Source organism: Nitrosomonas sp. Is37 (genome assembly GCF_033063275.1).
GTDB lineage: Bacteria > Pseudomonadota > Gammaproteobacteria > Burkholderiales > Nitrosomonadaceae > Nitrosomonas.
The window spans coordinates 57,672-99,367 of sequence record NZ_JAWJYP010000011.1 but is presented as its reverse complement, the minus strand read 5'-3'; the positions used below and the strand labels follow the sequence as shown (position 1 = coordinate 99,367).

Annotated in this window: 37 protein-coding genes and 5 pseudogenes (1 of these 42 only partly in view); 35 read left to right on the top strand and 7 right to left on the bottom strand. The window is 45.6% G+C overall.

Features of this window, described 5'->3' with window-relative positions; translation table 11 throughout:
• Positions 1 to 305 precede the first annotated feature (305 nt).
• The 10 genes from R2Q26_RS07120 (at position 306) to R2Q26_RS07075 (ending at position 18,998) form a co-directional block, all read left to right on the top strand.
• A complete protein-coding gene (locus R2Q26_RS07120) occupies positions 306 to 503 on the top strand; it encodes a hypothetical protein (protein WP_317535651.1) in 198 nt (65 codons plus the stop codon).
• A 621-nt stretch (positions 504 to 1,124) separates the two neighbouring features.
• Entirely contained in the window at positions 1,125 to 2,564 is a 1,440-nt protein-coding gene (locus R2Q26_RS07115; protein WP_317535650.1) for a mannose-1-phosphate guanylyltransferase/mannose-6-phosphate isomerase, read from the top strand.
• 473 nt (positions 2,565 to 3,037) lie between these two features.
• The gene (galU, locus tag R2Q26_RS07110) at positions 3,038 to 3,916 is read left to right on the top strand and encodes a UTP--glucose-1-phosphate uridylyltransferase GalU (RefSeq protein WP_317535649.1); all 879 of its coding nucleotides are present in this window, start codon (positions 3,038 to 3,040) and stop codon (positions 3,914 to 3,916) included.
• A gap of 331 nt (positions 3,917 to 4,247) precedes the next feature.
• Complete coding sequence (locus tag R2Q26_RS07105; protein WP_317535648.1) at positions 4,248 to 4,661, top strand: hypothetical protein; 414 nt, start codon at positions 4,248 to 4,250, stop codon at positions 4,659 to 4,661.
• Between the two features lie 28 nt (positions 4,662 to 4,689).
• Positions 4,690 to 8,961 carry a glycosyltransferase family 2 protein gene (locus R2Q26_RS07100; protein WP_317535647.1) on the top strand — a complete coding sequence of 1,424 codons (4,272 nt, stop codon included), beginning with the start codon at positions 4,690 to 4,692 and terminating at the stop codon, positions 8,959 to 8,961.
• A gap of 285 nt (positions 8,962 to 9,246) precedes the next feature.
• The gene (locus R2Q26_RS07095) at positions 9,247 to 10,317 is read left to right on the top strand and encodes a sulfotransferase (RefSeq protein ID WP_317535646.1); all 1,071 of its coding nucleotides are present in this window, start codon (positions 9,247 to 9,249) and stop codon (positions 10,315 to 10,317) included.
• Entirely contained in the window at positions 10,314 to 11,129 is an 816-nt protein-coding gene (locus tag R2Q26_RS07090; RefSeq protein ID WP_317535645.1) for a glycosyl hydrolase, read from the top strand. The genes R2Q26_RS07095 and R2Q26_RS07090 overlap by 4 nt, the downstream gene beginning before the upstream one ends.
• A gap of 18 nt (positions 11,130 to 11,147) precedes the next feature.
• Entirely contained in the window at positions 11,148 to 11,759 is a 612-nt protein-coding gene (gene cysC / locus R2Q26_RS07085; RefSeq protein ID WP_317535644.1) for an adenylyl-sulfate kinase, read from the top strand.
• 319 nt (positions 11,760 to 12,078) lie between these two features.
• On the top strand, positions 12,079 to 15,384 hold the full coding sequence (locus R2Q26_RS07080) for a glycosyltransferase (protein ID WP_317535643.1): 3,306 nt from the start codon (positions 12,079 to 12,081) through the stop codon (positions 15,382 to 15,384).
• Between the two features lie 53 nt (positions 15,385 to 15,437).
• Positions 15,438 to 18,998, top strand: a complete 3,561-nt coding sequence (locus R2Q26_RS07075; RefSeq protein WP_317535642.1) for a glycosyltransferase — start codon at positions 15,438 to 15,440, stop codon at positions 18,996 to 18,998.
• A gap of 115 nt (positions 18,999 to 19,113) precedes the next feature.
• Here R2Q26_RS07075 and R2Q26_RS07070 read toward each other — a convergent pair whose 3' ends face one another.
• Positions 19,114 to 19,407, bottom strand: coding sequence for a hypothetical protein (locus tag R2Q26_RS07070; RefSeq protein WP_317535641.1), 294 nt, complete (start codon positions 19,405 to 19,407; stop codon positions 19,114 to 19,116).
• Positions 19,361 to 19,582, bottom strand: coding sequence for a hypothetical protein (locus tag R2Q26_RS07065; RefSeq protein ID WP_317535640.1), 222 nt, complete (start codon positions 19,580 to 19,582; stop codon positions 19,361 to 19,363). Before R2Q26_RS07065 ends, R2Q26_RS07070 begins: the two co-directional genes overlap by 47 nt.
• Before the next feature lie 883 nt (positions 19,583 to 20,465).
• On the opposite strand from R2Q26_RS07065, the gene R2Q26_RS07060 reads away from it, so the two are divergent.
• The 4 genes from R2Q26_RS07060 to R2Q26_RS07045 all read left to right on the top strand — a co-directional run bounded on the left by R2Q26_RS07060 (position 20,466) and on the right by R2Q26_RS07045 (position 23,709).
• Entirely contained in the window at positions 20,466 to 21,212 is a 747-nt protein-coding gene (locus R2Q26_RS07060) for a CatB-related O-acetyltransferase (RefSeq protein WP_317535639.1), read from the top strand.
• A gap of 13 nt (positions 21,213 to 21,225) precedes the next feature.
• Positions 21,226 to 22,026 (top strand): sulfotransferase family 2 domain-containing protein, encoded by an 801-nt coding sequence (locus R2Q26_RS07055; protein WP_317535638.1) that lies wholly within the window; start codon positions 21,226 to 21,228, stop codon positions 22,024 to 22,026.
• A gap of 26 nt (positions 22,027 to 22,052) precedes the next feature.
• A complete protein-coding gene (locus tag R2Q26_RS07050) occupies positions 22,053 to 23,315 on the top strand; it encodes a hypothetical protein (RefSeq protein WP_317535637.1) in 1,263 nt (420 codons plus the stop codon).
• Between the two features lie 205 nt (positions 23,316 to 23,520).
• A complete protein-coding gene (locus tag R2Q26_RS07045; RefSeq protein WP_317535636.1) occupies positions 23,521 to 23,709 on the top strand; it encodes a hypothetical protein in 189 nt (62 codons plus the stop codon).
• An 829-nt stretch (positions 23,710 to 24,538) separates the two neighbouring features.
• On the opposite strand, the gene R2Q26_RS07040 is transcribed toward R2Q26_RS07045, so the two are convergent.
• Positions 24,539 to 25,867 carry a hypothetical protein gene (locus tag R2Q26_RS07040; RefSeq protein ID WP_317535635.1) on the bottom strand — a complete coding sequence of 443 codons (1,329 nt, stop codon included), beginning with the start codon at positions 25,865 to 25,867 and terminating at the stop codon, positions 24,539 to 24,541.
• 857 nt (positions 25,868 to 26,724) lie between these two features.
• Between R2Q26_RS07040 and R2Q26_RS07035 the strand changes: the two genes are divergently transcribed.
• The 6 genes and pseudogenes from R2Q26_RS07035 to R2Q26_RS15515 form a co-directional block, all read left to right on the top strand.
• Positions 26,725 to 27,894: a glycosyltransferase family 61 protein gene (locus R2Q26_RS07035; RefSeq protein ID WP_317535634.1), complete on the top strand. Its 1,170-nt coding sequence runs from the start codon at positions 26,725 to 26,727 to the stop codon at positions 27,892 to 27,894.
• Positions 27,895 to 28,073: 179 nt separating this feature from the next.
• Entirely contained in the window at positions 28,074 to 29,159 is a 1,086-nt protein-coding gene (locus R2Q26_RS07030) for an NAD-dependent epimerase/dehydratase family protein (protein ID WP_317535633.1), read from the top strand.
• Between the two features lie 41 nt (positions 29,160 to 29,200).
• On the top strand, positions 29,201 to 29,698 hold the full coding sequence (locus R2Q26_RS07025) for a rhamnan synthesis F family protein (RefSeq protein WP_317535632.1): 498 nt from the start codon (positions 29,201 to 29,203) through the stop codon (positions 29,696 to 29,698).
• 255 nt (positions 29,699 to 29,953) lie between these two features.
• On the top strand, positions 29,954 to 30,124 hold the full coding sequence (locus tag R2Q26_RS07020) for a hypothetical protein (protein WP_317535631.1): 171 nt from the start codon (positions 29,954 to 29,956) through the stop codon (positions 30,122 to 30,124).
• Positions 30,125 to 30,229: 105 nt separating this feature from the next.
• Entirely contained in the window at positions 30,230 to 30,649 is a 420-nt protein-coding gene (locus R2Q26_RS07015) for a transposase (protein ID WP_317535630.1), read from the top strand.
• Between the two features lie 193 nt (positions 30,650 to 30,842).
• Positions 30,843 to 31,061: pseudogene (locus tag R2Q26_RS15515) on the top strand (transposase); the annotation flags it as partial.
• On the opposite strand, the gene R2Q26_RS07010 reads toward R2Q26_RS15515, so the two are convergent.
• Positions 30,973 to 31,230: a hypothetical protein gene (locus tag R2Q26_RS07010; protein WP_317535629.1), complete on the bottom strand. Its 258-nt coding sequence runs from the start codon at positions 31,228 to 31,230 to the stop codon at positions 30,973 to 30,975. The pseudogene R2Q26_RS15515 and the gene R2Q26_RS07010 overlap by 89 nt on opposite strands.
• Before the next feature lie 235 nt (positions 31,231 to 31,465).
• Between R2Q26_RS07010 and R2Q26_RS15510 the strand changes: the two are divergent.
• The 4 genes and pseudogenes from R2Q26_RS15510 to R2Q26_RS06995 form a co-directional block, all read left to right on the top strand.
• Positions 31,466 to 31,654, top strand: a pseudogene (locus R2Q26_RS15510) (glycosyltransferase 61 family protein); the annotation flags it as partial.
• Between the two features lie 9 nt (positions 31,655 to 31,663).
• Positions 31,664 to 31,873: a hypothetical protein gene (locus tag R2Q26_RS07005; RefSeq protein ID WP_317535628.1), complete on the top strand. Its 210-nt coding sequence runs from the start codon at positions 31,664 to 31,666 to the stop codon at positions 31,871 to 31,873.
• Between the two features lie 384 nt (positions 31,874 to 32,257).
• Positions 32,258 to 33,427, top strand: coding sequence for a glycosyltransferase family 61 protein (locus R2Q26_RS07000; RefSeq protein WP_317535627.1), 1,170 nt, complete (start codon positions 32,258 to 32,260; stop codon positions 33,425 to 33,427).
• A 181-nt stretch (positions 33,428 to 33,608) separates the two neighbouring features.
• The gene (locus R2Q26_RS06995; RefSeq protein ID WP_317535626.1) at positions 33,609 to 34,343 is read left to right on the top strand and encodes a DUF1796 family putative cysteine peptidase; all 735 of its coding nucleotides are present in this window, start codon (positions 33,609 to 33,611) and stop codon (positions 34,341 to 34,343) included.
• 358 nt (positions 34,344 to 34,701) lie between these two features.
• Here the strand turns inward: R2Q26_RS06995 and R2Q26_RS06990 are convergent, their stop codons facing one another.
• Positions 34,702 to 34,836, bottom strand: a complete 135-nt coding sequence (locus tag R2Q26_RS06990; RefSeq protein WP_317535625.1) for a hypothetical protein — start codon at positions 34,834 to 34,836, stop codon at positions 34,702 to 34,704.
• Positions 34,837 to 34,929: 93 nt separating this feature from the next.
• Here R2Q26_RS06990 and R2Q26_RS06985 point away from each other — a divergent pair, with 93 nt between their 5' ends.
• The 5 genes and pseudogenes from R2Q26_RS06985 to R2Q26_RS06965 form a co-directional block, all read left to right on the top strand.
• A complete protein-coding gene (locus tag R2Q26_RS06985) occupies positions 34,930 to 35,637 on the top strand; it encodes a hypothetical protein (protein WP_317535624.1) in 708 nt (235 codons plus the stop codon).
• Positions 35,638 to 35,656: 19 nt separating this feature from the next.
• Entirely contained in the window at positions 35,657 to 36,400 is a 744-nt protein-coding gene (locus R2Q26_RS06980) for a hypothetical protein (RefSeq protein WP_317535623.1), read from the top strand.
• On the top strand, positions 36,333 to 36,809 hold the full coding sequence (locus tag R2Q26_RS06975) for a hypothetical protein (RefSeq protein ID WP_317535622.1): 477 nt from the start codon (positions 36,333 to 36,335) through the stop codon (positions 36,807 to 36,809). The genes R2Q26_RS06980 and R2Q26_RS06975 overlap by 68 nt, the downstream gene beginning before the upstream one ends.
• Complete coding sequence (locus R2Q26_RS06970) at positions 36,806 to 36,988, top strand: hypothetical protein (RefSeq protein WP_317535621.1); 183 nt, start codon at positions 36,806 to 36,808, stop codon at positions 36,986 to 36,988. Before R2Q26_RS06975 ends, R2Q26_RS06970 begins: the two co-directional genes overlap by 4 nt.
• Before the next feature lie 18 nt (positions 36,989 to 37,006).
• Positions 37,007 to 37,486 (top strand): annotated as a pseudogene (locus R2Q26_RS06965) (transposase); the annotation flags it as partial.
• A gap of 126 nt (positions 37,487 to 37,612) precedes the next feature.
• Here the strand turns inward: R2Q26_RS06965 and R2Q26_RS06960 are convergent.
• Positions 37,613 to 37,853 (bottom strand): annotated as a pseudogene (locus tag R2Q26_RS06960) (IS481 family transposase); the annotation flags it as partial.
• Positions 37,854 to 37,984: 131 nt separating this feature from the next.
• Between R2Q26_RS06960 and R2Q26_RS06955 the strand changes: the two are divergent.
• The 5 genes from R2Q26_RS06955 to R2Q26_RS06935 all read left to right on the top strand — a co-directional run bounded on the left by R2Q26_RS06955 (position 37,985) and on the right by R2Q26_RS06935 (position 40,596).
• Entirely contained in the window at positions 37,985 to 38,332 is a 348-nt protein-coding gene (locus R2Q26_RS06955; RefSeq protein ID WP_317535620.1) for a hypothetical protein, read from the top strand.
• Between the two features lie 163 nt (positions 38,333 to 38,495).
• Complete coding sequence (locus R2Q26_RS06950) at positions 38,496 to 39,425, top strand: hypothetical protein (RefSeq protein ID WP_317535619.1); 930 nt, start codon at positions 38,496 to 38,498, stop codon at positions 39,423 to 39,425.
• A 38-nt stretch (positions 39,426 to 39,463) separates the two neighbouring features.
• A complete protein-coding gene (locus R2Q26_RS06945) occupies positions 39,464 to 39,673 on the top strand; it encodes a hypothetical protein (protein WP_317535618.1) in 210 nt (69 codons plus the stop codon).
• A 38-nt stretch (positions 39,674 to 39,711) separates the two neighbouring features.
• The gene (locus R2Q26_RS06940; protein ID WP_317535617.1) at positions 39,712 to 40,071 is read left to right on the top strand and encodes a hypothetical protein; all 360 of its coding nucleotides are present in this window, start codon (positions 39,712 to 39,714) and stop codon (positions 40,069 to 40,071) included.
• Between the two features lie 57 nt (positions 40,072 to 40,128).
• On the top strand, positions 40,129 to 40,596 hold the full coding sequence (locus R2Q26_RS06935) for a glycosyltransferase family 61 protein (RefSeq protein ID WP_317535653.1): 468 nt from the start codon (positions 40,129 to 40,131) through the stop codon (positions 40,594 to 40,596).
• 41 nt (positions 40,597 to 40,637) lie between these two features.
• On the opposite strand, the pseudogene R2Q26_RS06930 reads toward R2Q26_RS06935, so the two are convergent.
• A pseudogene (locus tag R2Q26_RS06930) lies at positions 40,638 to 40,730 on the bottom strand (transposase); the annotation flags it as partial.
• A 206-nt stretch (positions 40,731 to 40,936) separates the two neighbouring features.
• Here R2Q26_RS06930 and R2Q26_RS06925 point away from each other — a divergent pair.
• A protein-coding gene (locus R2Q26_RS06925) for a hypothetical protein (protein ID WP_317535616.1) crosses the window boundary here: on the top strand, positions 40,937 to 41,696 show its 5' portion. It continues 194 nt past the right edge of the window; 760 of the gene's 954 nt are visible here — the first part of the coding sequence; its start codon is at positions 40,937 to 40,939; the stop codon falls past the right edge of the window.

Genomic DNA, 41,696 nt, shown 5'->3' with positions numbered 1-41,696 from the left:
AGTCTCATGCGAAAAAGATCATCACAGGGGGTGGGTTCTTGCTTCTTTGGCTTCATCAATTCACCACAAATTAGGGGTCAATAGTATTAATTCTGGCAAATTCCATGAAATTCCATGCCTTTTGAATATCCCTCAATGCCAATATTTATGCTAGTTTCTATAGTATTTCAGGGGCGACTACATTAGTCTATGTTTGAAACATAAGGAATTAAATAACGACTTTAGGCAGTTGCTACGGCGATATCCGGAAATCAAGCCTTTAACCTAAAAACCGCGGTTGACCGCTTGATTGGAGAGCTAGCCGCATGACATATAGAGGCATTTTTAAAATTTTTTCATTCATCAGAATGGTGAGATCGCTACGAGGTGCATCGTATGTCGCTCCAGGCGCGAATGCGGCGTTGCTCTTTGTTGCAGGGGGCGGCCCTGCGGCCTTATCGCGCCTTGCCTCGCACCTAGATTACCATATGTTCCACTCCGTCCAGCCGCGGTTTTTAGGTTAAAAAAATTTTTCCAGTGGGCTCAATTATGAGAATTTCTAGCCGTTGTTTATAGTGTTTAGGAGAATCTGCAGGGTAAACATCTATAAATGTAGCCGATAAATTACTGGATCACCAGGAGATTTGGCAAAACGATACCGATTCAATTACGATCTATCAAGTTCTTAATCGGCTAAAACTGCAAGTATTTGCTTCGTGCAATAGCATGTATAAACATTTATATATATAAATACAATCGCATGAATGGTTTACAAAGGTTAAGAAATTTATTCTGCACATTTCCAGCTAGTTTGTCATATAGAAGTTAACTATGTCATGTTTAACGCTTAAATTTGAAGATATTAATGATATATTTATTTTCACATGCCTAGACAAATGCTTCAATAGTTCTCAGTTCTCAGTTCAAAGGATAAAGATTTGATAGGAATACTGTTGACAACCACGTTATACTTTAGTTGAAGATATGCTCAATCATACTTATTCCATTTCTAAATCAAAAATGACGCAAGAGCGAGCCGCAGACAGTATAAATAATACGACAAGGAGAAACCGACAAAGTCAGGTTTGATTTGGAAATGGAAATAGGACCGGTAAAAGACACATAGAAGGCACATTGACAAAATCATGCATGCAGACATTTATCCCGTTATCCTCTCTGGTGGCAGTGGTACCCGGTTGTGGCCACTTTCCCGTGCCGCTTACCCCAAACAACTCCTGTCGCTTGTTGGCAAGGAAACCATGCTGCAAGCTACTCTTGCCCGGGCAACCAGCTTGCCGGGTACACAAGCTCCTATCCTGGTATGCAATTCAGAGCATCGCTTTCTGATCCGGGAGCAATGTGAAGCGATAGGTATCACTCCAGCGGCTATCTATCTTGAGTCGGTTGGTCGTAATACTGCTCCAGCTATTGCACTCGCTGCATTTCATCTTGCTCAGATGGATGAAAATGCCGTGATGCTCGTTCTGCCTGCTGATCATGTTGTTGATGATCAAACTGCTTTTGCAGAAGCCGTAAAAACAGCAACACTTGCTGCCCAGGAAGATTATCTTGTCACATTTGGCGTAGTACCTCATGCACCAGAAACAGGTTATGGCTACATCAAGGCCGGGGATGCCATCTTGCTTGCTACACCCACTTCGCTCATGCCCAGTCGGGTTAAATCGTTTTTCGAAAAACCTGACCGGGAAACCGCAGAGGCTTACCTGAGGGAAGGTGGCTACAGCTGGAATAGCGGCATGTTCGTTTTCACTGCTAAGCGTTACCTGCAAGAACTGCGGCAGCACCGACCAGACATTTTCGTTGCCGTACAAAAGGCCTGGCAGGAAAAAACAACAGATATTGGTTTTATCCGCCCCTGTGAGCGCGCATTTTCTGCCTGTCCATCGGATTCCATTGATTATGCAGTCATGCAGAACACCGATTGTGCCGCTGTCGTGCCCGCACAATTTGGCTGGAGCGATGTTGGTTCCTGGGATTCTCTGTGGGGAATTGCCTCTAAGGATGCGGATGGCAATGTCACCAGTGGTGATGTTTACATTGCTGATACCAAAAATAGCTACATCCGCACCGAAAATCGGTTGGTCTCCGTGATTGGTCTTGAAGACGTTATCGTCATTGAAACAGCCGATGCTGTGTTAGTCATGCACAAGAGCAAAGCCCAGCAAATCAAGGAGGCTATCCAGCATTGTAAAGTCAACCAGCGCAAAGAACACCTCGAGCACCCGCGCGTTCACCGTCCTTGGGGTTGGTATGAAGGCATCGATCAAGGAGAACGCTTTCAAGTCAAGCGTATCATGGTTAAGCCAGGAGAAAAACTCTCATTGCAAATGCATCACCATCGTGCAGAACACTGGATTGTGGTCAGTGGTACTGCCAAGGTTACGGTAGATGGCAAAGAAATCCTGCTCACCGAAAATCAATCTACCTACATCTCTCTTGGCCATATTCATCGCCTGGAAAACCCGGGAAAAATACCTTTGCATTTAATTGAGGTTCAATCTGGTTCATATCTTGGAGAAGACGATATCGTGAGATTTGAGGACCATTACGGCCGTACAACATAAGCTTTAAGCAAAGACCAGAGCCGATATACAAAAATGTTTATTAGCTTAGATTCACGTTGTGCAAATTCTATCTATCTTTGGTTTACATTTTTACCATTACCCTGGATATTTAACAGAGAAGGGAATGGTTATATTCGACTGATTAATTTATAAGTTTGTAATATGTAGGAAGAATTCCTACAAATGCGTTAGGGTAATACTGATAATTTATATGGTTGTTATTCCATTTACTTCTAAAGCTGCAAGTATAAAAATGAATCAATTCAAATCTATAAATCTCCTTGGTTGTATAAAGTTTTCTATATTTATAGCAAGAATCTGATGTATAAGGATTGTACAGTCGAAGGGTGACTAAAACTGTATTGCTGGATATAGAGTTGTTTTTCTACAATTATTGATGGTGTTTCTTTACCTAGCTGGTTTATTACACTGGCCGAGTAAAAAGGTACGAGCAATATTCACAAGGGACAAGAATGAAGAAAATTACAAAAGCTGTCTTTCCTGTTGCTGGACTAGGAACACGTTTTTTGCCAGCTACCAAAGCTAGTCCTAAAGAGATGTTACCCATCGTCGATAAACCGCTGATTCAATATGCTGTGGAAGAAGCGGTTGCATCTGGCATAACCGATATGATTTTTGTTACCGGCCGCTCCAAGCGATCTATTGAGGATCATTTTGATAAGGCTTACGAACTCGAAAATGAGTTAGATCGGCGCGGCAAAACTGAGATGTTGACTTATGTCAGAAATCTACTGCCTAAAGATATCAATTGCGTTTATATTCGCCAGTCAGAGCCCCTGGGTCTTGGTCACGCGGTATTGTGTGCCCAACCTGTTATAGGTGATGAGCCATTCGCTGTTTTGTTGGCGGATGATCTGATTGATGCTGAACCACCGGTAATCAAGCAAATGATCCAGGCTTATGATTATAACCGTTGCTCGGTAATTAGCGTCCAACAAGTTCCAAAAGAAGAAACCAGCAGTTATGGAATTGTGGAAAGCAAGTATAGAGACGAGTCGTTAGAATGGATCAGTCGCATAGTGGAAAAACCTAAACCGGAAGACGCGCCTTCCACATTGGCGGTGGTTGGACGTTATGTATTTACACCAAGAATTTTTCACCATTTAACACATATAGGAAAAGGTGCGGGTGGAGAAATTCAACTGACCGATGGAATCGCCGCCCTGTTGAAAGAGGAACAGGTTCTAGCTTATCGTTATCGTGGTACTCGTTATGATTGTGGTTCCAAACTTGGCTATCTGGAAGCAATCATAGCCTTTGGTTTGAAACATGGTGAATTGAATGCCGAATTCAAGCAGGTACTTCAGCGATACACGGAAATCAAATCGTAGAAAATTCATAAAAGCGCGTACTCATAGCAAAATACTTTGATTATTATTGTGCTTTAACTTTTTAATGGAATAGACGTTTACTACCTTAATCGGTATCGAAATGTTAAAAGTATTAAAGTAGTAGCGCAGGAAAGCCGCTAAATAAAAGGCTCATTTCCTAATTGATGAGATTCGAAGGTTTATTTGCTATGACTTTCGACGGATAATAAAATAAATTTACATAATGACATTGTATTTCATTTTGTATGATCGTCATTCATTCCAGTGACAGTAAGATGCGACTGCACCAAGACAAGAACACCGTGTCCTGTTTGGGTCAATTTTTTAAGCCATGTCTACCATTGGCCACTTCAGTTTTATCCACCAAAATCACACCATTGGTTGGGCGCTGATGACTAAGCAGCTCAAAACACAGACTGCAATCGAATTCATTGTGGACGATCAGTTTACCGCTTCCAGCGTTGTGAGCTGTCTGCACAAAGTGCTGTCTGAAAAAAGCATTGTCGATGATCGCAATGGATTTGCCATTTCCTTGCCATCAGCAGGCAAAAGGGAACATATTCTTCCTGGTATTTACAAGAAAAATCTTATATTGGGCTACTGTGCCAGAATCTCGTCACATTGGGTGAACGCATGGACGACAGTAATAAAAAGTACTTGCTGCCGGAAAATGCCCCAGTACCTCAGATCATCTATACACTCAGATCCTTATCGGTGCCGTCCCGGCAGCGCTGACTTTCACTAACCCAATAATCCAATTCAAGTTTAGACTTATGGCCACTGCTAGCAAAAAACCTAAACCTACTGCTGCCAATACAGGAACGAATATATCAAAAAAAACAACTTTATCAGACACGAGGCGTTTGTCTCCTGAGGATCCACCCATTTTTCTGCGCGACAGAGAGGGACGTCTCATTGCTGGTATCAATCTGGAGAAACAAGAAGTTACAAACAATGCGATTCGATTGACTGGATGGTCTTTAGGTTCATCAGGTCTTGCGTTGCTGCGTGATGGCAAGGAAGTCGATGCGGAAATACTTCGTTTTTCACGCCACGACGTTTTGGAAGCTTATTCAGTAACATCTGATATCGAGTCAGGATATGAGATAACAATTGAATATCCTGAAGAGGGAGCATATAGCTTGCGTTGGTATCTTACCAATAGCGGCAAGATCACGCATAATGATTTTGATCTTGGAATAATTATCACTGCTGTATCTGGCTCCAGCATAAAAAGAAAACAAAAGACTGTTGTTCCTCCGCAGACATTAAATAAACTATCTGATTCTAATGCCGTCCACGCCAATATAGAGGAAATAAATAGCTTTTCCATTCGTGGTTGGTGCTTGATTGAGGAGCATTCTCCAAAGGCTATGGTGCTTCGTATTGGCCAATCAGAATACTCCGTGCAACCTGTAATACGGGAAAGAAAAGACGTTTCTGAACAATTCAGTATTAATGAGGATAAGGTAGGATTCGAAATGCACCTCCCTGGCTACATTTGGGACGGTATCTCGGAATCGAATGATCTCGAGATCGAAATTCTGGCAGAGGGTTATGCCTTGCCGAAGATGCCGCTCATTATAACCAGAAAGGCTGCTGCCCAGTGGGTCGAGCAGATTTTTTATCAAAGCAAAAATCAAAATCAACAATTCTTTGGCTTGGTGGCTCTGGAGCATATACGTTTTGGCTGTCTGATGCCGATGCTACCAGCTGAAGTTCAGGCGGCTGTTAAATTATTTGTCGCTAAGATGAACCTTGGCGACTACCTCCCTGAAGTAGAAGACACTGATAAAGATGTTCCTGCTGAGTCGTTTGTGACCTTGATGCACTGGAAGGCACTTAGACAACTTAATGAGTTACTTACTGATGCTACGACTCCTCAAACTGTATTCCAAGCTGTAATTGATGTGATGGACCGCTTAGGTCTCAGTGGTGAAGTACGTGATCGCTATCTCGATTCTGTTGTGCCAACACTTTGCAAGCACGACATTTATCGGCGTCTAAAAGATGTCACTGATATTCAGCGTTGGCATCGCTATGACCATGCCAGCGACGCGTGGAGTTTGACCATCGCATTACCCGCACTAGTGGTTTCTGGTCACATCGAACGTGCTATTAATGTGCTTTGGAAACTTACCAAATATCTTGAAATCGGCTGGATCAACACCGAGTGCATCCACTTTGCCGTGCGCGAGCTGGATCGCCAGTGTCGTGTTGGGCAAATCGACTTCCAGCTCGCAGAGCGTTTCAGATATGCTGTGATAGGCGTACTAGATACATTTCGGGGTGAATGGTTTTCGCGCTTGCGTGACCTTGAATTGGTGCGAGCGGCGGTCGTACTGTTGTCGTCATGGTCAAGCTACACGGATTATTTCCGTCAAGACCTTGTGAAAAGTCTGGTGCGCAATTACGGTCTCTCACCTGAATTCTGGTACTTGCTAGATGAGCAGCATCCGCAGCTTAATGACAATGAGCTGATGCGGGCTAGTAAGTATTGGGATGGCTTGAAGCAGACGTTTGATTCATCTAGGCCTGTTATTCAAAACTTGGAATCGCTAGTCGAACCTATTCGCTATTTTCGCCACATGGACAATCCTGAAGCCACCATTTTCTTGCGTGAGGTTGTGGCCAATGCATTGCCTGCCTTGAATGTTGAATTAACAGCTGCGGGTCGCATGTTCATCAGTATGTTGCTTGAAGATCCAGCTGAAGGAGTTCGGCTTGCTGCCTTTCCTTTGGCGGAAGAAAACCGATTGCAGCATGAATTTCCAGAAATGAAAGAGAGGTTAATTCAGGCCCTGCGAGAACTTAGTCCACGTCCAAGAAGTATGTTCTACGAGGCGCAGCATACTGCGGCAAGGCTCGCCCGTGCCGTGACTGATGCATTGGATCAAGATGATGACAGCAGCCTGCAGCGCGCCCTGGATGCGCTACAAAACCACGCCTTGAACCTTAATGACTGGCAAAATGGCTTTCTCGGTGCTGATCTGCTCGGATACTGTTGTGAATGTCGTTTGGGCAAAGATATGCAAGTAGAAAATTCACTGCTTTTTCTTGAAAAAATCATCAATAAAGCCATTGAAGAGACCAAGGTGGGCTACTTTCTTCCACCCCCTGTGCAATCAGCTTTGATGCGCCTCGTGCGGTGGCCAGAAAAAAAACCACTGCTACAACTTTTTTTAGCGAATATCAAAGCAACTGTCAGTGCAAAGTTTGGCAACAAACATGATGACATTTTCAATACGCCGACCAAGCTTCAATCCTCAATGCCGACCAGCGGCTATCCACGCGATACCCTTGTCGTCATCTATTCCTGTCGAAAATATCTTGATACTCGCATCGAGACTATTCGTGCTACCTGGGTGCAAGACCTTAAGGCGCGCGGTATTCCTTATCTGATTCTAGTGGGTGATGGCGATGACACGGTCCAGAGAGATATCCTCGCACTCGACATCTCAGACAAATATGAAGATTTGCCGAAAAAGACACTGAAGCTCTTCGACTGGGTACTAAAGTACACCGATTTTCAATATGTTTACAAGATCGATGACGACTGCTACCTCAGTGTCGATCAATTTATCGATAGTCTGAGCTATCGCAAGCACTTTTATTATGGCCGCGTTATCCAGCGTGGTGTAGGCAGCATGGATCGTGCTTGGCATCAACTAAAATCACACACCGAGCATGCACGCAAGACCATCGACAAATCCCCTGAGCCATCCACCTATGCCGATGGCGGTGGGGGCTATGTGCTCTCACGTCTGGCGATGGTTAAACTCCAGGAAGCGGCTCAGAGCGAAAAGGGACAAAGGCTGATCGCATGCTCCCTGATGGAAGATAAGCTGGTTGGTGATCTCTTGGCAATTAACGATATCTTACCCAACAATGAGGATTACGAATCCTACCAGCGGCGGCGTACTTTTAGTGAAGCCATTCCAGTGGGCATGTGGGAAAATACCTTCTTTCCTACGATGGACACGCCGATTGTCATGGCGCACATGGACACTGATCGCGATCATGTTTTTGTACGAGAGTTACGTGATATCGGGGGATTGTGGCCAAAGCGAGTATGGCCAACATCCTGTGGAATTCTTATAAATGCTAAATGGACGCCTGAAGGTACGATTGGGGCAAATCAACTCGAACTCTTGAGTACATCGATGCGATTGCAATCCATTGTCAGCGAGCCATTCGCAGTCGTCGGGGTAGTGCGCAATGAGATGCTGATGCTGCCCCATTTCCTCAATCACTACCGGCGCCTCGGCGTACGCGCTTTTTTTCTAGTAGATAACGTTTCTGACGACGGTACTCGCGAATACCTGTTAGAGCAGCCAGATGTCGCGCTGTTTTCCACTGATACTGAATATCGTTATTCTCACTACGGTGTTGCTTGGCAGCAGGCCATTCTGGGTAATTTCTGTATGGGTAAATGGGTTTTGCTAGCCGATGCTGATGAATTGCTGATTTATCCAAATTGTGAGAACACATCCATCGAGGATTACTTGACTGTTCTAGAAGCGGATAACATCGACGCGGTGCGCGTGAACATGATCGACATGTATCCATTTGGTGATCTGGATGAAGCCGATTTTTCTCGTCAATCGCCTTTTGATTCTGCGCCTTGGATGGATCGTAAACCCTTGCAAGCGTGGTTACTTGGCTCGGGTTATTACTCGAACACAATGAGTTATACTAGTTCTCTCAGGCACAGACTGTCTCCTGACAGCGAGCCCGTTGCTTTTACGTCCCAAAAATACGCCTTGCTACGCTATCGTCCATGGATGAGAGTAAGTCGAGGATTGCACTACGCACAGGGATTGTTGAACGTCGCTAAGATGCCCGTCTGGTTTGCCCACTTCAAATACCACGCCGGTTTTAAGGCCAAGGTAAAAATGGAAGTACGACGTAATCAGCACTTTGATAACGCCAAGGAATACCGGCGTTACCTGGAAATCTTGGCTGAGAGCAAGGGTCTTTTCGGTGATGAAGGGATATCGCAGTGCTACGAGTCGAGTGGAAGTTTCACAAACTTAGAGTTTTAAAAGTATCTAAGTAAAAGTAAATGATTCATTGTCTCGGCTAAATCATAATGTAGCAAAAGAAGCCATATTTGGTTCAGTAAAAAAATGTACTCTGCATAATTAGGTGAATTTCTCAATAATTATTTTAATGCTTTCAATAATTATCTGTCTTGTCAATCATGAAGTGATATCTTACAAAGTCGTATCTGGCATTCATGAATAACTAATCAGTAGTGATTGGAAAATGATTGCGATTGTTTTAACCCCAAGAGGGTATTGAGATATTGCAATAGAGAAGATTTAAAAATGAAATTCGATAGCTTATTGATTTTAACGTATGGTCGTACGGGCTCTACACTTTTATTAGGAATTCTGAACTCGATACCTGGAGTGTTGATTCGTGGCGAGAATATGAATATTTGTGCTGGTTTTTCACTAGCTTACAACTCACTATGTCAAACATTGAAAGAACATAAAAATGATTCTTCTTCATCAACTGATCCATTTTTTGGCGCATTCATGCTAAATGAAGATGTTTTTCTGAATGATGTTAGGTTAGCATTAAGAAATCAATTAGTTCCGAAAGATTGCGAAAATATTCAATGCTGGGGTTTCAAGGAAATTCGTTATACTCCGCCCGAATTACGAATATCTGGGATTGTTAATATGATGGGATATCTTGATTTTCTGGAAAAACTCATGCCACGCCCAGCATTCATTTTTCTAACTCGAGATCATCAAAAAGTCTCTAAAAGTGGATTTTGGAGTGATCAGGAAACCATCAATGCAATAAAGTGGATGTCAACTTTCGAAGAACAAGCCTCAAATTGGAGCAAATACCGCCAAAACTGTTTCTGGATTGATTATGCAGATTTGATAGGTGATCGAAAGAATCTTAAATCACTTTTTAATTTTTTGGGTGCTGAATACGACGATGCTCGTATCTTGGAAGTGCTGGGCCGTGAACACAGTTATGCTGGAAAAGCCGAGAACCTTGGTAATGCAATACGAACAGAACGAAAATTCATGAAGTTACGGATTGAGGTAAATTCTGTTCCTGGTATGAATATTGCATTGATCGATCATCGTCCCGTGTGGCTTGCTGCAAATACACCATTCAAAATTGGGGGTATTATGTTGCCATCAGAGCAAGCATCTCCCATCGCCAGCTTGATAGTTGAAGGATGTGATAGTGCATTTGTGCGTACCTGCCTCCCATCTCCACGGTATTTTGAAAAGCATCCTAATAATCCTTATTCCGCAACGGCTCGTTTCGAGATTACTGGCTTGAAGCTCTCCGGAGAACAGAAACTCGATATCTTCGTTAAATTTGCCGATCAAACCAAATATCAGATAGCCCGTATAATGACCGAATGAAGCACTGGATTGTGATCAACATAACACTCCGTTTTATCTGGTCAGTCATTGCGCTGTTGCTGGCTATCTCTGCCAGTTTTGCCAGCGATAAGAAAGGAGTAGGCTTAGCAAATCTACAAGCGCCGGAGCGTATCGTTACCCTAAATGTAGCTTGGTATTACACGTGGAAACCTCAGCCTATTGATGGTGCACCTATTGAGAAATTTGTTCCCATGATATGGGGTAGGAAGCGATTGGATGTGGAAATTGCTGAGATGCGGGCGAACGGTAAAGTGCCGATACTGCTTGGTTTTAACGAGCCGAATAAAGTTGATCAATCCAACATGTCTGTGCAGAAAGCCGTCAGAGAATGGACCAGATTGGAGCCTCTGGCTGATCGCCTCGGATCTCCGGCACCCGCTGGAGTGCTCGGCCCATGGTTTGAGCGTTTTTATCATGAGGTACGAAAGAAGAAACTCAAGGTAGATTTTATGGCTGTTCATTTGTATAGCCCGCCAGACCCACAAAAGTTTCTGGCAAAGATTGATGCTGTTTATGAAAAATATCGCATGCCTATTTGGATTACCGAATTCGCGGTAGCGGACTGGAATGCGAAGAATAAGTCTGGTAGCAATCGCTATTCGGAAGAAGAAGTGCTTGCTTTTATGAAAGCTGTTTTGCCTGAACTGGAAAAGCGACCGTACATTGAGCGCTACGCATGGTTCGGCGCAGGAAATTATTCACTGAGACATGAGGAGGTACGCACGTCGCGCTTGTTTGAAAAGGATGGCACACTTACACCTCTGGGGCGCTTCTACTCAGAGTTTCAATAACCCCACTCAGCAATTTATATGAATAAAAATACTAATACTGTTTGGCATCATGCTACCGTGACCCGCTATCGCCGTGAACAACTGAATAATCACCGCTCTGCCGCGCTATGGTTCACCGGTCTTTCCGGTGCTGGCAAATCGACTTTGGCTCATGCCGTAGAGGAGGAACTTTACCATCTGGGTTGTCGCACTTTCGTGCTGGATGGTGATAATGTCCGTCACGGTCTATGCTCAGATCTCGGCTTTTCAACCGAAGATCGTACAGAAAATATCCGGCGCATCGCTGAAATGGCCAAACTCCTTACCGAGGCAGGCGTGATTGCTTTAACAGCTTTTATTTCACCGTTCCGCAGTGACCGGGAGCGGGCACGCAACCTCTTCTCGCATGGTGACTTTATTGAGATTTATTGCCAGGCTCCGCTGGAGCTCTGCGAACAACGTGATGTGAAAGGTCTCTATCGCCGAGCTCGAGCTGGCGAGGTGAAGGAATTCACGGGCATTTCTTCACCTTATGAACCGCCGCTCAACCCGGAATTGGTGGTTGCAACGGATAGTCTGCCTTTGGAAGACTGTGTAGCGCAGGTACTTACGTTGCTACGCGTACGCGAGGTGATTAAGCAGCCAGAATGATGACGAGAATCAAACAACCTTTACCGTTCGCGGTGAGCAGTGAGTAGTGAGCTTGTCGAACTGTCGAACCGCTAAGCAGCTTATACTGGCCTTCGATACGCTCAGGCCGAGCGGTATTTCAGCTTGCTTCGGCCTTCGACAGGCTCAGGCAAAATAGCATTTTTGTAACCATTATGCTGAAACAGCTACGAGGTGATATTCATCAACAGGGAAATCTTAGGGAAATCCCGCTGTTTCTTATCGAAATGCAGTCGTGCGCTCATTATGGTGAAGATAGCATCGTTTAATTTGAGGAACAATTACGGCTGAGAGTCACATTATGACGGGGAAAAAACAACTTTTGCTCATCGATCCGACCGGTAACCGAAATCTTTCTGAAGAAGAACGCGTTCTTTTACCAAGCGGACAATGGCAGCTTGTCACGGCCAGTGCTAACAATCAGGAAGCCATTACTCAATCGAAAGCTGTACTTGTGCGCGCAGGCTCCGGGGGGGATCTTTGCAAGGTGCTCGAGTTCATGAATGGTAAATTGACGCCGGGTAGTTGTTTGATCATTGCCACTCAACCTGACCAAGAGGAGCTTGCTCGGCTGGAGAAACTGGCCAGGAATCTTGGCCTGGAGATCACACAGCGATCGACTCAGTCAGGGCAAATACTGCTGCGCTTTGATTCTCGCCCTATCAGACCCGGTCAGCTTACTGCTGCCATCAACCGCCCCACACAAGTGCTGACGCCGGTGCAACAGGATTTCCTGAGACTAGTGTTTGACGAAGCCTGGTATATCAGCCGTCATCCGGTGGTTGCCCATTTTATTAAGCAAGGCCTGTACGCCAATGCAGAAGCTTATTTCGTCGCTGAGGGTGCAAATGCTGGCCACTCTCCTGGACCTTTGGTCGATGTACCACTGTGTGATAATCAAAGTGTGTCTGTTACCTTTCTTTACTATCTTACCAATTCAGCATCCGTCTCGCCATGCTCACTGTTCGATGAAAGTTACTATCGGAACCGCTACCCCGACATCGACGCTGGTATCCAGCACGGTAAATTCGTCAGCGGCTACCATCACTTTCTCAAAAGCGGCTACAGAGAAGACCGCCGACCACACCCCTTTTTGTTGCCATTTAGCACGCGTATCAAGTTTGGGTTGACCGTAAGCGATGCTCCACTGCAAGACTGGCTCGCTATATTGGAGGGGCGTACGGAAGCAGGCGTACTTTTCGACACCGCTTGGTACCGTGCTGTGTATCAGTCCGAACTTATCCGTCACGACTTGCTGCCGCACCGTCACTTCGCCCGGCGGAATCTCTGTGGCAAGGCCGCATCATTGCCAGATTTTGACGCGGGGTATTACCGCAATGCTTATCCTGACTTAGAAGATGTCGACGACTTGCCTTTACATTATTTATATAAAGGCATTCAGGAAGAACGACGGCCAAACGACTATTTTGACCCCCAGTATTACCTTACTAACCATCCCGAGGTCGCGCGTGAAATTGCTGAACTTGGGCTGCTTGGTTCTTTTGAACATTTCCAATTAATCGGTGCTAAACGGGGTCTGCGCGCCCATCCACCGCTGGCACAAATCCTGGTACCGGAACGCGAAGGCAAGGCTATCTTCGAGCGCCAGGCCGAACTCATTGCCGCGAATGTGCGCATGGGTTATAAAATCCGCCTGCCACAAGTTGCTCAACCGAAAGTATCAATTGTCATTCCAGTCGTCGATAACTTTGCCTTTACCTTGCAACTACTTAAACAATTGTCGCACATCCTCGATGCCGACACCGAAGTCATCGTTGTCGACGCCGCTTCGAAAGACGAGACCCGCAAACTGGAAGCGTACGTTGACAACGTTAATGTAATTCACCTTGATAAACGCGCCAGTTTTTCGGCCAACTGCAATCTCGGCGCACTGCTGGCCGGCGGCGAAACCCTGGTGTTCATGAACAACGACATTACACTAGAACCGGATGCGCTCGGAAACGCTATGAGCCGCCTGTATAGTGCTTCGGATATCGCATGCGTGGGGGGGCGAGTCATGCGTAGCCACGGGCTGGTCCAGGAGGCAGGTAATGTCATTTGGTCAGATGGATCGACCAATGGTGTCGGCCGGGATAGCCAGGCCAACGCTCACAACTTGCTTACTGTGCGCGATGTCGACATGTGTTCCGCCTGCTTTATTGCTGTCAAGCGCGACGTCTTTGGAAAAATTGGATGTTACGATGAAGCCTTCGACCCTGGTTACTGTGAAGATGCTGATCTTGCCTTACGCTTCTGGAAAGTGGGCTACCGTGTCGTCTATGATCCTACCGTAATTGTGCATCACTACGAATACGGCAGCTATTCCAAAGGTCGCCCCCCCAGTACCTCTGCTGCGCTCATTCTTGCGCACCAGCAAATCCTGCGCCGCAAGCACACCGATATTCTTAAGCAACAACCTGTTCCTGGAACACTCAGCGTGCTTTTTGCGGCTGATCGCCGTTATCGGCAGGGAAATACTGTTCTTTTTATCGAAGATCGGCCACCGGAGAAACACCTCGGCTCTGGCTACGTGCGTTCAGTTGATATTATTCAGGGCTTGCGCGCCATGGGTCATAACGTAGTAGTGTGGGCGAGGAAGCGCGGTCATAACCAGCATGCTTGTTATCCCGATCTGGGTGGAGTGGATGTAGTGCTCGCTGATGAGCATGCAAGCGATCTTAGCCAGTTCCTGCAAGCCAATCGCATGCTCTTTCAAACTCTCTGGGTCTGCCGAACTCACAACTTCAGCTTTTATTATCCCGATCTCATGGCCTGGAAAACTGCGCATCCCGAGGGTCAACTTATCGCAGATACTGAAGCTCTGACCACAATCCGTGAGATCGAACAAATGAAGGTGCTTGGTCTGGATCCTGCTTCCGCACAGGAAAAACTCAAGCAGGAAATAGCTCCTCTGGAGCTCGCTGATCGCGTTCTCACTGTGAGTCAAGCCGAGCAAGCACTTATCCAGCAACAATTATCTGGTAAGGATTGTCGCCTGCTTGCTCACCAGGCTGATTGGCCACGCCAGCATCCTGTTCGCAAGGTGCGCAAGGCCTTTGAAGGCCGCAAATCTTTTGGTTTTCTTGGTGCGGTACATAGTCTCGAATCACCCAATTTGGATAGCATCATCTGGTTGTGCAATGAGTGCTTTCCACGCATCCGGCAACACCTACCTGATGTTACCTTGCGTATTGCCGGCTATTGGGATGAGCGCGTCCCTCACGGTCTAGTGCAGCTCACCGATGGTATAGAATGGGTGGGTGGGGTTGACGATCTAGACGACTTTTTTAGTCAGATTCGCGTTTTTCTTGCTCCCACCCGTTTCGGTGCCGGTCTACCGCAAAAAATCGCCAGCGCGGTAGCCAATGGGGTACCCTGCGTAATTTCACCTTTGCTGCAGCGACAAATCGGCTGGGATGAGCAGGTTGGCTACCTTGCGCCTGCGAATTTGACGCCTGATGAGTATGCTGAATGCGCGGTTCAGTTATATAACGACGCAAAACAGTGGGCACGGATACGCGAAGCGGGACTATTGGCGGTAGAAAAAGATTTTGGGGAAAGAGCGTTTGTACAGATGCTGGAGATGGCAGTGGCTTCGCCGCTATAATCCCGCTGAATACGCTGAGATAGTTATATACTGATAAATTTTTGGGATTTAGAATGGCTCAGAAAGATAGTAAAAAGAAATCGAATGTGGTGACCGATATTGATCATGGGGCGAATACAGCCGGAGCGACTACCATAACCAAGGTACAGCCTACTTCTAAAATACAAAAACAAAATGTATTTATCTCCGGCAATATATCAGGGAAAACTGGCGAAAGGCTCTTTGGTTGCATTGATTCGATAGACCAAGCAGGGGTGAAGGGTTGGATAATAGATGTATCGGCTCCAAGCAAGCAAATCCGGCTATCAGCCTATATCAGGAAAAATAGAGTCGGTCAGGTCGTGGCAAATATATTCAGACCCGATATCAGCGAGATTGTCAAATCGCCAGCCTATTGTGGATTTCATTTGAAATGGGACAAAAATCTCCTGAAGGAAACCTTGAACGATATGGCTGATGACCAGCCTTGCCCGGTTCTGGTTATCCCTGAAGGTGAGGCTCTTGCGATTGCTATAACGGCCACCTTGATTCCATCCGTTCATGAAGCCAAATCTTGGCTTGGATCCGGTATACCAGATGGCTATCTGGAATGCATGGATGAGAACTTGGTTGTTATGGGGTGGGCGGTTGCTCCTAGCCAGGATTCGCCCGCGCTTGTCGAGTTGCAGCTGAATGGAGAGGCAGTTGCGCAGCAAACTGCTACACTCCCGCGCCCTGATTTTATAGGCAAGCATTCAGATAAACTGCATTCTGGCTTCAAGATTGCGTTGCCCCGTGCGTCATTATCGCGCCTGGCATTTGAAATAGAGGCACGTGTCGATGGTTTTTTGCTTCCGAACTCCCCCGTCAAGGTGGACTTCACGAACAAATTGACTATCAAGATACTCGGTATAAAAAATCAAGAAATACAAGCAGAGCTTACTGGATGGCCAGGAGCTGCGCTGGATGGGGAATTGCATGTCGATGGCAGATATTTTTCAACGATAAACTTCAACCCCTCATCGGAGAGTCAAGGTGGTACATACCATTGTGCTGGCCGTTTGGCGCTACCCCCCCAGTTTGTTGACGGCCAGCCCCATGTCTATTTTGTTTGCATTCGAGAAGGCGAGGCCGTCGTCCGCAGCGATGCAAGAGTTATCGCATACCCCACCTATTCAGTTCATATTGATTGGGCCGATTTCAATCGAATAGTGGGCTGGGCATTCAGACATGATCGAAAAAATCCACTGACACTCAGTATCACCTCACCAGAACGAACAAAGCGCACGTTCCAAACACAAATTACACGAGATGATGTCTTGTCGGCATTTCCAAATGCTATTGTAACCAGTGGTTTTGCATTGACTTTTCCCGTCACCCAACTGTCAGGAGCTATATCTTATATCCTTCAGGACGAAGAAACCGGCATTACCCTGGCAAGAGTCTCAGTCGCAAGCCCGTACGATGTTATGTGCGAGCTCGCTTATGACATGGCGAAATCGGACTCGGAAACTACTCGAGTGCGTCTGCAAACAGTGATGTCAAAGCTTGTTATGCGGTCTGGGGGCGGAGTCGAATTCACCAGCAAAACTATGCCGCCTCCACAGCGTGCTCAGTCGCCAGCTGAGATTGATGTCATTATCCCCGTCTACGGCGGTGTGGCTGAAACAATGGAATGCATTGAAAGCGTGTTGGCTGCTAAAAACGAGACTCCCTCGCGTATTGTAATCGTTAACGACTGTACCCCGGATTCTTTCATCAAGGACTATCTGAATGATCTCGAGAAGCGGGGTCATGAAAATCTTTTGATCATTCATCGCACCATTAACGGCGGTTTTTCTGAGGCAGTTAACATTGGCATGATCGTTGCCGCAGATCGCGACGTCATTCTTCTTAATGCCGACACTGTTGTTCAATCCGGTTGGATTGATCGTCTCGTTTCATCTGCAAAAAGTGATCCTCGCATCGGCACGGTCACGCCTCTGTCCAACAACGCGGAAATCTGCACAGTTCCCTATCAGTGCAAGTCACTTCCCGTTGCCAATGCTGCCTTGGCACAAGAGGTCGATCGCGTAGCGGCTACGGTGAATGCTGGAAAATATGTTGATATCCCCGTGGCTATTGGTTTCTGCATGTATATCCGACGCCAATGTCTCGATGAAATCGGCCTGTTTGATGCAGCAACCTGGGGACGCGGCTACGGCGAAGAGGTTGATTTTTGCCTCAAAGCGACTGCGCAGGGCTGGCGACATATCATGACCGGTGATACTTTTATTGTGCACCGGGGCAATGTCTCGTTTGGTGATGAAAAACTCGAGCGCATCAAGGAAAGCGCAAAAAAAATCAGCGCACGCTATCCTTTCTACGACCAATTAATTCAGCGATTCATCTTCGCTGATCCCGGTGCAACCATTCGCCGCGCCATTAACCTTGCACTCATTAATGCAGTTCTCCCCAGTAAGCGTATCCTGCACGTCACCCATGGATTCGGCGGTGGCACTGAGCAGTACATCGAGGACATGAGTGCTCTTAACATCGAGGCTGGCTATACTCCTATTGTGTTGCGCTTCAACGATACCGGTAAGTCAGAATTGGATATCGAGCTTACTGAAACCCGTCTTTCGGGCTTCTTTGCCGATCAACACCGCGAAATCTATTCCGAGAATGAAATCGAGGCGCTGAAAAGTGATATTGATAAACTAGGTATCGAACGCCTGCATCTGCATGCTCCTTTCGGTATGCCGATGCATTTGCTGGAATGGTTAACTGACACCTATCCTACAATCATTACAATTCATGACTACGCCTGGATATGCCCGAGAGTGACCCTCACCACCCCAGGAGGGCGCTACTGCCAGGAGCCACCGGTGGAACAATGCAGGCGCTGTATTGACTTCTTTCAACCCCATACGGGCTTGCAGCACTTTGTCGAAGACGCACAAGGCGATATTGCCCAGTATCGGAAAGCTTTCAGTCGCATCCTGGCTAAGGCCGAAACTGTGATCGCAGGGGCCAGGGATGTCGTTCAGCGCATGGAGCATCATGGTATGCAGGCGGATTACAAGATCGTGCCACACCCTACGCCCAGGGATTCGGTTTTCAACAAACAGGTTAAGGTCAACGAAGGTATTTCGAAAAATGGTATCGTCAAAGTGGCCTTGATTGGTGGCATTAGTGAAATCAAGGGGTATCATCAACTGGTAGAATGTGCCATGGAAGCCGAGCGGCGACGACTGCCCATCGAATTTATCGTATTTGGCATAACAGTTGACGACAGTCAACTTGCGCGCTATTCGAATGTGACGATTCTAGGAGCGTACAAGGAAGACGAACTGGAGGAGCTGATGTTGGTGCATCGGCCCCATTTGGCGTTCTTCCCCAATCAATGGCCTGAAACATTTTCATATACTCTGAGCCATGCTTTCAGATTTGGGTTATGGCCGATCGTGACAGATATGGGTGCACCGGCAGAGCGGGTCAGGGCTGCAGGTTTTGGAACGGTACTTGAAGTTGCAAGGGTAGGGGAAATTCTGGATGCTATCCTTGATTTAACAGTAACTGCACTATCGAATGAAAATATTTCAAACTGCCCGAGCAGCTACACTACCACCTTAGAACAATATCTAACTCGATGAAAAAAGGCTTTATTCCAGATTTTCCATTAGAACCAATTAAGGTGTGAATATTGGGTTAAATTTAACGGGGAGATCAAACGTTTAGATTGATTCCAAAAACATCGATCCATTCACGTTATTGCATGGCCATGGCCAGGTTAATGATCTTTTCCCGGCCCTCATGAGTGATATAGCCAGCTTTGGCAAAGAGCTTATAGCACAGTGTTTTGAGGGTATGTTGAACCTCAGGTTTACCTGAAACCGCATCACTTCTTAGTACCGCTTGGCGAAACAGGTTCATCAAATTGTAAGTCAGCATTTCTGTCATTAAAGCAGCTTCAGTCCCCCAGAAATCTCTGAGATTAAAGCTTTTCTCACCAAAATCATATTTCAGTATCTTTGATACGGTTTTCACAGTCAGTACGACCACGATACAAACGCCAAAGTTCTGCTACAGGTAAATCCATATCTGTGACTAGTGCACTGTAGTGGTATTGAGCAAAAACTGGATCATCTGCAAATATAGACAATGTCTTACCCTTGGCATCAGGCTGTTCATCAATCTTTTGTAGAATACCCACTATCCGCCGCGTGGTTTTTTCCAACTTGGTTCCTGATAATCAAAACTAATCAGCTCTATGCTATCACCCAGTGCCCACCAATCTGTCTCTTCTACCAATGCTCTTTGCAATGGCTGGTTGAGACGCAAGGCAATTAGATGCCACTGTCAGACTGAAAGCATGAACTGCAAAAGCAACTGAATGGATACATAATCTCTATCTATGTTCCTAATTAGCGACAAAATAAATATTTTAAGAACATGATGTTATATATCATATATAAAAATACGTCACTAAATAGCGACAAAATAATTCTTTAATAAATATAGTATTACGTACCATACATATATCATACATAAAAACAAGTTAATTAATGGCGACATTTTTCCCATATTTTACTTATGAAATATTAAGTAACTCATTGATTAATAATTAGTATATGTTTTGGTATGAATCCTGCATGTATAAAAGAAACTTTTATAGGTATTAAATGTAAAAAAGTATTTTTGTCACTGTGCTAACCATTGTGCATTTGCTTCACCTTTCTAGCCACGACTTTTTTCAAGGCAAAATTGTCTATCTGTAGGGTTGAGAAAAAAAATTATTATCACTGACCTACAAGGAGATTAACAAGTCATGATGGAGATATCGTCATATCAAAAGATAGTAATTATGTCAGGTTGCGGCAAACTACAATTTTCTAAAGCTGTATTGAATCAATTCGGTCCAGTATCCGCTTTATCAATCTCATGCCACCCCAAGCCGTTATCTCTTTATTGGTAAAGCGAAGCTCAAAATCTACGAAAGCTCTCCGGAAAAAAATGTGCGCCAATCAGAATACGTTAATTCGCTAAATTATCCTTATTTTTAACAAGTTATTCTAATGGCTTTCATTAAAAAATCTTCCTAATGGAAAATCTGGATTTATATGCCAATCCAACTAACACAAGAACTGATTGCCAAGCTGCGCGAGCATGGTGTTTCCACTCTGCATCAACCTGGAGCAATGCTACCTGAAAACACTGTGTTTGAACCACCATGCAGTATCAAATGGATGGATATCATACATTCACTTCATCTAGGCGCTTTCAGCTATGCGGTAAGCGGATATTATTTCGGTTGCCGGATCGGACGTTATTGTTCGCTTGGGGAGGAGATACAGATCGGTCGACATCCTCATCCTATGCATTGGATAAGTACGTCCCCATTTTTTTATCAACCCTACAATAATGTTTTGGATCAACCTTTGCCGGAAGGGGTCGATTTGCAACCACGCAATGATTTCATCAAAGGTGCTCCACCGGTGATAGCAAAATTAACAACCATAGGTAATGATGTGTGGATTGGGCATGGCGCTTTTGTTTTGCCTGGAGTCACGATTGGTAATGGCTCAGTAGTGGCTGCGATGTCGGTGGTAACAAAGAATGTGCCGGAGTATGCGGTGGTAGCGGGTTCTCCGGCGAAGGTTGTACGCTATCGGTTCCCAGAAAACCAAATTGAAGCTCTATTGGAAAGCAAATGGTGGGAATTTGCACCTTGGCAGCTAAAGGGTGCGCGAGTCGATGCTGTACCAGCCTTTCTGGAGCAAATCGAGACACTTCGATCGTCAGGAATGGAAGTCTACATGCCATCTAAGATTTATCTGCGTAATCTGGCAACAACTTGTACTGAGTAATAAAGAATAAAACATGAAAATCATTTTTCTTCATATTCCCAAAACTGCCGGCCAATCTATCCATGCTGCATTGGTCAATGCCTTTGGTAAGGAGGCTGTGTGTCCAGCACGGGTCAATGATCAGTTACGGCAGTTTTCAATTGCAGAATTGAATCGTTATCAGGTATTTTCGGGGCATTTGGATTGGTCACTGCTCGATTGCATTAAGGGCCCAAAGTACGTCTTCACCGTTTTGCGTGAACCAATGGACAGAATTCTTTCTTTTTACTTCTATACTCGCAATCAAGGGGAGAACCTTTCAGCAGAAGAACGGGTAAAGCCAGAACGTCAGGGAATTAAAGCAGCTTTTGAATTGAATCCTAGAGAATATTTCCTTGGCGGCCCGCCTCATCTAAGAAATTTCATCGATGATCATTACGACAACTTCTATAGTTATTATTTTGCCGGTCGACGCTATAGATGCCGCGGTGAACTGGCTGGACTAATCAATCGAAAGGAGTTTTCCCAAGCTGATATTGTACGGATGGCGATGGATAATTTGAGTACACTCGACGACGTATTTACTGTAAGCGATATGGCAAGCGTTTTTAGGGCTATTCAGGAGATCAGTGGTGTATCGATATCGGAATCGGAAGCTGAGCAATATCGAGTCAATGTTAATACCAAAGTTGCGGCAAGGGATCGTCTGGATGGCTTAAAGGCTCTCGGAGCCGATGAAGTAACTTTAAAGCGATTACAAGATTATTGCACAATGGACAACAAAATTTGGGCTTTATACAATGTAAACGTTTACTCGCATAAAGAAAGCTCGTGAACTTTGTCATGGTGGAGGGTAACTTAATGAGAGAAATGACGCAGTATGTGTATGGTCTTGCCCTGATCTGGTTTATAGCCACTGGAAGTCATGCCGAATCGTTGTCAACTCAGGCGTTCCAATTAAAGGGGGGGCAGTTAAGCTATCTTGAACGAAATGAGGTTTATTCGGCATGGAACGCAAATGATCCAGCCACAGTCTTGAAACCTGGCATGAAGGTAATGTTCTTTGGTCGAGCAGAAGGCTGCAATTCGCGTGCTCGCAATGGTCCAGTTAAAAACTACGGGAGCTCCCGATTCAGTCAGGCGTCTGAACTCACTGGCATCCCTTTGGCTCGAGAGGGAGAGGGTGGGCGTTGGGCACCAAGCGGAGATACAGCACATTGTCAAAAATCAGTTCATGACGAAGTAGCGGATACGTTCGTGCATGTGAACAAAGATCCTGTGCGTGGTGGAATCGGGATTTATACATATACGGGGCCAGATCAAACTGGCCATTCCTCGTTTTTTCGCCCGTACTCTAAGCGAGGTAAAAATGAAACAGGAGTCAATGCCAGCATTGAGGGGGCATTCGTAATATTCCGATTTGACTGGAAAAAAGAGAATACTGTGCGTCCATGGGCAACGGGATCGGAGGTGGTTGATCAACGCAAAGTTGAGTTTAGAACTGTTCAGAATGTAGCGACGCTTTCTTTGGGAGAAGAAATTACCACAAATACAAGCGATCCAATACAAGCAAAACAACAGCTTATATCCTCATTTATAAACCGGTCTTGCTTTCTCGAAACGAAAAAATTATGCCAATTTCAATACTTGTTTAATACAGCCGTATATCGAAGTGGTATAACGAATTGGGATTCTGTTAAGTGGTTCAAGGAGGGAGGAGTGTTTTTAGATCCGGGACAAAAGGGAATGCCAGTGGTTCGTGGACCCATTAAACGAAAAGGTGAGACCATAAAAGATTCTCAATCTGGATTAATACTTTATTCATCGCTAGGCGAGCCGACACAGCACATGGAGTTCCGAGACAAGGTATTTCGAATGCAAGTTTCTTTTGCTCAGTTGAAAAATGCTCTTACGATTATCACCGCTAAACTTTTGAGAAAACCCCCAAATCAAATTTCATCCGAGGATTTATCCTCAATATTCGGGTCGCGCTGGGATGATCCTTCCGAGTGGCTTTTGCTTTCTGTCGGTATAGGTCAAGAAATTCATAACCCTGATGAGAACGTCAGAGTTTTCTTAGGGGGTGGAGTACGTGAGGTCCAAGTACATTCGGTAATAAACTAACAACTATAACAGTTTCTTGGCAAGCTCAGATGACTCTATAATGGCAGCGCCAATTTACCTCGTAACTGCCAAAGTTATTTAAATGATAACTGTTATTAACAGTTACCTAATGTGAGTTTGACATAAAAAAAGCTGTAAAAGAAGCCTGAATTCCTTATGATGAAGCGATTTTTGAAAAGAGTTTCATCACTAGAGGAGTGTTCTGATGGATACTATAGCGATATTTGTGCGATTGACGGCTTATGTCAGGGGCTTGAGCCGTAACCAAGAGGAATTGCTGGGAGTGAAAATAACGACGGGCAATGTCGATGACCGGAATGTGCGCACATCTTGGAACTCCGGAACACCATTTGGGATGAAAACGGCCCCAGCGTATATCAGGCAATACAGATGAATGTTGAGATTGTAACTAAACAGAAGTGTTGGATAAGCACGATCGAATCAGTTTTATCCGTCAATTAACTCAACAGTATCTGGTATAGAACTAGTAGCTGCGCACCACGTCTGCCTATTTAATACCCACTAAGCATCGACGCAGCTTTGCGCCAAAACATCCTTCGAAAAGTTAGTCCAATCAGAATCTAGTTGGGTCTCAATTTCGATTACTCGCTTAAAACCAACTAGATACATCAACATCATGTTGATGAGCGCTCTATACGTGGGATGTATAGTTCAGCAGGCTTCTCCAACCGCATGTTCGTGCGAAATTTTAGCTACACTACCTAAAATAAAACCAGAAAATGGCTCTTTGTGAGTAATGGGATTTCAATCGAAGTTTGAAATTGTTTTGCTTGAGAATGTGCCAAAACCACCTAATAATGTTGCTTTGACTCAATTTCTTAGAAATCTTTATTTCTTGAAATTAGATGCAAGCTGTCATTTCTTATCAGGTATCTTCTTTTGCTCTAAAACAGCCTGATATTTTCTGATGTACTAAATATGGTTCGATAAAATCAATCAACTCAGTTAAAAGATAATTTATCTTAACTGGAGACTGGGGAATGAGTGTAAGGAAGAGAAATTCGAAGAAATTTAAGCTGGAAAATTTATATCCCAGATTCTCCGCTAGGAAAATTTTCTAACAGAGAATCCGGGTTAACTGCAATCATCTATTGAGAAGTGGCTGACTCAAGATACTCCTCACTTTTCAACTTTTGTTTTGTTTCCCTTGCAGTAGCGGTAGCCTTCATCACGACTGCAATATTATTTAAATAACAAGTTAGCTAATCATGTACGGTCTGGGTAGCGACACCACCTTTTGAAGACGTCACTGTGACGAAAGCTGGCGGCACTGCAATACTGGGAGCAGTCACTGCATATTGACCAGCGGGACCAAATTGTAGCATTGGAAAAGTATTATTTCCTATTTGCAGCGTAAGTTCAGGAATATCACCTGAAGCTAAGCTTACCTTGTCGCTTGAGGCGGCTCTTACTTTTAGCGTTTGGGCTGCTGGGGACCAGCTTACCGATTGGATGGTCACTACATCGATGACATTGACGACTTTCGTACTACTCCCAGCGGTGTTTGTTGCGGTGATGGTTAACTCGGTGGGCACAGGGGTGTTGAGTGTAGGGAACGTGCCACGTTTAAAGAATGTACTATCGCCGTCGAATTTCATTGCGCCATCTTGAATGGCTCGGGGTAGACCGCTGAGCGTAACGGTTGCTTCGGGCGTTGATTTTACCCAGGTATTAATATGAGCTGAAGTCTTGCCCGTAGCGTCGTTAGTTTTACGCAAGTAGGTTGCACGTACTGCCTCAATTCCCGGTGGGACATCAGCCGCATTAAAAATTTTGCCCATTACCGCAAATGCTCCAGTTTGCACAACATTACGACCGCTTCCGTTTAAATCTACACCAGCAGGGCCTTGAATACGGAAAAAGTTAATACCGCAATGACCACCGACTACTTTATGATTGACATTAGGATCACCTACAAAGCCAGCTGGTGCAGCAGGAGGTACGGCGGGATCCCAAGTTAAGAAAGGGCCAACTTCTCCGCTTAATGCGCTATCAAACGGTGCAGGGCCACCAATATCGCGCGTGATATTAATGGATTTAATACCGGCCGTTGCGGTGTAAACTTCCGGCTGGCAGCCATTGAGTTCAGATAAAGCGGGATGCCATATCTTATAATCACCATCGACAGGCACATCGACTCGGATGCGGATACGCCCAAAGGCAGTTTGCTGATTTGGGGCAGGATCTCCTGTAAGATAGGCAGCTTCCAAAGCCATTGTTAAATCGGCTTGTCCGCCGCCAGCTAAAGCTAAGGTGGCGGCAGCACTCCACCAAAATGCTTCTGCACCAAAACCGGACGTTTCGGAAGTAGTATTGCCTGGTATCACAGGGTCAAAAAGACAAAGACCGGTAACTCCATCCCCATCTAAACATAACTCCAAGGAAACGCCCTTGGCATCAGAAAACGAGCCAGGGAAATTAGTAATAGAATTTATTATGCTTTTACCGGTTAATGCTGATTTTGCAGGTTGTATCCCCAGGCCGATCAGTGCTACTACAAGTGTGATAGCGATATAAAATTTTTTAAGCATGTGAATAGGCTCCATCTGAGTTAATGATTTTAAGTTATTGATCTGGCCAGATCGGGTTTCAACTACCAAATTAGATTTATAGCAATTAACTTGATGCATGAGTAAAGCCACGGTAGTTAGTGACTTCAACCATTACTGGACCGAGTCACAGATTATTCATTTTTGAAGAGAATTAGAATAAGCAAAAGCCTTAATTTGACCTAAAGATTATGCTTAAAACAGTATGTTGATGACTTATTAAAACGTCATAAAACAACGGCAATGGCTTATCAGAGTGGAAGATTGATAAGTGACTCATTGGAATGGAGCGATCATTCCGCGTCGTTGCGTCTTGCTCTGCATTCGCACGTGCACTTCATACCGTCCCAATTGAGAAATCTAAGTTAAGACAAAAGTAAGCTGCTTTTTGATTGCTCAGGAGCGAGTTTGATCTTATGTATATTGCATACCCGCAAAAAAAGAGTATATTTTTCCTATCCGAAACAGTTGAGTGAGAAGAATCGTTCAAGCTGCTGCAAGTCAACGCCAAATCAGAAACCATAGTAGGAGAAGATCGCGGCGTGACTGCCAAACGCAAAAGCAGTGCTGTACCGGATGATATTTGTCAAAGTAAAGATTATGCGATGAGTCTGAAAATTCGTAAGTGAATCGAAAAAATCCAAGATCCGCTGAAAATATGCAGATAGGATAAAAAATCAGAAATTACAGAAAATTTGAATAAAAACTGTTTAAAAAATGAGTAACTTTAGAAAAAAATAACTTTAAGAAAACAAGGAAAATACTGCGTTCCTTTAAAAACACAATTTCAGAGTGAAAAAGTGCCAAGTTTTTTAACGTTCTGCTAGACGCTAAAGCATATGAATAATATTTCTGTTTGTTCTATTGTAGATTTGTTAGGCGACAAAAACAAACATGCTGCCATGGAGGCTGGGATATGTGGTGTGGATGTTGTCACAGGGGAGGGCTCCTATAGTAGATCGCACGCCATTTTGTTTGGCAAAGAAAAGGCGCGATTCAACCTAGAGCAGTATGATCGAGCTATGAAGGTGACGACGCAGCGCTATAAGCCTGTTTATAGGGTGTTGTTACGCGATGCCGTTATAACTGGGCAGGGCACGTTAGTTACCCGGAATGCCAAGATAGTGCGAGAGAGTGCCCAAGAGTTATTTCGCCGCGGCGGCATACCTCCTGGCTTTATCTCTGCTGATGGTGCATGTTTTAGCCTGAAATCATTGCCGACTCGGCACATCGATAGTCCGTGTCTTCTGGTCAAACGGCCATGGTGGAGAAACTATGGCCACTGGCTTGTAGATGGGGCAGCTCTTCTTGCACTGACCTCGGCGATACGCATGCCCTCCGATTGGCATATTGTCATTGGCGCGCACGAGAGCAAATCAATGCGCGCGGTTATGCAAGATACGCTCAAGTTAATTGCTCCAAACATTCCGGTGCTGGAACATCGTGACAACGAGACATGGACATTTTCACAACTTAATTATATTACACCAGTCCAGGTTCCACCCATGTTTAAGTCTCCCGAGGCTATGTCCTCACTACGTTCGCTTTTGTTACACCAACAGCTATCAAAGGAAGGCACTCGACGTCTGTTCATCGCACGTAATACCGGTGATAGACGCGACCTGAGGAATCAAGAAGACCTGATCCATGAATGCAGTAGGTATGGATTTGAAGTAATCTATCCGGAACACTACAGCATCTATGAGCAGGCAAAAATATTCAGTTCTGCTGAGGCTATTATTGGGGTAAAAGGAGCCGCGCTCACAAATATTATGTTCTGCACTAGACCAACCGGCATCATGGTATTGAGTCCAGCGGACTGGCCGGGTCGATTTTTTTGGGATATTGCGGGCCAGTCTCAATTGCACTACCTGGAAGTTTTTGGTAACTTGGATAGTGACAAAGCACCGATTAGCTCCAATCCCTTTCGAATTGACATGGAGGATTTCAGGAGCGCGCTAAACCTACTGATAAAACGGATAGATAGATTGGGTAAGCTACGCGCTTAATTCGTAACCGAATCGAAGAAATATTTGATTGGGATGAAGACAGTAGGTGGAATGTGCAAGCTGAAACTGATTGGGTAAGAAAAAATGAGCGGACAGTTGAGGTTCGTTGCAGCTATTTATAATTTGATGCACATTGGGCCTGCAAAGCGAATGGTCCTTTACGCGAATACATGCAGATCATGACGCAACGCATTTTAATTACCGGCGGCGCAGGATTTATCGGATCGCGGTTGGCAAAATTGCTTTGCGAGGACAACGATGTCATGGTCTTCGACAATTTCCATCCGCAGGTCCACGGCTATACGCGGGTGGAAGAGGCGACCGGCCTGGTCGGCAAATGCCGTATTGTTCGCGGAGATGTAGCCAACGCCGAGGAACTCAATTCCGCAGTCCGCGCCTTCAATCCTGACCTCATTTATCATCTCGCTGCCGAGACCGGTACCGGACAGTCGTATGACGAGCCTACGCGCTACAACCTGGTCAATGTGGTGGGGACCAGCAATTTGATCGAAGCGGTACGGGCTCATGGAAGCGCGGTGCGGCGCATCGTGCTTTCGAGCTCGCGGGCTATCTATGGCGAAGGTGCTGCGCGCGACGCGCAAGGCCGCGTGCGCAATGCGCCGCCGCGACGCATTGAAGATATGCGACGAGGCGATTTCGACCTCAAGGACGAGCAGGGAGCGATTTTGGCGCCTGTTCCCACGTCTGAAACGTTGTCGGCCGCGCCTGCATCAATCTACGCTTCGACCAAATTGATGCAGGAGTATATCTGCACGCAGTGCGTCGCGGGGACCGAGGTGGAAGTCGCCATCTTGCGCCTGCAAAACGTCTACGGTCCGGGCCAATCACTGCGTAATCCCTACACCGGCGTGATCTCCATCTTCTGCCAAAAGGTGGAACAGGGAGAGTGGCTTGACGTGTTCGAGGATGGTCAGATCATTCGCGACTTCGTCTATGTCGACGATGTCGTTGACGCGTTTCGCTGCTGCGGAACCTCGCGGGCGTCTCCGCCGCTGCCGATCAACATCGGCAGCGGCACGCCGGTTTCGATCCTGGAAATGGCAAAATCCGTGCTGTCGCTCTATGGCCGCAGTCCGGATGACCATCGCGTCACTGGAAGCTTCCGCGCCGGCGACGTGCGCCATGCGGTTGCGGAGATCGCCCTGGCGCGCGAGCAATTGGGCTGGCAACCGCGAACCGGCTTTGCTACGGGACTGAAGCATTTCGTCGAATGGGCAAAGGAGAGCCAGGTGGCCTTAACCTGAGGGCGCTCGCCGGCACAATTTGCGAAGCCAGAGTTGAGTGAATGAAGTGTCTCTGTATCTATACGACAATTGGCAAGAAAGACGACCAGGTGCGCGGACGCTACGTCCCGTATGCCCTAAAAAAATATAAGGAAGTTGCCGAGCGTGTTGTTTTCGTCTCGGATATCCAGGCCGACCATCCCAATTTTGACGAGATCAACGAAGTTGCGGACCTGATCGTCCGGTCGCCCACGGGTTCCATCCGGCTGCCGCTCGAAGGCTACAAACTGGGGTTTGCGGCAATCGACAGGCAGGAACTGGAGACCTACGACGAGATCATTTTTGTCGATGCATCCTGCTACGGCCCGGTCTATCCGATCGCGCCGATACTGGACGATCCGCGCCGGGCGGCGTTGGATTTCTGGTCGGTCGGCTTTTTCACCAGAAAAGCCAATCTGCGCATCCTTGAGCGCATTTTGACGCTGAATTTCTTTACGGTCAATCGGCGCGTTGCCGCGTCGCCGGCGTTCCAGAAATTTGTTTATTTGGCTAACGGGTAAGTTGTGCAGGAGTCTTTGGTATAAAACCGAGAAACAAGCCCGATTGCCAGAGACAAGCGATTCCCAGGTCCAATCCGATCAAAACCGGTAACCCTTGCAACAACAAAGTCAGTCGTTCAGCCCTTTGCTCAAGGCTTGGCCTGAGAAGTCGATACTCTGAGAACAAACATCACACTCAGAGATCATGTCAACGGCTGCGTACCGCAATCCACAAGAGAATCTACATGCATCCGCCCACTACACGGATGCGGGGAAATGCACTCACTATGTGAACGACACCGACCGGAAGAGACCACCCTGTACCCATTGGTACAAGAACACATTGAGACCTTCTTTGCGCAAGTTGAGACTGAAACCGAATCGGGCTTGCCCGATTTTGTGAGGGACGAGTTTGATGCCATGCCTTTCTTGAATGCGGCGTTTTAGCCCATGGTTTTTTGCGCCTGCGCTGTGTCGACTGCGCTCACGAAAAGCTGGTCGCCTTTTTCTGCAAACGGGCGGGGATTCTGTCCTTCGTGCGGTGGGCGGCGTATGGCACAGACCGCTGCCCACTTGGTCGATCACGTCATTCCCAATGTGGCCTGTGCACCAATGGGTGCTGTCACTGCCGATTCCACTACGAATTCTATTCGCTGCCCATCCCATCTGCTCTCACCAGTATTGCAGGTCATTCAGCGCGCCATTTCCACTTTTCTGATCAAACAGGCCGGATTCAAACGGCGTAATGCACAAACCGGGGCGATCACGCTGATTCAGCGTTTTGGTTCGGCGGCCAATCTCAACATTCATCTGCATTGCCTGGTACTTGATGGGGTTTATCACATCCAAAACGGCGTACCGGAGTTCCGCAGCGTGCGCGCACCGACGTCTGAACAACTGCAGGGGTTGCTCAGCCAGATCATCCAGCGCATTATGAAAAAAAGCATTGACCCGCCACGGCGCGCTCATTGAGGAGGAGGGCATGACCTACCTGGCCGACATGGAAGCGGATGCCGCTTTAGCTCCGCTGCAATCGGCGGCCTGCGCCTATCGGATCGCACTTGGACCCCGGGCAGGGCAAAAGGTATTGACGCTAAGAACTGCGCCTGTACAAAACACACTTCCGTAGTCTGTTGAGGCATGCTGTGCCAACGCCCACGGCTTCAGCCTGCATGGCGAGGTACGTTGCGCCATGAACCAACGCAGCAAACTGGAACGTTTGTGCCGCTACATTACCCGGCCCGCGATTGCGGATGAACGCCTGGCTGCGCTGGTTCCCCGGCCAAGGCTCAACCTCATTTGCTTCCTGGCGTACTTGCGCCGAATGCCAAACTGCGCCCTGAGATTATTCCTGACAGCAAGAAAAACAAAAATAACCAATTAGATACGGATGACAATGCGCCACATTCCCGGCTTCTGTGCGCATCAGTTGGGCACGCCTGCTCAAACGGGTGTTCGATATTGACATCGAGCATTGTCCGCATTGCGGTGGAACCCTGAAAATCATCGCCGCCATCCTGGAATCTGGTGCAATCACTAAAATTCTTGACCATCTCCGGCTTGTCCTCCCGAGCGCCGCCACGTTCACCTGTGCAGGTCCAGGGTCTTTTCGATCCCGTTTGATTCGTGGCTCATCTTTTTTGGCACACTTCCTGATTAAGCTGACCATTCCGATTGAGCGTCTTTCGCGGTCCATGTTCCACCAATGTTTAAGTCTCCCGAGGCTATGCCCTCACTGCGTTCGCTTTTGTTGCACCAACAGCTTACTCGACGTCTGTTCTCGCACGCGAGGCTGATGGTAAACGCGACCTGAGAAATCAAGAAGACCTGATCCATGAATGCAGTAGGTATGGATTTGAGGTAATCTATCCGGAACACTACAGCATCTATGAACAGGCAAAAATATTCAGTTCCGCCGAGGCCATTATTGGGGTAAAAGGAGCGGCGCTCACAAATATTATGTTCTGCACTAGGTCAACCGGCGTCATGATATTGAGTCCAGCGGACTGGCCGGGTCGATTTTTTTGGGATATTGCGGGTCAGTTTCAATTGCACTACCTGGAAGTTTTTGGTAACTTGGATAGTGATAAGGCGCCGATTAGCTCCAGTCCCTTTCGAATTGACATGGAGGATTTCAGGAGCGTGCTAAACCTACTGATAGAATGGATAGATAGTTCGGGTAAGCTACGCGCTTAATTCGTAAGCGAATCGAAGAAATATTTGACTGAGATGAAGGCAATAGGTGGAATGCGCAAGTTGAAACTGATCGGGCAAGAAAAAATCAGCGGACAATTGAGGTTCATTGTAACCATTTATAATTTGATGCATATTGGGGAGTCTAACTGGTTGATGGCAGGTTCACACACATAGAGACGATGTGTCCAAGATCCGCTGAAAATATGCAGATAGGATAAAAAATCAGAAATTACAGAAAACTTGAATAAAAACTGTTTAAAAAATGAGTAACTTTAGAAAAAAATAACTTTAAGAAAACAAGGAAAATACTGCGTTCCTTTAAAAACACAATTTCAGAGTGAAAAAGTGCCAAGTTTTTTAACGTTCTGCTAGACGCTAAAGCATATGAATAATATTTCTGTTTGTTCTATTGTAGATTTGTTAGGCGACAAAAACAAACATGCTGCCATGGAGGCTGGGATATGTGGTGTGGATGTTGTCACAGGGGAGGGCTCCTATAATAGGTCGCGCGCCATTTTGTTTGGCAAAGAAAAGGTGCGATTCAACCTAGAGCAGTATGATCGAACTATGAAGATGACGACGCAGCGCTATAAGCCTGTTTATAGGGTGTTACTACGCGATGCTGTTATAACTGGGCAGGGCACGTTAATTACCCGGAATGCCAAGATGGTGCGAGAGAGTGCCCAAGAATTATTTACCCGCGGCCGCACACCTCCTGGTTTTGACTCTGCTGATGGTGCGTGTTTTAGCCTAAAGTCATTGCCGACTCGGCACATCGATAGTCCGTGTCTTCTGGTCAAACGGCCATGGTGGAGAAACTATGGCCACTGGCTTGTAGATGGGGCAGCTCTTCTTGCATTGGCTTCGGCGATACGCATGTCCTCCGATTGGCATATTGTCATTGGCGCGCACGAAAGCAAATCAATGCGTGCGGTTATGCTAGATACGATCAAGTTAATTGCTCCAAACATTCCGGTGCTGGAACATCGAGACAACGAGACATGGACATTTTCACAACTTAATTATATTACACCAGTCCAGGTTCCACCCATGTTTAAGTCTCCCGAGGCTATGTCCTCACTGCGTTCGCTTTTGTTGCACCAACAGCTGTCAAAGGAAGGTACTCGACGTCTGTTCGTCGCACGTAATACCGGTGATAAACGCGACCTGAGAAATCAAGATGACCTGATTCATGAATGCAGTAGGTATGGATTTGAAGTAATCTATCCGGAACACTACAGCATCTATGAACAGGCAAAAATATTCAGTTCTGCTGAAGCCATTATTGGGGTACAAGGAGCCGCGCTCACAAATACTATATTCTGCACTAGACCAACCGGCGTCATGGTATTGAGTCCAGCGGACTGGCCGGGTCGATTTTTTTGGGATATTGCGGGCCAGTCTCAATTGCACTACCTGGAAGTTTTTGGTAACTTGGATAGTGACAAAGCACCGATTAGCTCCAATCCCTTTCGAATTGACATGGAGGATTTCAGGAGCGCGCTAAACCTACTGATAGAACGGATAGATAGTTTGGGTAAACTACGCGCTTAAAATGCTATGGTGCAATACAGTGTTTTCAGGGAGGTGAGTATGTCGGAGCGGAAAATGGGTTTATCCATGATCGCCTTCTTGGCGATGCTCACGCAATATTGGAGCCACGTTAGCGCTCATACGCGGCATTAGCTAGTAATTTTGAGTCGATAATTCAGCTATATTTTATTGAGGAAAATATATGCTTATTCCCATCGGAAGTTGGTGCAGAACCGCATATCAAGTCAGAGTGTTTTTGGAAAAAAATGATATCAAAAGCAGCTCATATCCATTTGATTGGACGATTACCCCATTTTCTGCATTACAGAATACTTTAAAGAAAGGTTTCACCCCTGATCAAGTGCTACAGCATGAGGATCTTGCACTTAGCAAATTTGGCTCAATTGCCGATAGGAAAACAAATTTAATTCATCATCATGACTTTCCTCCCAAAACAATCTCTAGCTATGGCAATGGTAAATTAAGAAAGATTCCGTCTGAGTTATTTGCCTCTGATCTTATAGAGAAAGCTCAAGGTAGATTTATTCATACATATGAAAATCTTTTAAAGTTAAGAAATTGCAATGGAAAAATAGGATTTGTCCGATGGCACCGAACGGGACATCCAGACCCTAAGCTTCCAGATGCTTTCGAAGGTGAGAACCTTGCTACATTAACAGCTTTATTATCCAATTTTCTTGAACATGATAATTTTTCAATACTTTTGATAAAAACTGTTATTGTTCAAAATGAGTTATCTGAGAACGATATTATTGTCTCCTACCTTCCTGATAGTTTAGGTGGTGGTGTTAGTGCAATAATAAAGGAGCGCAAAGGATTTGATGGTGATGGCACAAACAACTTTAAAGGTGATACTGTTTCTTGGCATCATATTCTTACCCAGTATATTAATGAGGAAAATATTAATTTAGGCTAATAATTTATGTTGGTGATTAAAGCCCTTGTCAATCTCGCCCATCCAGGTGAAGCTCAACTTACCTGGATAAACACAAGATGCTTTTGAGCATATGTAATTTCAAATACGTTTTTTCATTCCTTTTTTAAAATTAAGTTGAGCATATTCTCTGTTAGCCTTCCTTCTGAAGTGCCATAATGCATCAACATATGTAATTATTCCGTGCTGATTGAATCGGAGTAGGAGAGGCTTTGATAGATTCCTCCTATGTTTGACAGCTAATTAAATTTTCAGTACATTCAATTTTCATGAGATAGATAGTTTATTTTTCTTATACACCAATGACTTGCAAATTTAACCCATGAACAAGCAACTGTATCTACACATCGGAACGCATAAGACTGGTACCACAGCCCTCCAGCATTACCTTAGTCACAACCGGGATGTGCTGGAGACGACTGATTGGCTGTACCCCCGGAGCGGCTGCCCCCAGAGGGGAGCTAGCTACGGGCATCACGATGTTGCATCGATGTTTCTGGGGTGCGGCGAATTTGACATCGATGTATTACGCGAGGAGATCGACAGGTCTAAATGCAGCAGAATTATATTGAGCAGCGAGGAATTTGAATTTTGTCTCGACCTAAAACCAATCGCCCGAGCGTTCGATGGTCTAGATGTTTGGGTGATTGTCTACTTTCGCAGGCAGGATGACTTCGTACTATCTGAGTACAATCAGAACGTCAAGATGGGTTCGTACAGCAAGTCGTTGACTCTTTTCGCTAACAAACTTGAGGGGCAGGGTCGCCTTGATTATTTTGCTATATGCTCAAGATGGGCCGGGGTCTTTGGTCGCGAGCGTGTCCTTGCTAATATTTATCGACCGAAGGAATCGGTCATCTCACACTTTTTTCGTTTGTTGGGGCTCAAATGTGACGCATGCATTGATCCACCCCGTATCCATTCCAACCTATCGGTGGATGCTAGGCTTATCGGGGCATTGCGTATTGTGGGGCAATTGAGAGAAGAGGGCATGAATGAAGCATTTTCCAAAGAAATGCTGAGGTATGTGCGGGAATTTGGCAAGTCTTTAGAGCAGAAGCACAAGTTTTCCCTGATGAATGTTGCTGATCGCCGCCAGTTTCTTCAGCGCTTCCAGGCGTCAAATGCGGAGTTTTCCAAGCATTTCGCCGGTGGAGAAGAGTTCGCGGATCCTGGTGTCGAAAACGCAGGGGAAATAAAGATCGGGGAGAATAATATTCCTCACTTACTCTTCAAGAAACTGCTCTTGCAGTGGGCTGAGGAACAAGCTACCTGACACTGAATGGGGATGTACGATGGATTTCTCATTATTTTTTCTGAAGAAATTACAGCGTTCATCGCTATCAGGTGGTGTTTTGCTATTGATAATGGGAGCATTGCTTAGTAAGCCGGTGGTGGCGCAAACTGTCACTCCTAGGCTGTTTCTTTATGATGGAGGAGAGATCTCTCACCTACGGGACGAAATGGCGGATGACAAGGATGGTGATGGACTCTTCTATCTGGCTAGCTGGAATCCAACTCCGTCAGAGGTAAATCGAGGGGGAGATTCGTCTTTTCTTGTGAGCTTCTGGGGGGAGGGTGTTGGGTGTGAGTCGTTGGTTGAAAACGGACCGGTGAGCAATGGACCATTTGATTTGTTTGGGAAAGCTAAAGTCTTGACCGGGGTTGCTTTGGATACCATGCATCCTCTCACTCGTTGGACACCTGTTGGAGAGCATCCTGGTTGCACCGGAACTGCGCGCTCGGCAACGGGTGACACATTTGTTCACGTGAATCAGCAAGGTCCGGGAGCCGGTGGCATCGGACTGTACACCTATACTGGACCGAGCCAGAAGGGAATACCTTTCTGGCTGCCTAGGGGCGTATTGGGTCAGTGGGGGTCGGGATTCAACCAATTCATTGAGGGGACCTTTGCAGTTTTCCGCCTTAGCAGGAAGGATAAAGACGCCATGGTGCCATGGGGCGGTAGGAATGGCACTCTGGAGATTACCACCAGACAATCCGTGCCTCAAGCTTTATGTCGAACTACGGAGCGATGATGCCTCTGTAGTACAGGCCAAGCAGCAGCTTACGCTAGGTTTTGCCAATTCCGCGTGTTCAGTGCCGGGCAAGTGGAAACGTGGTTGTCAGATCAAGTTCTTGTTCAATATTGCGGTTCAGCGGGCGGGTGGCTGGCGAGAACAGGAAAAACGCCGCTTTTTTCGTGCGAAGGTGATGTTTGATCGTGCGCAAGGGGGATTGCCGGTGATATTCGGCCCGTTGGGAGCGTCGGGAAATACAACCACTGCCGCTAGTCGTGAGCAGGTACCATTGTGGACCTCCAATGGAGAACCGATGCAATTTGAATCTTTTTCCAACAAAGCATTTTCTGTATCTATCTCTCACACTCAATTCAAGGATGCGCTGCGTTATGTCGCCGCCTCTAAGATGTTTAGTCCCATGGTTTGATGGTCAAGGGTGCGACGGGAGCGGTGATTGATACCACACTGATTGAGTCAGCGGCACGCCCTCAAAAGACCATCACACTGGAAGTGGATGCTGAAGGTAAGGCTGTTCAGTTTGAGGATGGCAGCCAGCCGGGAATCTCCTGTGTCGAGAAGCAGAGTGCAGATCCGGGTGCGGCCTAGCTCAAAAAAGGCAAGAAGTCGTATTTTGGTTACCGCAGCTCTGTGGTGGTAGATGCGCAAGACGGTTATGTGCATGGGGCACACACTGCCCCTGCCAACCAGAGCGAAATGATGCATTTCAAAGTAACCATCAATGGCGCACATATTGGGGCGAATCGGGGATATGCAGATAAAGGCTCAGCCAGCCACGCCAAGCGGCAGTTTCTAAAAAAGCATAAAATCAAGTGTGCCATCATGCATCGGGCGTGCAAGAACAAACCACTCTCGGCACTGCAAAAGCTGGTAAACAAATTGATCAGTAAAAAACGCTCTATCGTCGAACAATGCTTTGGGACAGCTAAACGCCTATTTAGAATGGAGCGCGCCAGCTATTTCGGAACGGTAAAAGTCAATGCCCAAGTCTTGATGAAAAGTATCTGCATGAATCTGAAAAAAGCTGCTAACAAAATTTTCGCATATGAGCCATCAAAAGGAGCAGTCTGTCCTAATGCAGCATAAGGGGAATAATTCCCTTGAAAAAGGAGTAAAACTTCACCTTTCTGCCCATAAAGCCAGGTAAAACTATCGTCTGTAAGTTTTTCCCCACCACTACAACAAAATTTTCGGGGTTGTGCAAGGGTCTTTTGAACGCACGCTGCTGCCTGATACAAAGATACCCTTTTTGCGTAACTCATTACTGGTTCGATGCTGCCCATGCACAGATTACTCGAGTGCGTACGCTACAACCGCTTGTTCAGTAGCTTCATCTACTCGATTCTTGAGATTCGGTACATGGCGATCCTGATTGATTAGCGCTTTGCAGTTCTTCGGCAAGATTGAGTAGTTCTGCTTTGTGTTTAATAATTGGATTGTTACTATGTAGCATGAGCGTTACCTCTCTTTCGTTTGTTAAGGATTCGATACCCATATCAAAGTCGGTAACGCTCTCTATTTCAAGTGCTTTGTACGATTAGATCTAAACTAGAGGAAATTATCAATTAATCAATAATTTGAAAATTGTATTTTCAAGAAAAATGCAATTTTCCGACAACCCCAAACAAAGGTAATGCACCCGATGCAAATAACGGTGTGCCGCTTTCCTCAGCTTCTGTGCGCATGAGTTGGGCGCGCCTGCTCAAACGGGTGTTTGATATTGATATTGATATTGAGCATTGTCTGCATTGTGGTGGAATCCTGAAAATCATTTCCGCCATCCTGAACCCGGCCTCGGCTTGCCTGTCCGAGCGTCGCTTAGAGCACCAGCGCAAATCTTTGATCCTTTCGAATCTGTCTGATTCCAAGTTTGCTACTTTCAATCCACTTCATAACTGGGCTGAATATTCTCTCTGCGCGCCCCTCGCCTGAAAAACAAAAATGATCTAAATCCCAGCAATTTTTGCAGCCAATCGAACGAAAATTTTTTGAATTTTGATCTCTTGCCAAAGTGTTTGACACTCCATCAGCTTTCTTGTACGTTCATTTGTTATGAAAAAGAGTGTTTATTTTTCCTATACCCTCAGGGACTTTCATGAATATATATATACATATCGGATCGACTAAAACCGGCAGTTCTGCCCTGCAGCACTTTTTGAATAAAAATTCGAACATCTTGTCTGAACATGGAATTGCTTATCCCGATGTGGGGATCGTGTCTGATGCGCATCATCTGATTGCAGCGACCTTGCATCCTATGGCGTTTAAGATGCATTCAAATGTCATTCCGGACAATATCGATCAAAAACTGGAGTTTTTTTACAGCCGTGTAGAACAGTTTTTGACTGCAGCGCGCAACGTCCGTACTCATTCAGCCATCCTGAGCTCTGAATATCTGTGGGGGGAGTTTCAGCCGGAATTCTATGCGCATTGGCGAGAAGCATTTAAGGATTGTAACCTCCACTTATATGCCATTTTACGACGCCCCGATCAGTGGGTACAATCGTCTTACTTGCAAGCGCTTAAATCTGGCGAAGGGCGTGCTTATGCAGACTGGTATAGGCAGTTTAAGTCTTCCCCTACTTCAGGCACCGATTATTATCAGGTTATCAAGAGGTGGGCGGACAACTTAGGTATTGAAACTGTATATATACGTACCTATGAGAATTTGGTATCTAACAATTCATTGTTTAATGATTTGCTTAAAACAATCAATCCTCACGCCAACTTTTTTGACAAGCTGACATACAGCTCTAGGCTGGTAAATCCTTCGCCAACGCAGGAGATGGCTGAATTATTGCTCAGTATAAATTCCAGCAATATTCAAGTCGATCATAAAAAAACTTTGCGCAAGCTTATATTGATGAATTTAAAGAAGCGCGATATCGGTGAATTATTAGAAATACTTCCACTTGGAGAAAGAAATGCAGTAGCGCTCGCTTATAAAGGAGTAATAGGTAATATAATGCGAGAATATATTGGCTCCGATCAAAAAAGGCAATTCTTTAAATCTTGGTTAGCGTAGCAAAAAGTATTTTTATTTATGCAGCATACTTGTAATAAATGGGTACAATGATTTTAGCAAATAAATCCACGCAAAAACCGCAAGCTAATTGGCGGCAGAATTTAGTAGCTAAAGCTATGCAGCTGATTGCAGAAGGCTGTATGTCAATATCAATTGACACAAAAGAAACTAAATACTATAAATCCGCTCCGATTTCCCTTTGTTTCGCTAACGAAAGTCCTGACGTCCTGACTTTTTTGCACACCTAAAATCTGGTGTTGTAGAAATTCCACCAAGGTGGGTTTTATTGCTACAAAACGCTACAGTAGTGAGTCATGGCATCATCATAACAGCAAACCGTGAAATTATCCAAGAGACAATAAATCTACCAAGAAATCCATCCTTCGTGAAAGATGATGGCGGTTACCACTGCATTATTAGCGAGGATGCATGTGTTATTGATGATGCTGTCGTACTTGCATCAAAGCAAGGTATTCGGAACTACGGGCATATTTTGGTGGAAGTAATTCCACGCTTAGCCTATGTAAAGAGTATTCCAGGATTTTCTGAGCAAAAAATTTTATTGCATGAAAAGGCAGTCTCAAACTGGCGCGAGATATTTAATAATGTCGGTTTGGATACGAAACAAGTGATTCATCACAAATAACCCGTAAATTGCAGAGACCTTGCTTATCCAACACTTTGAACGTGCCATCCCTTCGCGATACACCCTGCATGTATAGATTATTGGAAGCGCTGGCAATCTGAATGTAAAAGGCCAGTAACTAAAGGGCGGCGCTTATATATTGGGCGTAGAGATGCTGGTACTCGACTCTTAGTTAACGAACAGGAGGTGCTCAAACTGTTGGAAGGTCTAGGGTTTGAGCCGATAGATTGCAGTACCATGGGCTTTTTGGAGCAAGTTGATGCATTTGCTGAAGCTGAGTGCATCGTTAGTATTGCAGGTGCAGCACTAACTAATATGATATTTGCTCCATCCAAGATTCCGATTGTTTGTATGGCCCCTGAAACCATGCCGGCATTGTTCTTCTGGGATCTTGCTGTACATAATCGGCAATATTTCCATATGATGTATGGGCGTTGTGTTGATATCAACAACCGATCAATCTTTGCTGATTTCCAGATAAAACTTCCTGAGTTTAAGACAATATTGAAACAATACTTAAATTGATCTAGTATGAGTTTGACATAGGATTTCAACACTACGGCTAAAATGTTTTTCAATTGATCGTTGACAGTTTCAATGATCGAGCGTTTACGTAACAAGAGTTTGTCAAATAGCGGTAACAGCTTGTTTTTCATATCGTGGATCCATATTCTCTGCTAGCTTTTCATCTGAAGCATCAGAATGCATCAAAATATAAAGCTTCTTCGTATTGATTGAATCAGAATGGGGTAGGTTTTGATAGATTATTCTTATGTTTGACAGTCAATTAAACTTTCAGTACATTCAATATTCTGAGATAGATAGTTTATTTTTCTTATGTGTCAAAGAGTTGCAAACTTAACTTATGAATAAGCAATTGTATCTACACATCGGAACGCATAAGACTGGCACCACAGCTCTCCAGCATTACCTTAGTCACAACCGAGATGTGCTGGAGACGACTGGTTGGCTGTACCCCCGGAGTGGCTGCCCCCAGAGGGGAGTTAATTACGGGCACCACGACGTTGCATGGTCGTTTCTGGGGCGCGGCGAATTCGATATCGGTGTATTACGCGAGGAGATCGACAGGTCTAAATGCAGCAAGATCATATTGAGCAGCGAGGAATTTGAATTTTGTCGCGACCCTAAACCAATCGCCCAGGCGTTCAATGGTCTAGATGTTTGGGTGATTGTCTACTTCCGCAGACAGGATGACCTCGTACTATCTGCGTTCAATCAGAACGTCAGGATGGGTTCGTACACTAAGTCGTTGCCCGATTTCGCCAGCAAACTCGAGAGGATGGGCCGCCTTGATTATTTCGCTATGTGTTCAAGATGGGCTGGGGTCTTCGGTCGTGAACGTATTCTTGCTAATGTCTATCGACCAAAGGAATCGGTAATCTCCCACTTTTCTCGCTTGCTGGGGCTCAAATGCGACGCATGCATTGATCCACCCCGTATTCATTCCAACTTATCAGTGGATGCTAGGCTTATCGGAGCATTGCGTCTTATTGGGCAATTGAGAGAAAAGGGCATGAATGAAGCATTTTCCAAAGAAATGCTGAAGTATGTGTGGGAATTTGGCAAGTCTTTAGAGCAGAAGCACAAGTTTTCCCTGATGAATG

Excerpts from the sequence above, each read along its gene's own strand:
- R2Q26_RS07120 (WP_317535651.1), top strand. The coding sequence starts at position 306 with ATGACATATAGAGGCATTTTTAAAATTTTTTCATTCATCAGAATGGTG.
- R2Q26_RS07115 (WP_317535650.1), top strand. The coding sequence starts at position 1,125 with ATGCATGCAGACATTTATCCCGTTATCCTCTCTGGTGGCAGTGGTACC.
- galU (WP_317535649.1), top strand. The coding sequence starts at position 3,038 with ATGAAGAAAATTACAAAAGCTGTCTTTCCTGTTGCTGGACTAGGAACA.
- R2Q26_RS07105 (WP_317535648.1), top strand. The coding sequence starts at position 4,248 with ATGTCTACCATTGGCCACTTCAGTTTTATCCACCAAAATCACACCATT.
- R2Q26_RS07100 (WP_317535647.1), top strand. The coding sequence starts at position 4,690 with ATGGCCACTGCTAGCAAAAAACCTAAACCTACTGCTGCCAATACAGGA.
- R2Q26_RS07095 (WP_317535646.1), top strand. The coding sequence starts at position 9,247 with ATGAAATTCGATAGCTTATTGATTTTAACGTATGGTCGTACGGGCTCT.
- R2Q26_RS07090 (WP_317535645.1), top strand. The coding sequence starts at position 10,314 with ATGAAGCACTGGATTGTGATCAACATAACACTCCGTTTTATCTGGTCA.
- cysC (WP_317535644.1), top strand. The coding sequence starts at position 11,148 with ATGAATAAAAATACTAATACTGTTTGGCATCATGCTACCGTGACCCGC.
- R2Q26_RS07080 (WP_317535643.1), top strand. The coding sequence starts at position 12,079 with ATGACGGGGAAAAAACAACTTTTGCTCATCGATCCGACCGGTAACCGA.
- R2Q26_RS07075 (WP_317535642.1), top strand. The coding sequence starts at position 15,438 with ATGGCTCAGAAAGATAGTAAAAAGAAATCGAATGTGGTGACCGATATT.
- R2Q26_RS07060 (WP_317535639.1), top strand. The coding sequence starts at position 20,466 with ATGCCAATCCAACTAACACAAGAACTGATTGCCAAGCTGCGCGAGCAT.
- R2Q26_RS07055 (WP_317535638.1), top strand. The coding sequence starts at position 21,226 with ATGAAAATCATTTTTCTTCATATTCCCAAAACTGCCGGCCAATCTATC.
- R2Q26_RS07050 (WP_317535637.1), top strand. The coding sequence starts at position 22,053 with ATGAGAGAAATGACGCAGTATGTGTATGGTCTTGCCCTGATCTGGTTT.
- R2Q26_RS07045 (WP_317535636.1), top strand. The coding sequence starts at position 23,521 with ATGGATACTATAGCGATATTTGTGCGATTGACGGCTTATGTCAGGGGC.
- R2Q26_RS07040 (WP_317535635.1), bottom strand. The coding sequence starts at position 25,867 with ATGCTTAAAAAATTTTATATCGCTATCACACTTGTAGTAGCACTGATC.
- R2Q26_RS07035 (WP_317535634.1), top strand. The coding sequence starts at position 26,725 with ATGAATAATATTTCTGTTTGTTCTATTGTAGATTTGTTAGGCGACAAA.
- R2Q26_RS07030 (WP_317535633.1), top strand. The coding sequence starts at position 28,074 with ATGACGCAACGCATTTTAATTACCGGCGGCGCAGGATTTATCGGATCG.
- R2Q26_RS07025 (WP_317535632.1), top strand. The coding sequence starts at position 29,201 with ATGAAGTGTCTCTGTATCTATACGACAATTGGCAAGAAAGACGACCAG.
- R2Q26_RS07020 (WP_317535631.1), top strand. The coding sequence starts at position 29,954 with ATGCACTCACTATGTGAACGACACCGACCGGAAGAGACCACCCTGTAC.
- R2Q26_RS07015 (WP_317535630.1), top strand. The coding sequence starts at position 30,230 with ATGGCACAGACCGCTGCCCACTTGGTCGATCACGTCATTCCCAATGTG.
- R2Q26_RS07010 (WP_317535629.1), bottom strand. The coding sequence starts at position 31,230 with ATGGTCAAGAATTTTAGTGATTGCACCAGATTCCAGGATGGCGGCGAT.
- R2Q26_RS07005 (WP_317535628.1), top strand. The coding sequence starts at position 31,664 with ATGATATTGAGTCCAGCGGACTGGCCGGGTCGATTTTTTTGGGATATT.
- R2Q26_RS07000 (WP_317535627.1), top strand. The coding sequence starts at position 32,258 with ATGAATAATATTTCTGTTTGTTCTATTGTAGATTTGTTAGGCGACAAA.
- R2Q26_RS06995 (WP_317535626.1), top strand. The coding sequence starts at position 33,609 with ATGCTTATTCCCATCGGAAGTTGGTGCAGAACCGCATATCAAGTCAGA.
- R2Q26_RS06990 (WP_317535625.1), bottom strand. The coding sequence starts at position 34,836 with ATGCCCGTAGCTAGCTCCCCTCTGGGGGCAGCCGCTCCGGGGGTACAG.
- R2Q26_RS06980 (WP_317535623.1), top strand. The coding sequence starts at position 35,657 with ATGGATTTCTCATTATTTTTTCTGAAGAAATTACAGCGTTCATCGCTA.
- R2Q26_RS06975 (WP_317535622.1), top strand. The coding sequence starts at position 36,333 with ATGGCACTCTGGAGATTACCACCAGACAATCCGTGCCTCAAGCTTTAT.
- R2Q26_RS06950 (WP_317535619.1), top strand. The coding sequence starts at position 38,496 with ATGAATATATATATACATATCGGATCGACTAAAACCGGCAGTTCTGCC.
- R2Q26_RS06945 (WP_317535618.1), top strand. The coding sequence starts at position 39,464 with ATGGGTACAATGATTTTAGCAAATAAATCCACGCAAAAACCGCAAGCT.